The organism is Neobacillus sp. plas4 (assembly GCF_057221695.1).
In genome coordinates this window covers 3951293-4008143 of record NZ_CM170152.1, presented here as the reverse complement: position 1 = coordinate 4008143, position 56851 = coordinate 3951293, and the positions used below count along the sequence as shown (strand labels likewise).

The following is a 56851-nucleotide window of genomic DNA, read 5'->3' as shown; positions in this document are numbered from 1 at the left end:
AGTCGAAATGCTGCGGTTTCAAGAAAAAATTGCTGAGGGAGATGGCTCAACAGCCCTATCTATTGGCTGGCATATGGGTTTAATAAAGAATCAAGCTGAAAAAAATTCTTGGAATGAGGACCTCTTTAAAAAAATCTGTGAAGATGTTAAAAATGGTTCCCTTATTAATAGTGCGGCAACCGAGCCAAGAACCGGAAGCCCAACCCGTGGAGGCAGACCCGAGACAAATGCGCGTAAAGAAGGAAACCGCTGGATTATTAATGGAAGAAAAACATTTACGACCATGGCTCCTGTTCTAGATTATTTTCTTGTCAGTGCTTCTATTCACGATAGTGATCAGGTTGGCAACTTTCTCATTCCTAGATCTTCAATTGGGTTAATGATTGAAGAGACATGGGATAGTATTGCCTTAAAAGGAACAGGAAGCCATGATTTAATCCTCCGTGATGTTTCAATACCAGAAGAGTACTTAATTGAGCAAGTCGTAAGGGAAGGGAAAAAAGCAAATGGCTGGCTTCTCCATATACCAGCTTGTTATCTTGGAATAGCGAAAGCAGCAAAGAAGTATGCCATTAACTTTGCTCTAGAATACTCTCCGAATAGTGTAGAAGGTACGATTATTGACCTTCCGAACGTCCGACAAAAAATAGGGGAAATGGAATTGAAGTTGATGGAGTCTGAGTATTTCTTACATACTGTAGCAAAGCAATGGGACAATTCAGATGAACAGGCTAGAGGGGAAATGGGACCTGTCCTGGGAGCTGCCAAATTAACGGTTACGAATAATGCGATCACAGTAGTGGATTTGGCCATGAGAGTAGTAGGGGCAAGAAGCTTATCTTTGAAAAATCCTCTTCAGCGGTACTATCGGGATGTAAGAGCGGGACTACATAACCCGCCAATGGATGATATGACGATCCAGGTTCTCGCAAATCACGCCATCCAAAACGTATAAAACCTGTATAGTTCTTACACCCCCTGAACAATTTAACAATAAAGGGGTGAAGACAATGCCAAGAGGTAAAGAATTGAGCCAGCTTCCTAAATCTGATACTAGAGTTGACATGGGAACAAATACCAAAGAGGTACTAAGAAAAGGTTTTGATCAACAAGTAAAGCCTCAGCCTAGAGAGATGAATAAAGAAAACGAAGACATGATATAGGCAAAAAAATACCTCCACCTTAAGGAGAAAAGGTGGAGGTATTTTTTTAATCTTCGTTTAGTTCTCCAATTTCAACGACTGTTCTTTCCTCAAGAGGTCCTCTTAGGTGAACAGTAGCTGTTCTTCCATCCTCATTTAATTGATCGATCCAGACAGAAGCTCCATTATATTTGACTTCGATATCAGCGGAGGACGAAAGAATTTGCTTTACACGATTCACATTCATTTTTTTCACTCCTAATAAAATTGTCGTTTTATTTTTACCAACAGGTTGTTTTTCATTCGTTTGTTTTGTAATCGCTTTCTCATATTATATGTAGTTCTAAAAGGGGAGCTTGTTTTATATTCTGTAAAAGATAAGACTATACGCATATTGCCTGCACGAAATTTCATGTTTATGATTACTTGATAGAAGTAACGAAAAAAATTGAAACTAATTTGGGTTCCCTTCGTCTTAAATAAAAGAAACTCTATTCTTTAAGATTCCACTTTTTAGCAACATGTATGCTCTGATGAATTTGACCAAGCTAGCAAAATCTAAGATTACTAGCTAAATATAGTGAAAATTGACGAAAAGAAATGGGTATTACTGGTAATGGTTTTGTTTTTATTTTTCAATAAATGTGATATAGTAATTGAGGTTCGTTTACCGGGTTCATTGGTAAGTGAGAGGAGAATGAACAATGAAAAAGATTAGAATGCCTGATATAAAAAATAATGGATCGATTGTTTTCTTTACAATTGCCGTTGTTTTATTCTGGCTAAAAACATATGCTGCGTATCAAATTGAATTTACACTTGGAATTGATAATAACCTGCAAGAATTTCTTTTATTTATTAATCCATTAAGTTCTGCATTATTCTTTTTTGGATTAGCATTGCTTTTTAAAAAGCGAATGAAACTCGTATTAATCATTACCAATTTTATTTTGTCGTTCTTATTATACGCAAACATTGCGTATTACAGATTCTTTAGCGATTTTATTACCGTACCTGTATTAATGTCGACCAAAACCAATGCAGGACAACTTGGAGATAGTGCCTTGTCTTTAATGTCTCCATTCGATATTTTGTATTTCACAGATTTCTTTCTTTTAATTGCGTTAGCGTTAACTGTTTTTAGAAAGGTTACGGTTGAGAATAAAAAATCATTTAAGGTCGTTCTATTGTTTGCGGTCACTGTCTTTTTATTCAATCTTGGATTAGCAGAAAAGGACCGCCCACAGCTTTTAAGCCGTTCTTTCGATAGGAACTACTTGGTAAAATATTTAGGTGCCTATAACTTTACGATTTACGATGTAATTCAAAACATTAAATCATCAGGCCAGCGTGCACTTGCAGACAGCAGCGATATTACAGATGTTGAGAACTATCGAAAAGCAAATTTCTCAAGCCCGAATCCCGAGTACTTTGGTAAAGCCAAAGGAATGAATGTAATCTATATTGCGATGGAATCACTTCAAAGCTTTGCCATTGATTATAAAATGCCGGATGGTCAGGAAGTAACACCATTCTTAAATTCCTTAGTACATGGAAATGAAGCTTTTTACTTTGAAAACTTCTTCCATCAAACGGGACAGGGAAAAACATCTGATGCGGAATTCTTGATGGAGAATGGATTATACCCGATGGCACAAGGAGCGGTATTCGTCAATAAAGCACAAAATACGTATCATGCTTTGCCAGCAATTCTAAAAGGGAATGGCTATTATTCTGCTTCCTTCCACGGAAACTATAAAACGTTCTGGAATCGAAATGTTATGTATAAAGCTTTAGGTTACGACCAATTTTTTGACGCGGAATATTACAATATGACGGAAGAAAATACAAAGAATTACGGCTTAAAAGATAAGCCATTCTTTACGGAATCAATGCCATTGCTTCAAAGCTTGCCACAGCCATTTTATACAAAGTTTTTAACCCTTTCAAACCATTTCCCATTTGAAATGGACCCACAGGATACCGAGTTTCCTGCAGGTAATACAGGTGATAAAGTGGTTGATCAATACTTCCAAGCTGCGCACTATATGGATGAAGCCATTGAACAGTTCTTTAATGATTTAAAAGCTTCAGGCTTATATGATAATACGGTAATTGTAATGTACGGAGACCATTACGGCATTTCCGAAAACCATAATGATGCAATGGCCAAGGTGCTTGGTGTAGAAGAAATTACTCCAACCCTAAACGTCGGCTTACAACGTGTGCCATTATTGATTCATGTTCCTGGTGTAAAAGGTGGAATTCAACAGCAGTATGGTGGTCAGGCAGACGTACGTTCAACCATCTTGCACCTTTTGGGTATCGACACAAAGGATTACATGGAACTCGGATCAGATTTATTATCGAAGGATCACCGAAATTGGGCTTTATTTAGAAATGGCGATTTTGTCTCACCTGAAATTGTTCAAGTCAAAGGGAAATGCTACAGTAACGAAACGGGAGAATTATTAGAAGGCACAGACGCATGCAAACCGATCGCAGATAAAGTTGCTGTTGAGCTTCAGATTTCTGACGAAATTGTATATAAAGACCTATTAAGATTCTACCATCCGGAAGGTTTTACACCGATTAATCCAAACGACTTCGAATATTTAGCTCCAAAAGTGAAAAAAGGTGCTATTGAAGAGAATGAAGTGAAAGACAGTGAAAGCCTTAATGAGTCAGATGTTAATAGTGAAAGTGTTCCTGAAGGTATAATTGAGGCAGAAAGTACAAATGAATAATAACTGAATATAAATATCAAAAGAGAGCTTTCATTACTAATGAAGGCTCTTTTATTTATAAAAATGGTTGGATAAATATGTAGATTTACACAGTTTAGTTATAATATAATGAATATTAAAAAATATTTTACAGGGAGTAGAGGAGATTGATATGAGGGATGTAAAGTTGATAAATATTTTTGAACACCATATTGCACAGAAATATTTAAATCGATCGGGAATCGCCCATGCAATTGCTGTTGCCTATCATGCCTTTCATTTAGGAAAGGAGCATAAAGAGGATATTGATATTGCGGCAAAAGCTGGACTATTACATGATATGGGGCATTATACATGGTATAAAAATGGGAAATGGGATTATGATTTATATAAACAAAATGATATACATGCTATTAAAGGGGCGGAGCGTGCACATAAATTATTAATCCGTCTTGGAGAAAATCCAATTAAAGCAAAGACAATTGCATTGGCAATACTTTTTCATACCGATTCCTTCTTACCGACAAATGATATTGTTCGTACACCACTACAGCAAATTGTTAAATGGGCGGATGAGAAAGACGAGGAAAAGGGTGGGATGCATCACTACCGAAGTATTGATTATGATCGGGCAAAACAGAGCATTATCCGCTTGGATGATTGGATTGATACTGAGTTAGCCAAAATGGGTGAGGTTGACTAAATAGAACAAGCTGTGCAAAGGGCACAGCTTGAAATAAATAACGTATTAAACTCTTTGAAATCCTTCCTCTAATAAAAAATCCTCTGCTTCACCATAGGTATCGAAGCTTTCTTCAAGATTTAGTCCAAAGTAAATATTCCACGAGTCGTTTTCATTGATGACAATCAAATGATTCTTTTCGTCATCAACCCAGCGTTCTTCAACTTGATTTCCAATGATTGCTTCTTCTGCAAGCGACTTTTCCACTGGTAATAAAGAGTCAATAGACTCCTTGATTAATTTTTTTAATTGATCTCCAGTAAAGTCACGGATATTAACCATTCCTTTATCATCTGTTTCATAGCTATGTAGATTCCCCGCATAAACAAAACCATTTCCATTGGGATGGAGGTGGTAGACCACATTTTTTTTGTCCGACGCACTGTTTGGCAGTTGAAAATTTACACGTTTAAGTGATACGTCCTTTCGCTCTAATTCTGGGAATTCTTCAATAATGGCTAATTTTTCATTAAAAGTAAGCATCGTTGCCTCCAATTTTTTTCGTAATGTACCTATCATACCGATAGTTTAACTGAAGTTACAACTTTTTATTTAAGGCTCTTTTCTTAAACTTTGTTGTTTTTTCACAAAAATTAATGATTGTGCTAAGTTTCTGCGAATAATAGAATAAATTTGTTAAGAAAAGAGCCTGCAAACTAAATTCTAAAGCGCAAATTAACTATTCCCACGTTAAAATCGGCTTTAGGATTTTAACATCAATCATTAACAAAACTGACATATTTAAAAATACTTTAGAGGATTGCCGCTAAAGCAAGTTTTTGTTGAGTATTAGTACTTAATAGCCGCCGCCAATGAATGCAGAACCTACAATAATTAAAAGAATAAACAAAACAACAATTAATGCAAATCCATTGTTGTTACCACCATGTTGACCCATTCTTTCCCACCTCCACCATTTACTACTTCAATTTATGAATCACTGGTTGGAATGCTTGGACAAAGGTCATGGTTGTATTACTTTTTTTAAAGGATTGAATGGAAACAAAATTCATGTTATCATTATGTAAATAAATAAAAACGATTTTTGGAGGAGCCTGTCACCAAGGGATAACTATGTCCCTTGGTGACAGGCTCTTTTTGCATTTCTAAAATTTACAGCAACAATTAATGAAACGCATTGAGAGGTGGAATGATATTGAAGGGTTAAAAATTGAAAAAGATAAATTTGATAACAACACCCCCAAAAGGGGTGGGGCTTCAGAAACAAGGAGGTTTTGTTTTGTCATATCTTCACTTAGCAATTATAGCACCATTGATCCTATCTGTTTTTATTCCGCAATTTTATAAACTATTTCGTCAAATACATACTGGATGGTTTGTGCTGCCTTTACCTATTTTCTTGTTTGTCTATTATCTTTCATTCTTACCGGTAACAATGGGTGGGAAGTCATTCATGGAAAACTTGAACTGGATTCCATCTTTAGGCATTAATTTTACAGCAAAAGTGGATGGACTGGGGCTTTTATTTTCCCTGTTAATAACAGGTATTGGGGCATTGGTTGTTCTTTATTCCATCTATTATCTCGATAAGAAGAAAGAAAAACTCAATAACTTTTATGTCTATCTACTGCTCTTCATGGGGGCGATGCTTGGCGTTGTCTTATCGGATAACTTAATTGTGATGTATGCGTTCTGGGAGCTCACAAGTTTTTCTTCATTTCTATTAATTGGTTACTGGTACGAGCGCGAAAAATCACGATATGGCGCACAAAAGTCTATGCTCATTACTGTATTTGGCGGTCTCGCTATGCTTGGGGGAATCATCCTGCTTTACATTATGACTGGAACCTTTAGTGTCTCGGAAATAATGACTCAAGCCAATGAAATTTTTAACCACACATTATTTGTGCCTGCATTATTATGTATTTTACTTGGTGCTTTTACTAAATCTGCTCAGTTCCCATTCTATATTTGGCTTCCAGATGCAATGGAAGCCCCAACACCAGTTAGTGCTTACTTACACTCAGCAACGATGGTGAAGGCAGGAATCTATTTGGTAGCACGGTTCACACCTGTGTTCGGAGAACATTTTCTTTGGTTCTTACTGGTTGCGGGTGTAGGATTACTGACTTTGATATGGGGTTCTATATTTGCGGTGAAACAAACGGATTTAAAGGCGATATTGGCTTTTTCTACCGTCAGCCAATTAGGACTTATCATGTCGTTGCTTGGTGTAGGAGCAGCGGCTAAACATTATGAATTTTTAGATGAAAATATCTTTACAGTAGCTGTAACCGCGGCAATTTTTCACCTAATCAATCACGCTACTTTTAAAGGAAGCTTGTTCATGGCAGCTGGAATTGTCGATCATGAAACAGGAACTAGGGATATTCGTAAATTGGGTGGATTAATGCATTTTATGCCGATTACATTTACCATTTCAATTATTGGTGCATTCTCAATGGCAGGGCTTCCTCCATTTAATGGTTTCTTAAGTAAAGAAATGTTCTTTACAGCAATGGTTCATGTAACCGAAATGGATATTTTTAACCTCCAAACCTGGGGAATTCTATTTCCAGTACTTGCATGGATTGCTAGTATCTTTACCTTTTTTTATAGTATGATTCTTGTTTTTAAAACTTTCACCGGAAAATATCAGCCAGAAAAGCTTGATAAAAAACCACATGAAGCTCCAATTGGATTACTGATTTCACCGGTTATCTTAGTTTCACTTGTGATTATATTCGGTTTTTTCCCTAACCTATTATCGGATAGTCTCATCTCGCCGGCTATGGCTTCGATTCTTCCAAGTCTGCTAGGGACCGGAGAAGAATTTATGGTTCATATTACCTTCTGGCATGGACCCAACATCGAACTCTTTATGACACTCGGTGTGATTATTTTAGGCGTCCTTCTTTATAAAACGCATTCTAGATGGAAGAAAATCTATGGAGCGATCCCGGAGAAGCTTGCCCTTAATCGTTTTTATGATTTCTTATTAAACGGGGTACAATCAATCTCTCATAAGGTAACAAGTGCCTATATGAATGGATCGATTCGAACGTATCTCGTCTATATATTTGCTTTCTTTATTTTTATTCTTGCAGCCACGCTTTTTGGAAAGAATGCCTTTAAATTGGATACAAGCAATGTATCTTCGATAGGAGTATACGAAGTCGCCTTAGCCATTCTTATTGTTTTGGGATCTATATGTATTCTATTTGCTAAATCAAGAATGACCACCATCATCTTGCTTGGTGCTGTTGGTTATACCGTTTCTTTATTTTATGTTTTATTCCGAGCACCTGATTTGGCTTTGACTCAACTTGTTATTGAAACGATCTCTGTTGCCTTATTCTTAGTTTGTTTCTACCATTTACCTAAATTAAGGAAGTTTGAAACAAGAATGGTGTTTCGACTGACGAATGTTTTCATCTCTGTTGGGGTAGGTGCCATTGTTACCTTAATCGCACTCTCAGCTCATAGCAATAAGCTATTTGGCTCAATATCAAAGTATTATGTGGAAAACACGTATACTGAGGCTGCAGGAAAAAACATGGTAAACGTAATTTTAGTAGATTTTCGCGGTTTCGATACACTCTTTGAAATCACAGTATTGGCGATTGCTTCTTTAGGAATCTTTGGCATGATCAAATTACGGCTGAACAGGAGGAAAGAAGGATGAGAAAAACAAACAATATCATACTTGAAACTGCTGTAAAAGTTCTTCTCTTCTTTATAGCCCTGTACTCAGTCTATATTTTTACAGCGGGCCATTATTATCCCGGTGGCGGGTTTATCGGAGGGCTAATGACAGCTGGAGCAATTGTTCTCCTATTAATTACCTATGACATCAAAACAGTTGTGAAAATTTTGCCAATCAACTTCCGAATTCTTACTGCGATTGGACTTTTGTTTGCCATTGGTACAAGTGCGGGTTCTTTCATCTTTGATGTTCCATTTTTAACACATGCTTTTGGGGATGTTCAAATACCGATTCTGGGGGAATTATCACTTCATACTGCTACGCTTTTTGATTTAGGCGTTTACTTTGTTGTCGTCGGCGTTACGATGACCATTATTCAAACGATAGGGGAGGATGAATAATGGAAATCGTAATGGCATTTGTTATTGGCATTCTATTTATGACTGCTACCTATTTAATGCTTTCAAAAAGTCTATTACGAATAATTGTTGGGACAGGACTGTTAAGCCATGGTGCTCATCTCCTTATTCTTACAATGGGTGGATTAAAACGGGGGGCTGCTCCTATTTTAGGAGGGAATGCCGAAAGCTATACAGATCCACTGCCGCAGGCGTTGATTTTAACAGCTATCGTAATCAGCTTTGGTGTGACAGCATTTTTCTTAGTATTAGCTTATCGGGCTTATAAAGAGCTTGGAACGGATAATGTAGAAGAAATGAGGGGAAACGAGAAAAATGACTAACTTAATCATTTTACCTATATTAATCCCCTTATTTACTGGGGCCATATTAATTTTTCTTTATAAAAGTATTTTTGCACAGCGGGTTGTTGCAACGATCTCTTCATTAGCTACTATGATTGCTGCATGGCTGGTCATACAAAAGGTGCGAACGGAAGGGGTACAATCTTTAAATGTCAGCAGCTGGGAAGCACCATTTGGGATTACGTTAGTATCGGATATGTTTTCAGCACTATTAGTATTCACGACAAGCATCGTTGCGTTTGTTTGTTTAATTTACTCCTTCAAATCAATTGGTCAAGAACGTGAAAAACATTACTACTATGCTGTATTTAACTTTTTAATAGTAGGGGTTAACGGAGCTTTTACAACAGGAGATATTTTTAATCTTTTCGTATTTTTTGAGGTTATGTTGATGTCTTCCTATGTTTTATTAGTACTTGGAGGAACAAATATACAGTTGAGAGAATCGATTAAATATTTGCTTGTGAATGTCATTTCATCAGCATTATTTGTTATTGCTGTTGCCTATTTATACTCCGTAGTCGGTACGTTAAATATGGCTCATATTTCTAGTCGAATTCATGAAATTAGTATAAATGGGATGCCGGGGATTTTAACGGTTATTGCTGTTCTGTTCCTAATTGTATTCGGTTTAAAAGGTGCCATTTTTCCTCTTTACTTTTGGATGCCGGGGTCCTATTACGCACCACCTGCCCCCGTTTTAGCTCTTTTCGGTGCATTATTGACGAAAGTAGGGGTTTATTCCATTACTAGAACTTATACGCTTTTCTTTTATCATGATATGGATACCTTTGGCCTACTCTCCATTTTAGCGATTCTATCAATTGTTCTGGGTGTAATTGGTGCAATTGCCTATTGGGATATTAAGAACATTATTATTTATAATATCATTGTTGCTGTAGGAGTTATCCTGTATGGGGTTTCCGTCTTGAATACAGCTTCCGTAACAGGGGCTGTTTCCTATTTGATACACGATATGCTCATTAAGGCAGCCTTATTCTTGCTGGCCGGGGTGGTTATTTCAATTACAGGAACAAGTAATTTAAGAAATATCAGCGGTCTTATTAACCGTTATCCAGGTCTTGGCTGGACATTCTTTATTGCCACTTTAGCTCTGGCAGGAATCCCACCATTAAGTGGTTTTGTTGGAAAGCTTCTTATCGTGCAAGGAGGGTTTGAGGGAGAGAGCTTTACAGGTGCTGTTATTGTTCTAATGTCCAGTTTACTCGTTCTGTTCTCTGTTATGAAAATCTTTATAAACGGTTTTTGGGGAAAGGACCGCACTTACCGAGGAGAGGAAAAAGCACCTGTAAAACGATTGCTTATTGCTCCTGTTATTTTGGTGGTGATTTCAGCTCTTTACGGAATAGGTTCTGAATCTATATTACCGTATATTACTCAGGCAGCTGATACCTTAGTAGATCCCAATATCTATATTAATGCTGTCTTAAAGGAGTGAATAAGTTTTGGCATTTCAAATTTTATTGAATGTGGTTCTAGCCTTTTTATGGATGTTTATTAAAGTTTCCTACGATCCCATTAGTTTTATAAAAGGCTATATTTTTGGACTCCTAGTTATTTTTGTGCTGAGACGTTACTTTCATAGTCGTTTTTATTTATTTCGATTATGGTCCTTTTTCAAGCTAATCCTTATTTTTATAAGGGAACTAATATTGTCTAATGTTGCGATTGTAAAAGTTGTCTTAAAACCTAAATTAGACATGAGGCCAGCTATTTTTGCCATGGACACGGAGCTGACGCAGGATTGGCAGATCACTCTTCTTTCGAGTTTAATTACCTTAACTCCAGGTACCTTAGTCATTGATGTCTCTGAGGATAATAAAACCCTTTTTATTCATGCGATGAATATTGGGGAAGTAGAGGATGAGATCAAAAGTATCAAGAGTTCATTTGAAAAGGCTATTTTGGAGGTGAGCAGGTAATGCTTGAACTGATTTTTCGATTAGCTTTATTAATCTGCTCGATTTCGATGCTTGGTTTAATTTATCGGGTCATTAAGGGTCCTAGTGTACCTGACCGGGTGATCGCATTAGATGCGATGGGTGTGCACCTTATTGCCATTACTGCATTGATATCAATCGTTTTAGACTCTCATGCTTTTCTCGAAATTATTCTTTTAATTGGTATTCTTGCCTTTATTGGAACAGTGGCGTTTGCTAAGTATCTGGAAAAGGGGGTTATTATCGAACGTGAGCGTAATCATTGATTTATTAATTGGATTTTTTATCATAGTTGGATCCCTGCTCTGCCTGATTGCTACTTTTGGGGTGATTAGACTCCCAGATGTTTATACAAGAAACCATGCAGCCTCAAAAGCGGCTACACTGGGGGTAATGTTTATTTTATTGGGAACCTTTATTTACTTTTATGCACTTGAAGGTCATTTTAATTCTAGGCTTATCCTAGGTATTATCTTCCTCTTTATGACTTCCCCCATTTCTGGACATCTAATTAACAGGGCGGCCTATAATTCAGGAGTAAAACTTTGGGATAAAAGTGTAAGAGACGATTTAAAAGAATATAATAAAAAGTAATCTAGAAATCTTTGGCAGATTAATTCCGAAAAAAAGTGTTCCGAATTATGTTTGGAACACTTTTTGACTCTTTTAAGAACCTATAATTCGAACATATTCCCTGGGCTTAAATGGCTTGAATAGCTTAAGGTGGACATTAGATATATGGTTGTTTACATTCGTATTAATTGGATTATTTTCATTAGTTAACGGAACCGTATTCATATTATTTATATGTGTTCCCATTTTAATATTATTAAACTCCCGTTGAGTTTGCAGCTGCTGCTGTAGGAACCAAGCCGCTGTTAATAAGAGTAAAAAGATGGAAAGACTTACCGTAATTTTTATTTTCACTATGTATATACACCTCCCAGTTAGGATTAGTTTGTACAAAAATAGCTCATTTTAAAAAATTAATAATGGTAAATGGGATAGGGTGTATGGTAAGTACGAATTAATTAAAAGAACGAGCCAGTCATTCAATTGAAGGACTGGCTCGTTCTTTTATGATGCGGATTTTAGTGTTTTAGTTGTGGGGTGTCTTCCTATATTTTTTAAACCCATAATAAAACGAACGGTGAAGACAATGGCAGCTGCTATGATAAATATTCCATAAAGGGCTCCAATTTGGTCAGATGCCGTCCACTCTGGTAAATGCTCAGCCCATCTGCGGGGCGCACTGATTTTTCCTGCATATAAGAACGAACCCGTTAAACCGGTGAAAAAGGATAAAGTAGGTAACAATCGCCAAATTATCCAAGCTTTTTTATTTCTGAGTTCCTTCGGTTTTATTGAAATAATACATAAAACCAAAAATCATCGCCACGACACCCATTCCCATATACGTGTGGAAATGACCTGGAACCCATTTTGTATTATGCATGATGTGGTTAATCACAATGGTTGCATCTATGATTGCAGGTACTGCGCCAGCCACCCAGCCAAACATCGCTAAAAACATCATGCTTGAAGCGAAATCCCATCTCATCGCTGAACGGTAGACAATCATTAAAGCTCCGTATGCTGTGACAACCATAACGGGAAGCCCGTTAGCATATGAAAAAACTTGACCGATGATTAACATCCATTTTGGAACGGCGAAATCCATTAACAGGTGTTGAGTATAAATTATTAAAGTAAAAATGGTTGAACAGTTCCAGGCAATTAAAAAGGCTTTATTCGATTTCCATGGACGTTCCTGTATATTTAGACAGGATTTTATAAACTGCTATGACAGCCATATAAATGGTACAATTTGCAAATATATGCCCAAACGCGTAGGTTAAATGTTTAGCTAGCATAGGATCGATGCTAATAGCAGGATTAATAATGTTTAAGATAGAGACAACTAGCACAATGGCACCTGCAAGAATCGCGGTAGAATTCGTAATGATGACCATTGTAGCTGCGACTACTGCTGAAGGTGGCCCATACTCTTTTTTTCCTAAAATAACATCCCAGCCAAGTGATTTTAACAATCCGCCGTATTCTTTTGTAAATCTTGCTGCTAGGTAAAAGTACATGAGCAAATAGTCTATACCTAATAGCAACATTCCAAATAAGAATAATAGTGCACCTGTCTTACAGTAGAGATTTGCTGAATAGGCAGGCAACAGGAACAAGAATGTCCAGCCATCGGAAAAATGAAAACCAAAAATGGCAACTAGGATTAATACAACCCCAATCAATGATAACAGTAAATTAGCAAAAAAGACTTTAGCATTTAAATAGATATATGTAGATAGGTAATACCACATGATGGCGCTTCCACCTAAAGCGGCAATTCCAATCATCCCTGTTCCATGTATAGTCATAACTTTATAGAATAACTGTGGTAAGATTTGGATAACATTTCCTTGATTTAATAACATCATTACCCCGAAGATCATCATTAAAACGAGAACAACAGAGGTAACCATTAAAGATAAAGCAACGCCTTTATTCTTAATTCTACGGGCTTTATTTCCTTTCCATATTCTCTTAGTTGTCTAGATTCCCCATACACAAAAGCAAAAGCCAAGGCAAGAAGGAAAACGAGAAATAATGTAGCGTACCATGCAATAGATTGGTACATGTAAATCCCCCCTAGTAAAATTACTTAAACAAGCAGTCCCCAACCACATGTTTAATTCACATAACATTCTAATCTGGAAATTAGGAAAAAATAGTGAATTTTATCATACCTTTACTAGCAACCACTGTTAGGGCTGCCTTTTTTGACTAATAATATTTTTACCCCCACAAATGACCCCGCCGTTACGAATCATATGGTAACTAAAATTATGGAGGTTAGATATGGGAACTATTAAGATTGATATCGATAAACTGCTAGAGAAAACTGCAAATCTAACATCTGAGAAAATCATTAATAAATTGAAAAAGATAGAAATTGATAAACTATTAGATCAAACACAAGATTGGTAATTATTATTTAAAAGATAATTGAATTGGTGAATTTTCAAAAGCTCTCATACAATTGAGGGCTTTTTTATTTTTCCGACTATTTGAGAAATTTGTCGCTTTAAAGCGGAAAAATAATTTTAGATAATTCTATTGCTTTTAGTCTAAAAAAATACTAGAATAACTTTTATAATATAATAAATTTTTGAAAAATTAAAAATGGGTAAATAGGGGGATGTAAAATGAAAAAGGGTGTAAAGGTATTGTCCTTTGCCTTGGCGGGGATGATGTTGCTTGCAGGGTGCGGAAGTAAGGAATCAGCTGGTGGAACGGAAAAAGAAGGAGAAAAAGTGTTTAATGTTGGAATATCCCAATATGCTACACATCCATCGTTAGATGCAGCCACTGAAGGCTTTAAAAAAGCGTTAGCAGATAAAGGCATTAAAGTTGAGTATGACGAGCAAAATGCTCAAGGTGAAGCGGCAAACGTTCAAACAATCTCTAATAATTTTGTTGGAGATAAAGTGGATCTTATTTTTGCAAATGCAACGCCAAGTGCAACAGGTGCTTTAAATGCTACGAAGGATATTCCAATTATCTTTACCTCTGTAACAGATCCTGTGGGTGCTGAATTAGTAAAGGCATTTGATCAGCCGGGTGAAAATATCACAGGTACAACGGATAACCATCCTGATGGAACTGCCAAAACGATAAACTTTATTACAGAAGAAGTAAATGCGAAAGAAATTGGTGTTATCTATAATTCTGGTGAACAAAACTCTATCGTTCAAGTGGAAGAAGTGAAAAAGTTAGCTGAAGGTAAAGGTGCTAAGCTTGTGGAAGTATCTGTCTCTACATCTGCTGAAGTAAAGCAGGCAGCTGAATCCTTAGTTGGCCGTGTAGATGCAATCTATATTCCAACAGATAATACGGTTGTTTCTGCTCTTGAGTCTGTTATTTCAGTTGCAAACAGCAAAAAAATCCCTCTATTCGTTGGTGAGTTAGATTCAATGAAAAAAGGTGCAGTTGCAGCGAGCGGCTTTGAATATTTCGATATTGGCTATCAATCAGGTTTAATGGCGGCCGAAATTTTAAGCGGAAATAAGAAGCCTTCTGAAATTCCAGTTGAATTGCCAAGCAGCTTAACCCTTGTTATTAATAAGAAAGCTGCAGAAGCACAGGGACTTGAAGTAAAAGACGAATGGAAAGACCTTGGTGAGTTTTACGAAGGTGAATAATAATTCTTTGTAATGCCGGGAGTCAGCCGCTAACATGGTTGACTCCTTCATTACTCCATTAGGTCTTTATATGATTAGAACAAGGCTATTTTCGTTAAAATTGTTGTTAAAATCTTAAAGCCGATTTTAACGTGGAAATAGTTATTTTGCACTTTAGAATTTAGTTTGCATGCTCTTTTCTTATTCAATTTTGTTCTAAAAAGCAATATAGGTTACGAAAAGAGCCTTTACAAAGACTTAAAAGAAAGGATGATCTCAATGTTTATAGCCATTTTTGGATCATTTGAAGCAGGTATCATCTACGCGATTATGGCACTGGGCGTCTATCTTTCCTTTCGTATTCTGGATTTTCCAGATTTAACGGTAGATGGGAGTTTTGTTACAGGTGCAGCTTTGTCGGCAGTCTTAATTGCTGGTGGAATGAACCCATTTTTAGCAACGATAATGGCATTATTTGCAGGTTTTGCAGCAGGATGTATAACGGGTCTGCTTCATACCTTTGGGAAAATTAATAATTTACTTTCCGGGATTTTAATGATGATTGCCTTATATTCTATTAATCTTAGAATCATGGGGAGATCCAATATCCCCTTGTTAAATACGGATACGTCATTTACAAAAATCGGTGGAATTTTTGAAAATATGGGAGTAGATTCTTTTTTCAATGGTTTGCTGATGAAGGTAGGTCTTGGAGACAGCCTCCCTGATACTTGGGGAATTTTACTTTTTATGATCATTGTAACCTTTGTAATTAAATGGCTCACGGATTTATTTTTACAGACGGAAATTGGTCTTGCTGTAAGAGCGACTGGTAACAATAAACAGATGATTCGCAGTTTCTCTGCCAATACAAATCTTCTTACCATCCTTGGTCTGGGGTTATCTAATGCTCTAGTTGCTTTTTCTGGCGCCTTAATTGCGCAGCAAGGCGGATTTGCGGATGTAGGTATGGGTATTGGGATGATTGTTATTGGATTAGCATCTGTTATTATCGGTGAAGCCTTATTTGGTACCAAATCCATTGCAAGAGCAACTTTAGCAGTTATCGGTGGAGCAATTATCTACCGTATCGTCGTCACACTGGCATTAAGAGTAGATTTCCTAGATCCAGGAGATATGAAGGTTATTACAGCATTAATTGTCATCATTGCCTTAACTGCACCAAAAATAATCGAACAATCTAAAGAGAAAAAGCGAAAAGCCCGCAGAAGACAAGAAAAGCTGAACATGTTACAAGCATCGGCTGAGCGAAAGGGTGAAAACCATGCTTGAGTTAAACCAAATTCATAAGATTTTTAATGAAGGTACTCCGGATGAAAAAATTGCGATTGATCAAATTAATCTATCGCTAAAACCAGGTGATTTTGTAACTGTTATCGGAAGTAATGGTGCTGGAAAATCTACTTTAATGAATATTATATCTGGAGTCATTACACCCGATATTGGTGATATTCAAATTGCTGGTAAAAATGTAACTCCGATGTCAGAGTACAAACGTTCAAAAATGATTGGGCGGGTATTTCAGGATCCCATGGCGGGTACAGCACCTAGCATGACGATTGAAGAAAATTTAGCAATGGCCTACTCTCGAAATAAGACGAGAACGTTCAGAAAGGGAGTTACGAAGAAAAGGCGTGATTACTTCCGCGAGGTGCTTGAATCCTTGCACCTTGGCTTAGAGGACCGTTTAAGTGCAAAGGTAGGATTGTTGTCTGGAGGAGAACGCCAGGCATTATCGCTGCTAATGGCAACCTTTACTGAACCTTCCATTTTATTGCTTGATGAGCACACAGCAGCGCTTGACCCATCGAGAGCGGAATTAATCACCAATCTAACGCGGGAGATTGTTGCGAAATATCAATTAACGACATTAATGGTCACGCATAATATGCAGCAAGCCATTGACCTCGGTAATCGGTTAATCATGATGGATAAAGGTCAAATTATTTTAGAAGTAGACGCTGAAAACAAGAAAGACCTAACTATTGAAGGATTATTAGAAGAATTTAAAAGAATTCGCGGGGTTCAGATGGCCAGCGACCGTGCGGTATTGTCATAATACTATTGAGAAACAGCCTCTAAATAAGGGGCTGTTTCTTTTTATTCTGTACTAATCTTTTCTACTCAAAAGCGTTTATGCTTCACCGGCCGCTCTTGATAGGACAGGTTTGTAGCACGTAAACTATATTCTGAATATTATTAATTAATTGACAATAGGAGGAATATAAATGAAAGAAAAAAGAAATAAGGCAGAAGAACTTGCTAACGATTTCTTTCCCGTTCGGGATGTAGATTATATCGAGATTTATACAGGCAATGCCAAGCAATCCTGCCACTTTTTTTGTACTGCGTTTGGATTTAAACCAGTTGCCTATTCCGGCCTTGAAACAGGAAATCGTGAAACCGTTTCCTTTTGTTTGCAACAAAGGAATATTCGCATAGTGCTTACGGGTTCCTACAAAGAGGATACACATGTTGCTCAATTCGTTAAAAATCATGGAGATGGTGTTAAAGATGTTGCTTTGTTCGTGGATGATGTGGATAAGGCCTATCAAGCGGCTGTAGAGCGTGGCGGAATTGCCCTTGTTCCGCCATTTGAGTTAAAGGATGAAAAAGGGACAATTAAAAAGGCCGTTCTCGGTACATATGGAGATACCATCCATACGTTAGTAGAACGCAAGAATTATCAGGGTGTTTTCATGCCTGGCTATCAGCCATATTCTGTTTACCTCCCGATTGAGGATGCAGGATTAATTGGCATTGACCATGTGGTTGGAAATGTTGAACAAATGGAGGAGTGGGTGGAATATTACTCAAAGGTAATGGGATTTGTCGAGATGAAGCATTTCACAGATAAAGATATTACCACTGAGTATTCTGCTTTGATGTCAAAGGTTATGCACAATGGCGGAAGAATCAAGTTTCCAATCAATGAACCAGCAGAGGGGAAACGTAAATCACAAATCCAGGAATATTTAGAATTCTATAATGGTCCAGGTGTACAGCACCTTGCTATTTTAACAGAGGATATTGTCACAACCGTTGCCACCTTGAAAAAGAATGGTGTTGAGTTTTTAAATACTCCAAGTACCTATTATGAGGATTTGGGGCAGCGAATTGGAAAAATTGACGAAGAAATTGAGAAGCTTCGAGAATTAAATATTCTCGTCGACCGTGATGATGAAGGGTATCTTTTGCAAATCTTCACAAAACCTATAGTCGATCGACCAACACTTTTCATAGAAATCATCCAGCGTAAGGGTGCACGCGGTTTTGGTGAAGGGAACTTCAAGGCGTTATTTGAATCAATTGAACGAGAGCAGGCTAGGCGCGGAAACCTATAATTTTACTTTATGAAAGGGGGAGATGTTTTCTCCCTTTTTCAAAGAATAAAGATAGAAAGAGTGGTGAAAGAGATGGAAGTGTCACCTGATACACTTGAATGGAGAGACGCCTATAAACTATTAATTGGATCTATTCTGCCTCGGCCGATTGCCTTTGTGTCAACCATTGATGAAAACGGCATCGCTAATGCAGCTCCCTTTAGTTTTTTTACTGCGATCTGTGCAGATCCGATGCTTATTTGTTTTTCACCAATGAGAAGGGGAAGTGATGGGGCAAAGAAAGATACTCTCCTCAATATAGAAAAAACGAAGCAATTTGTCGTAAATATTGTCAGTGAAAATATGGCACAGCAAATGAATGATTGTGCGGTTGAATTTACTCCTGAAGTAGATGAGATGGAAATAACCGGCTTAACAAAAGAGGCAAGCCGACTAATAAAGGCACCGCGTATTAAGGAATCATTGGTTCATTTAGAATGTGAACTTTACCAGGTGTTGGATTTTGGTGACAAGCCAGGTGCAGGGAGTTTAGTAATTGGAAAGGTGTTAAATATCCATATTACAGATGATTTATTTTATAACGGGAGAATCGATACCGTGAAACTTCAGCCTATTGGCAGAATGGCAGGCCATACCTATACCAATCCATTGGGGAAAACGTTTAATATTATAAGGAAATAGAAATTAGGTGATAGGATGAGATTCGTAACTTTTGAAAAAAGAGATGGAACAGTAAGGTCAGGCGTTCTCCTAGAATCGGATCTTGTTGTGGATATGCACGGAGCAACAAACGGTGCTTTGCCTGAAAGGCTCATAGATTTCTTAGAAGAAAGTGATGAAAATTTGAAATCTTCCTCCCGGCTTTTACAATTTACGATAAACGATCCGGGTGTCTATCCGTTACATGAGGTTAAACTGATTGCGCCTTTGCCAGTCCCCAAAAGCTTTCGTGATTTTTATGCTTTTGAGCAGCATGTGAAATGTGCTAGAGAGAATAGAGGATTGAAGATGATACCGGAATGGTACCAAATTCCTGTTTTTTATTTTTCCAATCACCTTGGCATTAAGGGGCCTGAAGATGTAATTCCCAAGCCTTTAGAATGCAATTGGCTGGATTATGAGCTGGAAGTGGCGTGTGTAATCGGAAAACAGGGCAGGAATATTTCCGCTGAGGAAGCTGATTCGTATATCTTTGGCTATTGTATTTTAAATGATTGGAGCGCTCGCGATCTTCAAAGACATGAAATGAAGGTAGGCTTAGGTCCTGCGAAGGGAAAGGATTTTGCCACCTCGATTGGACCATGGATTACCACTAAGGATGAGCTTGAGCACCATAGTTCCGCTAAAGGCTTTGATATATCCATGAAGGCAAAAGTTAATGGTACCCTTCTCTCTGAAGGGAATATGAAGGATATCTACTATTCGTTTGCAGATATGATTGAAAGGGCTTCAGCTGGCGTTACCTTATATCCAGGAGAAATTATCGGTTCTGGTACAGTTGGGACTGGATGTATCCTTGAGCTTGGCACAGAGGTACATCGCTGGCTGCAGCCAGGTGATGTGGTTGAATTGGAGATTGATAAACTGGGAGTATTAAAGAATACCATTGTACATGATGAAGTGAGGTGAAAGAATGTATTACCGGCAGCTGGGAAGGATTCCTCATAAACGTCATACGATGTTTAAAAAAGACGATGGAAGTCTCTATCGTGAGCAGGTAATGGGGACACGCGGTTTTTCCGGAACGCAATCGATTCTCTATCACCATTACATGCCAACGGAAGTGCTTAGGTCGGAGGCGGTTGGCAGTTATTTACCCGAATATGAAGCTCAGCAGGCCCTAAAGCATCGACTTTTTTTAACAAACACGACCTCTAAAAAAGGTGATGGTCTTACAGCACGTGAATATATTTTAGGAAATCAAGACTTATTAATTGGAACGGCTTTGGTAAATGAGCCTATGAAAGGTTTTTACCGTAATGGTGATGGTGATGAAATGTTGTTTATTCACTACGGGTCAGGCAAGCTTGAAACGATGTTTGGAACTATTACCTATCGACCAGGAGATTACCTATTAATTCCGATTGGAACGATTTACCGATTGATTCCCAATGGGACTGTGGATACGAAAATACTGTTTATCGAATCATTTAGCCAGATTACTACACCAAGACGTTATCGAAATGAGCATGGGCAAATGCTAGAGCACAGTCCGTTTTGTGAGCGTGATTTTCGAGGTCCTGAAGTACTTGAGACCTTTGATCAAAAAGGGGAGTTTGAAGTATTCACAAAATCGCGGGGATTACTTCACTCTCATGTATTGGGACATCATCCTTTCGATGTTGTTGGCTGGGATGGATATCTCTATCCATGGGCTTTTAATGTCGAGGATTTTGAGCCGATTACTGGAAGAATTCATCAGCCGCCTCCTATTCATCAAACTTTTGAAGGAAATAACTTTGTTGTATGTTCCTTTGTCCCAAGATTGTTTGACTACCATCCGGAAGCTGTTCCTGCTCCATACTATCATAGTAATGTTAATAGTGATGAATTACTCTATTATGTCAAAGGGAACTTCATGAGCCGTAAAGGGGTTCAATTGGAGTCGATTACTCTCCATCCGAGCGGCATTCCACATGGTCCTCATCCTGGAAAAACAGAAGCAAGCATCGGGAAGAAAGAGACTCTGGAACTTGCGGTTATGATTGATACCTTCCACCCGCTTAAAGTAGTTAAGTCCGCAAACCAGATGGAGGACATTAACTATATGTTTTCGTGGGTGGAAAAATAAGGAATAAATTATTTAAAACAATCCGATGATAGAACCATTGGGTTGTTTTTTCGTAAGTTAGGACATAAGATGGGCATTTAATTAGTAGACAGTGATATTATTATAACTATAGATCCAAGTTGGAGGTGAAAATCATGAATTTAGAAAGTGTTCAATCGAAATTAAAGAGCCATACTCCTACCATATTAGGAAGTGATAAATTTTCAAAATATGCGGTGATGGTGCCGCTTATCCAAAAAGAAGATGGCATTCATGTCTTGTTTGAGGTTCGCTCTTTACAGCTGCGAAGGCAGCCAGGAGAAATTTGTTTCCCTGGAGGGAGAATCGATCCACAGGACATCGATGAAAAAAGTGCAGCGATTAGGGAAACCATGGAGGAATTAGGAATAAGCAGTGAGAATTTGTCAGAGGTTTTTCCATTGGATTTCATGATTTCCCCTTTTGGAATGATGTTATATCCCTTCGTAGCCATTATTGAAAAACCGGAAAAGATGCAGCCAAATCCCGCGGAAGTGGGGGAGGTATTTACGGTTCCTTTAAACTACTTTATTGAAAATAGTCCTGCTATTTATCATTTAAATTTTAAGGTAGAGCCAGAGGAGAACTTTCCATTTGATTTAATTGTAGGTGGTGAGAATTACAATTGGCGAACGCGTGCCATTGACGAATACTTTTATATATATGAAGAAAAGGCAATTTGGGGCCTCACAGCGAAAATCCTATCCCATTTTATAGATATAATGAAACAGTGAAAGTAACCAAAGATGAATTTGCATAGAAAAAGTATCGAAGGATGAAATTAAAGTGAAAATTATCAAGGGATGAATTTGCAATTAAACTATCCCAGGATAATTTTCGCTGTTTTTTTGTCTAGCTCCAGCGCCCTAGCGGCAAGTGTCCTTCGCTCTCCGCGAGTAAAAATCCCTTCAGGATTTTTACCTACCTATGATAAGTCAACATCGAATCGCCTACGGCTCTTCGTGTTTCCTTTATCTCAGTTAGAGTGCTCCAGGCCATACGCCGCTGATCAGGGCGCTTCCGCTTTTCCTTTGTCTTTCCTAGAAATACAAATGTCTTTTTGTGGAAGAAAAAAACACTTGATTATTTTCTGAATAGGATTAAAATTAAGATTATACTTTTTGGGATAGGTGATGTTGTAATGAAGGTAGTAAAGTTTGGTGGATCCTCTTTAGCGTCCGGAGAACAAATCGAAAAGGTTTTTCAGATTGTAATGTCTGATCCTGAGCGGAAGGTAGTGGTTGTATCTGCTCCTGGAAAGAGATTTTCTGAAGATGAGAAGGTAACGGACCTGCTGATAGAGTGTGCGGAGTTATGTCTGCAGGATAGTAATCCAGAGGAAAAGTTTAACGCCGTTATATCTAGATATTCCTCCATTGCAGCAGAGTTAGATCTCCCTGATGAGGTAATTAGTGAAATTCATCACGATTTAACTGAAAGATTAAATGGAGACAAAAGTAAACCTGATCGGTTTATGGACTTAGTAAAAGCTAGTGGTGAGGATAATAATGCAAAATTAGTTGCTGCCTACTTTAGGGAACAGGGTGTAGAAGCGACTTATATAAATCCAGGGAAAGCAGGATTGCTTGTAAGTGATGAACCTGGTCATGCTCAGGTGTTACCAGAAGCATATGTTAATTTATATGCCCTTCGTGAAATCCCAGGTATCATTATTTTTCCAGGATTCTTTGGCTATAGCAAACAGGGTGAAGTGTTCACCTTTTCACGTAGCGGCTCAGATATAACAGGTTCGATTTTAGCCAATGGAATCAAAGCGGCTTTATATGAAAATTTCACCGATGTGGATGCTGTATTCTCAGTGAATCCTAATCTTGTAGAAAATCCAAAGGAAATTAAAGAATTAACGTACCGAGAGATGCGTGAACTTTCTTATGCAGGATTTACCGTTCTGCACGATGAGGCGTTAGTACCTGCGTTCCGTGCGGGCATTCCTGTTCAAATAAAGAACACAAACAATCCAACAGCACCTGGTACTCGAATTGTATATACACGGGATAATACTAATGGACCGGTGGTTGGAATCGCTAGTGATGAAGGGTTCTGCAGCATTTACGTAAGCAAATACTTAATGAACCGAGAAATTGGTTTTGGACGCAAGCTATTGAGTATTTTAGAAGAATATGGTCTTTCTTATGAACATACACCTTCAGGAATTGATGATGTTTCCATTATCTTAAGAGAATCTCAGCTAGATCCTGATATGGAAAATGAAATCATCTGGAGAATTGAGTCAGAATTGAATGCCGATGAAGTGAAGATCGAGCATAGCCTCGCATTGATTATGGTAGTTGGTGAAGGAATGCGGAGAAACGTTGGAACAATGGCACGAGCTTCTAAAGCCTTAGCAAAAGCAGAGGTTAATATTGAAATGATTAACCAAGGTTCTTCAGAGGTAAGTATGATGTTCGGTGTGAAAGAAGTCGATGAAAAAAGAGCCGTTCAGGCCCTATACGAAGAGTTTTACGCAGCAGTACCTGTATAACATGGAAAAGCAGTTCTAAAATTTATTTTTAGGCTGCTTTTTTGTTGTTTAAAAATTTATTTCGGTGTTTAATCTTGTATATCCGCGGAATTTCGATTATATCTGCGGTAATTGGATTCATGATAATTGGGGATAATCTTGATTTTTCTTGAGCTTTACCTTCGTTCTTATCCCGGCCAAAATGGCTATAATCAATCCTCCACCTGTATCGGAGATTAAATCGATCATGGTATCGTCATTTCCCCCGCCTTGCAAGGTCATATTGAAAAATTGATCACAGCTAAACTCATAGATTTCCCATATCACACCGCCTAAAGCTGCGAAGGATAAGGTAAATAGGAAGATAATCCAAGGTGATATTTCCACTTCCGCATCTCGATGTACCAGACGTTCATATAATGCGATTCCAGAAAACGCAAGAATGGCACCACTAAGGAAGTGCACAAAGGTATCCCACCAGCCAAGACCATACCAGCCTAGAATCGAGCCGCAGTATTGTGAACCGACCAAGAATAGTAAATAGGAAATAACAATGGGCAAATTGAACTTGAGTTTGGTAAATAGGGCTAAGAGAAGTGGAACGGCCCCACAAACCATTCCGCCAATGGCAACGGTTGATTTATAAGATTCCCCGTCCGAGCGATAATGAAAAAATAGGAAAGCCATAAAAGCTACATAAAGTAAACTAAGAATTAAGACTAACTTTTGATTCATATTTTCACCTCGTGTTGATTACACAGTTCTTGTTTACTATGATTATGTCCAAACGTTATACAGCTATTCCATCCCCATTTTTTTTAGCGTATAGTGGAAATATAAATTAACATTGACTCAGTGAAAAGTGGAGGCATATATGCAGAGGGCACAAATACCAACGTATGAAAGGATTGCCATTGATTTAGCGAATCGAATTTACGACGGAAAGTACAAAGTCGGTGAAAAGATTCATGGAAGATCCACATTGGCAAGTGAATACAAAGTTTCACCAGAAACGGTTCGAAGAGCCATCAAAATTTTAGAAGATGTAGAGATTGTTATATCAACTAAGGGCAGCGGAATAGTGATTTCCTCAAGGGAGAACGCCTATAAATATATTCATCGTTTCTCCAATTTGGCAAGTATCAAGGACCTAGAAAAAGAAATTAACGCGCTTGTGAAAGAGAAAAACAAGATTGAAGTACAGCTTTTGGATACCGTACAGAAAATCATGGATTATTCTACAAAGCTGCGTCATACCAACCCATTGGCGCCGATTGAGGTGGAGGTATTTCCAGGATGTATACATACCGGTAAGACAATATCTGAAGTGAAGTTTTGGCAAAACACAGGGGGAACCGTGATTGGAATGAAGCGAAAGGGAGAATTAATTATTTCTCCGGGGCCTTATGCACTGATTCAAGAGGAAGATATTCTACTGATTATTGGTGATGATGAAACCTACGAACGGGTTGTACATTTTATGGAGGAATAGAAAAAAGCCGGCTTGTATGCCGGCTTTACTCATTAGATTAATCCTTCTTCTTTTAAAAACTCTTTTGCAACCTTTGCTGGTGATTCCTTCAGGCTGTCAACTTTGTAATTCAGATTTCGCATTTTATCATCTGTCAATGTACCAGCAAGTGAATTTAGAACATCTTTTAATTCAGGATGTTTCTCTAGAGTCTCTTCTTTGACAATGGGAACGGCATAGTATGGAGGGAAGAAGTTTTTATCATCCTCTAATACCTTTAAACCAAATTCCTCAATCAATCCATCGGTTGAAAATGCGTCGATTACATCACTCTTTTGATTATCAAGAGCCGTATAGCGCAATCCGCCATCAACTGCTTGAACATCCTTAAATTCCATATTATAGGCTTGTTCAAGACCAATTAATCCATCTTCTCGGTTAGAAAACTCAATCGTTGGCCCCATAATCAAGCCATTGCTTATTTTAGCAAGATCGGAGACAGTGTTCAGATTAAATTGTTCTGCTGTATCCGGACGAACTGCTATTGCATAGGTGTTATTAAATCCAAGAGGTTTAAACATGTCAATACCATATTTCTCTTTGAATTCCTTTTTTACGTAGTCATACACTTTATCAGAATCACTTTGTGCAGGTTGATTCAGTATATTTACAAGACCAGTCCCGGTATATTCCACATATGCATCGATGTTGCCGTTATTTATGGCACCAAAAGCTACCTGCGTACCGCCTAGATTCAGTTTTCTTTCAACTTCAAGATCAGTCTTGCTTTCAATTAATTCCGCCATCATATTTCCTAAAATCAGCTGTTCACTGTAATTCTTTGACCCAATGACAATTTTCTCCGCTGCATTTACCTTCGAATAAACCGTAAACGCGCCTCCAGCAACGATCAGTACACTTGCAAGGCTTATTACTAAACGTTTTACCTTTTTACTAACTGCTGAAGAGGATTTCTGCTTATTCGTATAAGAGAATGAAGTTTCAAGTTTACCAACGATAAAGTCAATAAGCAGTGCCAGAATACAGGCTGGGATGGCACCGGCTAGAATCATGTTGTTATCAACAGTTTGTACGCCTGAGAATACGAGATATCCAAGACCGCCTGCGCCAACGAAGGCAGCGATGGTCATCAAACCAACAGCGGTAACGGCAGAAATTCTGATACCCGCCATAATCATCGGAAAGGCTAGCGGCAGCTGAACCTTTTTCATGGTTTGACTCTTGGTCAGACCGATACCTTTGGCGGCTTCCAGAATATCAGAATCAATGTTTGTTAAACCTGTATAAGTGTTTTTCACAATTGGAAGCAGCGAATAAAGAACAACCATAACGATAGCAGGGGCACTGCCAATTCCAATGAAGGGAATTAGGAACCCAAGTAAAGCCAAGCTTGGTACAGCTTGAATAACATTAGTCGTTCCGATAATTGGCTTTGAAAGCTTTGGCTCTTGTGAAATCATTATGCCAAGTGGAATCCCAATAATGACCGCAATCAGTACTGAAATGACACTTAAGTAGATATGTTGACCTAATAAATTTAGGATTTGTTCGTAGCTTGAACTTAGATAGTTATAAAAATCAGCCATTAAAAGGCCACCTCCAAATCAATTAGTTGGCTGCTTAATGCCGATAAAATACTGCTTCTTGTAATAAGACCTGTTAATTGCTTTGCATGGTTGATAACAGGAACATATCCAATTTTGTGTTCATTCATTGTCGCTAACACGGAAATTAAGTTACTTTCCTCTGAAACTGCAAGAATATTTTTTTCCATGATACTCTCAATCTCGGAATTTCGATTCAATAATTGGATTCCTTTAAGAGTCACTAGTCCTATTAAAATATTATTTTTGTCCGTTACCATAAGGCTATCTACTTTATTGGATTTCATAATCTCGATTGCCTGTAAAACAGTTCGCTTCGCGGTGATCTTAACTGGATTAGGAATCATAATATCTTCAGCCATTAATAACTCAGGGTTATTCCAAATTCGCCGCTTCCCGATGAATCCTTCGACAAATTCATTGGCTGGGTTTTTGAGAATATTTTCAGGAGTGTCAAACTGGAGAATATCGCCATCTTTCAAAATACAAATCTTATCGGCGATTTTAATTGCTTCGTCCATATCGTGGGTAACGAATATGATGGTTTTGTTAAGCTCTTTTTGCATTTGAACTAGTTCATCTTGTAGCGAGTTTCTTGTCACAGGATCCAATGCACTAAAAGGCTCATCCATCAAAATGATATCTGAATCGGTGGAAAATGCTCTTGCTACCCCAACTCTTTGCTGCTGTCCACCGCTTAATTCTTTTGGATAGCGGTGCAAGTATTCAGCAGGGTTTAATCCAACCACATGAAGTAGTTCTTCTGTTTTTTTGGCAATAGCCACTGGGTCTTCCCCTTTAAGTTTAGGAATCAGTTCCAAATTCTCTTGAATCGACATATGTGGAAACAGGCCAGTATTTTGGATCACATAGCCAATATTTCTCCTCAGCTCGATAGCATCGATAGTGGAAATGTCCTTTCCATTTACAAAAATCTTTCCAGCAGATGGCTGGATTAATTTATTAATCATTTTAAGCAATGTAGTTTTCCCACAGCCACTTGGTCCGATAAAAACAACTAATTGGCCTGCATCTATATTGATTGAGAAAGGCTTAATAATCGTTTTGTTTTTATATTTTTTTACGATGTCTTTAAATTCTATCAAAGTCATTCCTCCTTTTTAATTGAACGTTCGTAATTTGCAACAACTCGATGGTAACACAAAAGTTGTTGGTTTGTCGAATAATGTGATTAATTGCCTATTTTTAATCAAGGTAAAAAGGGTCATAAATTTTTCAGAATATAAAGAAAAGTGTTAAGATGGAAATAATAATAGACAATAAACTGAAAAGAGAGGGGAAAGTAAATGGAATCAATAAAAGAAAAACTTAGTATTAAATTTTTCCTCTTCCTTGGGTTGGCATTCGTTTTAATACAAATCCCGCTAATCGGTGATTATTTTAGAATAATCAATACGGTAATTCATGAATCAGGACACGCATTTATGGCATTATTTGGCGGCAATATTGAATCCATTTCAATATTCATGAATGCAGATGGAGTAACACACGGAACTCAATCGATTTGGGTTATCGATTTTATAACATGCGTCGCAGGTTATATGATTTCTTCCCTTATGGCATATGTATCATTTTGGTTAATCAAAAGGAAAAGGTATATACTCTTCATTGATTTGCTATTGGGAGTCCTCATTATTAATTTTATATTATGGGTACGGAATCCTTATGGTTTATTTTGGCTTGCCTCCTTCGGTTTGTTATTTCTCGCTTTCTTGATTAAAGGAAGTCAAAAGGTAATCCAAAATCTCTTACTGTTACTTGCTTCAGTATTATTAGTGGAATCGTTTTTTACAGCCTATGATATATTTATCATAAGTTTGTTGCAGCCTCATGCAGCAGGTGACGCGACAAACTTAGCTCAATTAACTCCTTTTTTTCCTGCGCAGGGATGGGGGATATTTTTCTTAGCTCAATCACTTTTTTTCATACTACTTGGATTCAAGCAAGGTTTGTTTAAAATAGGAATGGTTGAGTTAGAGACGAAATATCAATTAGAAGGAACGAAAGAATATTGAATATAGGAGGAAAAAATAAGTGAATGTACTTGAAGTGATCCAAAATCGGCGGACAATTAAAAAGTTTAAAACTGACGCTGTTCCAATCGATTTGATTTATTCTTGGTTGGAAGCTGCAAAAATGGCCCCTAATCACAGAATGACTGAACCTTGGGAAGTTTACTTTATTGGACCAGAGACGAGGGCAAAACTAAATCATAAGACGGATTTTGGAAATGCTCCTCTACTTATTGCTGTAACCTCGAAACATGGTGCAACAGCTGTGGAGAAGGAGGAAAATGCACTGGCGACGGCCTGTTTTGTTCAGAACTTTAATTTGGCTGCATGGGCTGGAGGGGTAGGCACATTCTGGTCATCGATTGGAATAACAGCGAAAAATCGAGGAATTCTAGGAGTTTCTGAAAATTATGACCTCATAGGGGTATTGGCTATTGGCTATCCAGAGCTTATACCTGACCCAAAACCAAGAACATCGATTATGAATAAAATCAAAAACCTGCCATAATAAAAGAAGAGACAACGAAATTTGGTTGTCTCTTCTTCTTTTTAATTTTAGATTACAGCGTTTTGATACTCTAACGTTAGATTATCAATGATGGTTTGAACAGGGAGGATTTCCTTGATTTCACCAACTCTTGCACCGGCGAAGACAAGTCCATTTTCCACATCGCCTTGTGCATCAGGAAAGACAAGACCATTTTCGGTATCGCCTCCAACAGTTCTGAACATGGAATCAAGCGTACAAAAGCGGTAAGAACAATTTTTCAAGCAATCATGGCATTTAGCGATTTTTAATTTGTCAGACCCGCTAATTAATTTAGTAAATTTATTGGCAATGGCTCTACCTTGTAACCCAACCGTCGTTTTAACTAAAACCAAATCTTCTTGACGGGCATTTACATATTTCTGTTTAAATGATAATGGGGCGTCACATTCTTCACTCGCTGCAAAACGTGTTCCCATTTGAACGCCAGAAGCCCCCATTGAAATGGCTTTGGCAATATCTTCACCAGTCATAATTCCACCTGCAGCAAGAACTGGAATCGATACTGCTTCCACTACCTCCGGAAGAATATCAAACATCGGCCGATCCGTACCAAGGTGTCCGCCCGCTTCAAAGCCCTCAACTACTACCGCTGCAGCTCCAAGCCTTTCAGAAATTCTGGCCAATTTGGCTGAAGAAACAATCGAAATAACAGGAATCCCAGCCTCTCGTCCCCAAGCATACATATCCCTCGATATTCCCGCCCCAGAAATAATGAAATCAACTTTTTCTTCAAGTGCAGCTTTCATCTTTTCCGCAAAATCATTCATCGCAAACAACACATTTACGCCAATATATCCTGCACCTTGAACTAAACTTTTTGCTTTTCTAATATGATCACGCATTTCATCGGTTGAAATACCTGTTCCAGAGATAATACCGACACCACCAGCATTTGCAACAGCTGAAGCTAGTTTACTTAATGAAATACCTACACCCATTCCACCTTGGAAGATGGGAACCTTTGGCATGATATGTGCAATTTTTAATTGTGGAAAGTTCAAAGGATTACCTCGTTTCTTTGTTAAATATTTAAAACTTACTCTGCATACTACCACTAAATATTCGTTGTGTATGTGATTTTTATCATCAGGTCATACAAGTTGGTAATAGCATTAATTACCAATAGTATTTTAAGCATAGGAATAAATGATTATTATTTCAGAATTGTAAATGGAACGAAATCGAAAGTAACCAATCTTAAATCCCCCTGTAACATTAATAAGGTAAAATGGAGAATAAGATATACAATTTAGTCGGATATTTTGCTAAAATAATTTTTGTTAAAAATTTAGGGGGGATAGGATGGCTTCAACTGAAAATAGAAGTAAGTATTTCGATAATGCCAAATTCATTTTAATTTTTCTTGTTGTTTTTGGGCATATGATTAGCCCTTATAAGGACCAAGATAAGATTTTATTTACATTATATACGGCAATATTTTTGTTTCACATGCCAGCATTTATTTTGATATCAGGATATTTTGCAAAGGGATATAAAAAGAAAGGGTACCTACAAAAGACCATTCAAAAAATACTGATTCCTTATTTTATTTTTCAAGTCATATATTCAGTTGTTTACTACCTCGTAGGTAAGGAAAAAACACTTGAATTTGATTTGTTCCAGCCGCATTGGTCATTATGGTTCCTTTTAAGTTTATTCTTTTGGAATTTACTGCTTTATGTATTTGCTCGATTAAAATGGGTTGGTTTATTCATCGCCGTTATCATTGGTATTGGAATTGGTTATATCGATAATGTAGGAAGTTTTTTGAGTATATCTCGGACGTTTGTTTTCTTTCCTTACTTTTTATTAGGTTTCTTATTAAACGGAGACCATTTAAAAATGATTGTTCGGGCAAAGTATGCTGTACCGGCAGGAATAGCTATTATCGCAATGACATTCATATTTTTTGGATTAGGGTTCCCTCAAGATGCGGTACCATGGCTGTTAGGTGATACATCTTACGAAAATATGGGAGGGATGCAGCTAAGCGATGGATTGTTGCGTGCATTGCAGTATGGTTTAACGTTGATTGTAGTATTTGCGTTCTTGCCGTTAATTCCGTCGAATCAGTACAAAATCACAAAGATTGGTGAAAGAACACTTTATGTTTATTTATTTCATGGGTTTATTATTAAATCGATTCAGGCCATCTTACCGAATTCTATCTCGGAAAATTATTTATTCTTACTCGCATTTTCCTTTATCGTTTGTATGGTCCTGGGAAGTTATATGATAAAAAAGTATACGAAACCGCTTGTAGAATTAAAGATATAAATGCAAAAAGCCGAATGTCTATGAACATTCGGCTTTTTTTTGTGTTCAAGGCGATTAGCTCTTTTAGTTATCCTAAAAATCCAAAAAAAGAACTGACGAAATTCTTCTTTTTCCTATTAACCTTTCCCTTTTCTAAGACTAACGGTTGGTCAGGCAAAATAGATTTCTTACTCTCATTAAGCTGTGTTTGGATGGATTCCACTTGTGCTGTTAAATCTTTAACTTGATTCTGTAACTCTTCAATTTCCCTGCGGTGCTGCAGCAACTGGTAGGAGGCAACGGAGTCGGCTTTAGAATTCACCTTTGCCTCCAATTCAGTAACGATCGTATACAATCTTTCCAGTTCAGCATTGTTTTCAGGTTCTTTAACGATCCCTTTGCGCGTTTTCTTTTCTCGGACAGGAGCTATTTCTTGAAGGAGGGTCCCATTTTGTATTTGCGTCTGAATATTTTTTAGAAGATCAATATCCTCTTTATTAAAATGATAATGCCCCCGTTCATTGCGCTCCATCGGCAATTCCAACTGTTTTACCCAGCGTTGAATGGTACTAGCAGATACCCCCAATAATTTTGCAACTTCGCTTGTGTTCATAATGATTCCCCCCGCCTAAAAAATGGACCAAAAGCAAAGCGACTTGACATCTTATTCCCAAAATTTCCACCATTTCTTTTCTTTTGCAGCGGCTACATCTCGGAAGCTAGTTAATAAATTCTGAAAAGCTGCTTCTCTTTGTGTAATATCATTTCGGAAGAGATCCCGTTCCTTCACGCGGTCTTCACGGTCTTTTTCAATTGTATCCGATAGGCCAATAATTTCTGTGTTTGTAATTTCTACATAATGAGCGAGTTCCTCAGTAGATTGCGATAACTGCTTTGATAGAATATAAATTTCTTCAGATGTTTCATGAGAGGCGTTGGCAATACTTTTAGATAAGTATAGAAGTCTATCTGTTGTCTGCTCTGTATTTTTGTCTAAGTTGACAGACAGTTCTTTGAGCTCTGCTTTCGTGGTAGCGGTAGATTGGTTTATAGATTCAGAAAGAGTGTTTACAGTGTAGTTCGTGCCAGTTGCAATTTCTTTTTTGACCTCTTCAACCACTTCTTTTCGAAGTACGTTTCTAATTTCCTCTTTTACTTCATTTAAAAAGGTTTGTTTATACGTATCCATTGCGAGGAAAAATTCATCTGCGCTTTTAATGGAGATTTCCTCATCCGCTACAGGGGTGGCATTGTGAGAAATAATTGCTAATTCTTGGGATTCAGTTTCATTGATTTCTTCTTCTGGTTCAGAGGTTACTGCGGCAGGTTTGTGAACTTCTTCATTGGGTTCTGAGATTTCTTCGTTCTGTTCAGCAACTGCTTCTTCAGGAAAATGGATTCGTTCTTCGAGTTCAGTATCAGTTTCTTCCAATTTAGAAATTTCGTCATCCAGTTCAGATATTACCTCTTTAATATCAGTTTCCCCTCGTAAAGTCTGTAAAATCATCGTGGTATTGAGTCTTTTATTGTGCAATGCCTTAATTTCTAAAAGTAAATCTATTTCCACTTGTGAATAGATTCTTGCTCCTTGTTTCGTTCGCGGTATTTCTAGATATTCCTCAAGTTCTTCTTCCCATTTTTTCAAAGTAGCCGGTTTAACATTTATTTTTTTGGAAACTTCCTTTAAGGTGAAAGTTCTCATTAGTTTTCAAATCCTCTCTATCTAATTTACGGTAAAACCTCTTTAGATAGTAAATTCTCTACTGAATACCCCATTTTCCTGCACGGTGACAAAAGCTATCAAAACAAGACGGATACCACGAAATAACAACAAATTCATGCAAAAAAAGCTGTGCGCTATGCACAGCCTTTGATAGCGAAAACCAAGCTTTTTCTTTGTTGGGATTCATTCAATAACCCCTAGCTTTTTTAATCCATTATAAATCCCTGAATCACTTACTGTTGTTGTTTTGTGTTTGGCAAACTGAAATAAATCCGGATGACCGTTACCCATCGCAAAACCTTCACCGACATTCATCAGCATTTCTTTATCATTCAAACCATCACCAAAAGCTATCGCATGTTCCTTGTTGACACCGAGGTGTTTAAGAATATATTGGACACCAATCCCCTTATTGATTTTGTCTCTAATTACATCATAACAATGGCGCATGCCCTCCACATTTACTTGAGTTAAATGAATACCATCTTCATTTCTATAAAAGGATAAATCCTTTGGGTCTACGTTTATCAATGTCATGCCCAAAACCTCATAATCCTTGGAAGGAGTAAAGGAATCGTTCTTATGTAAATGGAATTTCTCGATAAATTCTTGTACAAAATCCACGTTTAGATCCGTAAATATGTTTTTGTCTTTTGTATAAAGAACAGCCTCATGTTTATTATTTTTCGCTATTTCTAGGAATTGTTGGACACTTTTTTTATTCATAGGCTCTTGGAAGAGGTCCTTCCCTTGATAAATGCCATATGCACCGTTATATCCGATAAGGGAGCGAACATTTAGCTTCTTCGCAAGTTCCCTAATTTCATGTAGGGGTCTGCCTGTAGCTAAAAAGACTTCTATTCCTTTTTCCTGAACCTGTTGTATAGATTTAATTGTCGTTTCCTCAATAGAATCATCAGGTGTAATGATGGTTCCATCGATATCCAAAAATAAAACCTTGTATTCAGACATTGAAGATCTCCTTTAGTGTTTGTTGTTTTTTAGGTTTAACCTTAACGAATAGATAAAATGCTCTAAGTGAGGAATAATATTCGAGACATTGAGAAAAAGGGTGAAGCTAATGTTTAGGATTGTATTGGTTTTTCTTCTTATGGTTTGCCTTCCGGCACATGTTCAAGCACAGAATAAGGTTCCAATTTTAATCTACCACTCAATCGATGAATATAACGGTGTAGGCTCTAAGGAATTATATGTAACACCTGAAAATTTTGAAAAGCAAATGACCTATTTGAAAAATCAAGGATATACGTTATTAACATTTGAAAGATGGAAGGATATTAGTAAAATTAAAAAACCAATTTTTATTACATTTGATGATGGTTATAAAAATAATCAAAAAGCATTTGAAATTCTTCAAAAGTTAACAGATCATCACTTTAAACCTACCGCAACCTTTTTCGTTATATCCGATTTTGTCGGGCGTAGGAACCGTTTGTCACAATCTGAATTAAGGGATATGGCAGCCACTGGTGTAATTTCTGTTCAGTCTCATACAGCTACACACCCGGATTTAACAAAAGTAGAGAATCTTCAATATGAATTAAAAAGCTCGAAGGAAAAAATTGAAAAAATGACCGGTAAACCGGTTATAGCACTTGCGTATCCTTATGGAAACTTCAATGAACGTGTCGGATCAGAGGTAAAAAAGTATTATCAATTTGGTTTGACAACTACACCCTCACTCTATACGAAAAAAGGACTGAAAAATGAATTGTTATTTTTACCAAGAATGTATATAAAATATTCCACAGGCCTTGATGAGTTCATTGACATCCTTACAAAATAGGATTTCTTAAAGATAATCTATGCTGCAAGATAACGAAGATTCATGAGCAAACAATAGAAAAGCTCTTGTTTTTACTTTAAATTGGGGATTAAACGGGTATTTTAAGTGAATTTCACTCTTTACAACGGTTCAGGTTGGGGCTAGAATTAGCGTCATATTATGAATTTAATATTCGGCCAAAACCCATCACCCTGGGTACGGAGGAACCAATTAATAGGGGTTAATTCTACCAAGTAGAAAGGATGAGAACTTTTCTTTCGCCATCCTACCCGTCAGCTAACTTCGTCGGCTAAAGCGAAGGAGGTCATGGACCGCCAAGTACAGGGGCTTTTATGTTTTAACATTTGAAGCAGCTTGATTACAAATGCCGGTCTTTTATTATGCCTATTTTAGGGAACAGGTGGAGAAAATGACATTAAAAGATTATTTAACAAAATTGAAGATTGGTTTGCCAAAAACGATGGTTCATTTGGATAAGCAGGTTTACGAAGCCGGCAGTGTCATAAATGGGACGATTGAGATAACGGGCGGACTACTCAAGAATAAAATTAAAAGATATGATATCGATCTAATAGGGATTGATTCACAGGCTTTTGTAGAGGAAACTTTAAATAGTCATTCCGTATTCTGTTCTCTTGAATGCAGCCCAAACCAAACTGGAAAGATCCCCTTTTTACTCGATATTCCTGATGAAGTTCAATATAATGAAGACACCTTTAAATATTCCTTATTAATCAATATTGATTTAGGAAATGCAAATAATATTACACAAAGTGTCCCTATTACCATTAATACCATTTCTTAATGTGCGTCTATTAACCTAAATTTATATGTAAATCGGAACAAATACCTATTATTTGATATAGCTTTGTAAACTACTAGACACTAGGATGAAAACTATTACCGTTATAATGAAGTTACATAAGACTTTATTAGGCGGGTGCAATCGATGGAAGAAACAATGGTTAAATCCTATCTGCAAAAATCACTAGAAGAGTGGAAGGATGATATATCGGTAGTCCTTACCGAAATTGATAAAGAATATGAAGAAGTGGCACAAGAATTAAAGGTATATTCGTATAAATATGGGATTACCAAGCAAGTCATTCAGTCAACAGTGAATGAGGAATTAATTGAAAATATACGGCAAAGATATCATAAACCCTTTGAAGAAACCTATAATCAATTAAAAGAATATATTAAGGACTTGGAAGAAAAGCAGAGAGTTTTCCAAATGTTTGTTCAAAAAATTGATGAAGTCAATCGGAAGGAATCGGCAAGGAATTCAAATTAATAAATAAAGGAAACAGTCTGATCCCATGGGATCAGGCTGTTTTTATTATCGGTAAAAGAAAGCTTTGCATATAGTAATTAGCAGGATTTAATGGAGAGGTGCTGAACTATGATTACTGCAAGGATCGGAAGTAAATACTTTCGGCTGCCGGACAATCTTGAGGAATACTTTCAAAAATTTCGGTCTCAAGTTATTGGCAATCATCAGGAATTCGACCACCCATACGGAAGAAAACCTATAATATATGCAGATTGGACGGCAAGTGGAAGATTATTTCGTCCTATAGAAAGAAGAATTTCAGAGGTGTTTGGTCCGTACATGGCTAATACACATACTGAATCCAATTTTACTAGTCTTATGATGACTGGAATCTATAATCAATCAAGAAAAATTATCAAGGAACATGTAAATGCCGATGAGAACGACGTACTGATTCTTGATGGCTTTGGGATGACGGCTGCCATGAATAAATTTCAGAGATTACTTGGGCTGAGAGTCCCAGAGCAATGGAAAGCGAGCATTAAGATTAAGGATAATGAAAAACCCATTGTCTTTCTCACACATATGGAGCACCATTCAAATCAAACCTCATGGCTTGAAACGTTGGCTGATGTGGAAATTATCAGACCTGACCCAAAGGGTGCGGTAGATGTGAAACATCTCGAGCAGCTTCTTAACCAGTATCGGGATCGGGGTGTTAAAATTGGATCCTTCACTGCTTGCTCGAACGTGACTGGGATACAAACCCCTTATCATCAGTTGGCGAAAATTATGCACCAACACGGTGGTCTATGTTTTGTTGATTTTGCTGCCTCGGCTCCATATGTGAAGATGGATATGCACCCTAAAGACCCTCTGGAAAAACTTGATGCCATTCTATTCTCACCCCATAAGTTTTTAGGTGGACCCGGAACGAGTGGTGTATTAATTTTTGATAAGAGAATGTATAGCAATAAGGTACCTGATCACCCTGGCGGCGGGACGGTTGCATGGACGAATCCGTGGGGCGGACACAAATACATTGATGACATTGAACATCGTGAGGATGGAGGAACACCAGGGATACTTCAAGCCATACGTACCGCCCTATGTATTAAACTAAAGGAACAAATGGGAGTTGAAAAGATTTTAGCTAGAGAGAAAGAACAGCTTGAACTACTGCTAACTGGGTTGGAAGATATACCGAATCTTCATGTATTAGAGAATCATCAGCGGAATCGAATCGGCATTGTTTCATTTACCATCACAGATATTCATTACAATCTTATTGTCCGTTTGCTAAATGATCGATATGGATTTCAGGTCCGCGGAGGATGCTCTTGTGCAGGAACATATGGACATTATTTATTGGAAATTGACAAACATAAATCGAAACAAATTGCTGAGCAAATAGATCAAGGAGATATGTCTACAAAACCAGGCTGGGTCCGATTTTCACTGCATCCAATTATGTCGAATGCGGAAATTTTATTGTTTGTAGAAGCAATGAGAGAGATAACTAGGAACATAAAGGATTGGAAGAAGGATTATATTTATGACCCGCATACGAATGACTATTTTTATACAAAACACACTCGTCAGGATATGGCTCATTTGTTTAGGCTTGAGGAAGAGGAATTAAGCAACGGTTATTAAATCCCAACATATGCTAGTTAAAAAAGGTGGGATAGTATGATTCACATCGTAAAGCCTGGTGATACCCTTTATCAACTTTCATTGGACTATCGGGTAAGCCTGGCACGAATTTATGCGGCAAATCCAGGTGTCAATCACCAGCAGCTGTACGTAGGACAAAGAATTCAAATCCCCGGGCTTCCAGATCCAAGTACAATTCCAGTTTCTATACAAATTTCCGTTAGTAAGCGAAGACTTTCTTTATATAGGAATGGAAAATTGGAAAAAATCTACCCGATTGCTGTAGGGAAAATGCTGACAGCTACACCAACTGGTGATTTTGTGATTGTTAACCGCCAAATGAACCCCGGCGGACCGTTTGGTGTTTTGTGGCTATCGTTATCTAAACAAGGTTATGGTATCCATGGAACAAATGATCCAAGTTCGATAGGAAAAGCGGTTTCGCATGGTTGTGTAAGAATGCATAATCGTGATGTTCTTCAGTTAGCAGAGAAGGTTCCGAATGGTACTAGGGTAATGATCCGACCCTGATGATTAAAACAAGTTTGGCCGATTACAAAAAATCGGCCTATTTGATTCGGGGATGAATCCAATTAAGGTACTCGTTCGTATAGTAGATAGAATAAAATATTCAAAATTCAATACATAAGGGGGTTTTTGCGTGTGGGGAATAGTAGGTGTCCAAGCCGTTGTCATTTTGCTATTTCTAATTCTAGGTTGGGCCGTTAGAAAGAAGGAAGGATATTGGCTTATTTCCGGATTCGCAACACGCCCGAAGGAGGAACAGGAGCAATTAATTAAAAGCGGGTACCCGCAAAAGGTTGGTGGATTGCTGATATTAACAGCAATTGGCATGTTGATTCTGCTGCCGCTCCTGTTTACTTCTTTTAAATTTGCAATGGAAGTTCAATTTGGTTTTATGTTCATTTTTTTGATGGGTGGATTAATTTACCTAACTAAATATGAAGTTCCAAAAAAGCGCAAACGCAGTTATATCATTAGTATTTCGCTATTAATTCTGGTTATTGGGGGAATTAGCGTGGTTTCTTATTTTAGTTATCAGGGCTACGAGCTAGTAACGAAAAAGGATAGCTTCGAGATTACCGGAATGTATGGGGATGAGTGGACATATAAAGAAATTATTTCGATTGAACTAATGGATCATTTACCTGAGGTTACAGTAAGGACAAATGGCGTGGGACTCCCTGCGCTTTCTAAAGGACAATTTAAAGTAACTGGATATGGAACCAGTTTACTCTTTATCCAAAAAGGGTCATCTCCGTATATTTATATTGAAATGAAGGATAGAAAAATATTTATAAATGATAAAGATCCTGAACAGACACAAAACTGGTATCAGCAGCTTATGGAGAAAATGGATTAACACAAAAGGTCACTGTTCAATGAACGATGACCTTTAATGTGGAAATATTATATGAAAGTGGAATGAAAAGGGAGGCAAATCAAATACTACTATTAAAACAACATTGAAATGGGATATGTGAATGAAGAATCCAAAATATAATAAAATACCTTTTATTATTTTATTCCTAATCCACTCAGGTTTACTGGGTTATTCTTTTTTTAAAAGTAAAAACAAAATGCAATTATTTATCTTATTAATGTCGAATATTGGTATGGCATACTTATTTGAGTTTTTTGTATTAAATCTGTTTAGAGCCTATAAATATAAGCCAAGAATTTTAAAAAAAAATTATTTTGATAATATCCTTGGTGCTATTTTATCGCAGGCTATTTTTGTGCCCTTTACTGCCTTATTCTTTACAGTCCAAAAAATTGGAGGGTTTGGAAATTTATTAGGCGGTCTATATTTTGCATTGGTAGAAGTTCTTTTTTTGAAGTTAAAAGTATATAAACATAAATGGTGGAGAACTGTTTATACCTTAATATTAATTCCTTTATACTTCAGATTAAGTGATGGATGGAACAACTTTTTAAATAAAAGAAATCCAGTGATTCGCTTCATTTCACTATTCTTCACGATCTTGATAACCGAAGCAAATTTACTATTTGTATTCGCTGTCTCTCGGAAAATTCGATTTGGATTAGGGAAGTATCATTCCTGGAACGAACATTTTGTATTGGTCCCGTTATATGCGATTTCGTTGTCATTTTTTTCAACATTATCGTTTTTGAAGCAAAATAATTGGATTTCCCAACTTAGAGTATTGGTCATGACAATGTGTTTAGATCTGGTTTTTAAAAAGTTAACACTGGTTAAAGAAAAATTTCATACCATTGATTATATTATCCTAAGGTTACTATCGATTCTGTTATATGGTCAATATAGAGATTGGGTTTATGGAGATTTTAGACCAGAAGAAGGTGAGGAAGTATCGAATAGGAAACAGTAAAAAAAAACGCCATAGCGGCGTACGTATCTATTGTAAACAAAAAAAATTCATGATAAAATGAATGTTGGTCTTGTTACGAATATTATTATATTGCACAATATTCCTATAATAACTATAGCACGAAAAGAGGATGGTTGTCAAATAATATAGACCAAAATTTTTCTGGAGAGTGGTTATATGAGCGATATGCAGAATAAGGATTTGCAATTCGAGCAGGAGCGAGTGAACTTTGTTATCAAGGAGATTGAGAAGAAAAAGCAAAAACTCCAGAAAAATACAGGTGGTGTCAGTTCAGACGTACTTGAGCTTCGAAAAACTTTCTGGGAAGATGTCACGGTTAATATGGATGAACCGGATGACGTTATTGAAACAGCAGCGAGTATAAAACAACAAGCAGAGTTGTTATCAGAGCGTGAACGAACGTTTAGGCAAATGGATAAGCAGATTAGAACCCTCGAACGATTAAAATATTCACCGTATTTTGGACGGATTGATTTTTTAGAAAATGGAGAGACTGCTGTTGATCATGTATATCTCGGAATTGCTTCTTTTATGGATGAACAGGATGAGAATTTTTTAATTTATGACTGGCGGGCGCCCATCTCCAGTCTCTATTATGATTATGCTCCAGGTCCGGCAGAGTACAATACATTAGATGGAGAAATTAACGGCGAAATGAAAATAAAACGTCAGTTTATCATTCGAGCTTCTGAAATTAAAGCTATGTTTGATACAGGTGTAACCATTGGTGATGAAATGCTTCAGGAGGTCCTTGGTAATAATGCTAATGCCCAAATGAAAAGTATTGTGGCAACGATTCAGCGTGAACAAAATCAAATTATTCGAAACGAACGAAGCAAACTTTTAATAGTGCAAGGTGTCGCAGGAAGTGGTAAAACATCTGCTGCCCTTCAGCGGGTTGCGTATTTGCTTTATCGTCATCGTGATACGTTAAAGTCTGAAAATATTATGTTATTTTCTCCGAATCCACTCTTTAACTCTTATGTATCAACGGTACTCCCTGAATTAGGGGAAGAGAATATGGAACAGGCTACCTTTATGGAATACTTAAACCACCGCATTGGAAAAGCGTTTGAAGTTGAGGACCCATTTGACCAAATGGAATTTTTACTTAACCAGGAGGATACAAAGGACTATCATACACGAGTAACGGGAATTCGATATAAGGCTAGTCTTACATTTAAAGAAATCATTGATCAATATGCAGAGGCTCTATCAACCAAAGGTTTGCTGTTCAAAGATTTAGTCTTTCGCGGTGAAATTCTCATTTCGAATAAAGCAATCTCTGAATATTTTTACTCATTAGATTCGAGCTTTACCATCCCTAATCGGATGGAAATGGTGAGGGATTGGCTTTTAAGAGAGCTAAAAAGACGAGTTAAACAGGAACGATCAAAAAGCTGGGTGGAGGAAGAGGTACAATATTTAGAAAAAGAGGACTATCAAGAGGTGTACCAGGAATTACAGGGTAAAAACCGATACAGTCATAATAGCTTTGATGATTTTGAACAGGAACAAAAATTTCTTGCTGAACGGGTAGTAAAAGTAAAGTTTAGGTCGTTATTTTCTAGAGTGAAAAAGCTGAATTTTATAGATATGCAGGGATTATATAGCCAGCTATTTACGAAGGGTACAAATCATAAAGAAATTCTTCTTGATGAATGGACAAAAATTTGTATGCAGACTGTAGACAAATTAGCAAACTATATAATTGCCTATGAAGACGCAACACCTTTTGTTTATTTGCAGGATTTGATTAAGGGAAGGAAGTCTTCATCAGGTATTCGTCACATATTTATTGACGAAGCACAGGACTATTCACCTTTTCAATTTGCATTCATCCAAAGGATGTTTCCCTATAGTAAAATGACGCTTCTTGGCGACTTTAATCAAGCTATCTTTTCAGGTGCGACAGGTTCAGCTACAGTAATTTCTGATTATAAAGAGAAGGTAGAGGATGTAGAAAAGATCGTTTTGACTAAAACCTATCGTTCTACAAAGGAAATTGTTGATTTCACTAGCAGTTTGGTTGAAGACGGGGAACTGATTGAACCATTTAATCGTCATGGCAGAAAACCAACCATAAAGATTTCCGATTCAGACTTATTAGATCGTTTAATACCGGAGAAGATCAATGAGTTTTTGTTAGAAGGCCATCGTACGATTGCTGTTATTTGTAGAACGGCAGCAGAAAGTATAAGGGTATATGCCGCACTTAAAAATGAGCTACCTCTTCATCTAATCGAGAAATCGACCATTGCATATGAAAAAGGGATATTGGTGATTCCATCCTATTTGGCAAAAGGGATTGAGTTTGATGCGGTAATTCTCTTTGATAGTTCTCAGTATGAAAATGAAAGCGAACGGAAATTATTCTACACGGTGTGTACCCGTGCGATGCATAGGCTGCATTTATTTGTAACGAAAAGTATCAGCCCATTAATGAAGGATGTTCCGGAGACATTATATGAAATCGAAGCATAAAACACAAGAAACAGCGTCCAAATAATGGCCGCTGTTTTTACTGGTATTTTAATTGTTTTTCCATTGTTTTTCAACCTGTTCAAACGCTAGGCGGTATATTTCCTCTTCGGAAGTGTTGCGATTGGCTAAGACATTGGTTAAATATATTTTTCCTTCGAATGTTACTTTTACATTAACTTGAACCATAGAATCACCTTTCTCATTATATATTTTTAAAATTTAAATCTAATTAAGGTAAAATAAAAATACCGGTTTTATTAAATGATTGGAGGACAAATATGTCAGTGCAGTTTGAAGAGATAACAAAAGAAACGCTATACATTGCGCTTGAAATCATAAATTCGAATACAGACTATAATGTTCTTGAAAATGGAAATGCCAAAAGGGAACTTGCGGATATGGAAAAGGCATTCTTGAATTCTGTAACAACAAGTGTATTTATTAAGTTGGATGATACGTATATCGGGGTTATAGACTACATAATGGAAAGTCCAAAAGATCGGTGCCCTTGGCTGGGGCTTTTAATGATTCATCGTGATTACCAAGGATTTGGTTTTGGTACACAGGCATATTCACTTTATGAAGGTGAAATGCATAAAAGAGGCCTAGAACGTATTCGCATAGGAGTCCTAAAAGAAAATGGAAAAGCTAAGGAATTTTGGAAATCTTTAGGTTTAATTTCTATTAAAACAGCTTTGAACGAAAATGGCAAGGAAATTTTTGTTTATGAAAGGTTGTTTTTATAAAGGAAAAGAGCCTTATGAAAAAAACTTCCCGAAGGAAGCTTAGACCTCAAGTAACAAAAATTCTTCGGCAAATTTCTGAACTTGCAGTTTGTCGAAGTTATTCTTTCTTAGTGTAGATTCTGCCTGTATTAATAAGGCCTGGGTGGTCGTATTTCTTTTTAATTCCCTTATAGTTACATCACCATTCAATAATTGAATCGCTTTTTCTTGGATGGTTTGATTCTTAGAAGAATGATACAGAAGATAGGCAATACAAGTAACTTTATCCACAATCAACACTCCCATTATCAAGAATCGAACATTTCCTAATTATTTCGACTCCTCATAAGAAAAATCCTGCAAATATTCTGAAAAATATCTAACAGATTTCAGGAAAAATTGTAGAATATTGCTTATTTGTTGTGAGTTTTATATAATATTGAAGGGATAAGAAACAAAGATACTGTGAAAAATCATTACCTTGCGTCCCACGGACGGGAGGATTTTTATTTTTACGTGAGAGTTGGAGGTACAAAAGAAAATGAAACAAGCCCTAATTAAGGATTTGTACAGAAATACAGAAAGCTACATAGATCAGAAGGTTCAATTATCAGGATGGATCCGTACCGTTCGCGATTCAAAAACCTTTGGTTTTATTGAATTGAATGATGGTAGCTTCTTTAAAGGTGTTCAAATCGTATTTGACGAGCAATTGGAAAATTTCAAAGAAATTGCAAAGCTTCCAATTAGTTCATCCATTAAAGTAGAAGGAGATTTTATCCATACTCCTCAGGCAAAACAGCCGTTTGAAATTAAAGCGACAAATATTGTGATTGCAGGACTTTCAAATGTTGACTATCCTTTGCAAAAGAAAAAACATTCATTTGAGTATTTAAGAACCATTGCACATTTAAGACCACGTACCAACACGTTTTCAGCTGTTTTCCGTATTAGGTCTTTAGCTTCCTATGCGATTCATAAGTTCTTCCAAGACAAAGGATTTGTTTACGTACACTCACCGATTATCACGGGAAGTGATACCGAAGGTGCAGGTGAAATGTTCAGAGTTACGACACTAGACATCGATAACCCTCCAAAGAATGATGAGGGAAAAACAGATTTAACTAAGGATTTCTTCAACAAAGAAACGAACTTAACTGTTAGTGGACAATTATCTGCAGAGGCATTTGCATTAGCGTTCCGTAATGTTTATACGTTTGGACCGACTTTTAGAGCGGAAAACTCAAATACTGCAAGACATGCAGCGGAATTCTGGATGATTGAACCTGAATTAGCATTTGCTGAGCTTCCTGAAGTTATGGATCTTGCAGAAGAGATGGTTAAGTATGTAATCGGCTACGTTCTTGAACAAGCTCCAGAAGAAATGAACTTCTTTAACAGCTTTATTGAAAAAGGGCTATTAGATCGCCTGAAACACGCATATACATCTGACTTCGGCCGTGTAACGTATACAGAAGCGATTAAAATCTTAAAAGAATCTGGTGAAGATTTTGGCTACCCTGTTGAATGGGGTCTTGACTTACAAACAGAACATGAGCGTTTCCTATGTGAAAAAGTGTTCAAAAAGCCTGTGTTTGTCACGGATTATCCGAAAGAAATTAAAGCTTTCTATATGAGATTAAATGAAGATAAAAGCACAGTTGCGGCAACAGATTTGCTTGTACCAGGAATTGGGGAATTAATCGGCGGAAGTCAACGTGAAGAGCGTGAAGATATTCTTGCTGGAAAAATAAATGAACTTGGTATGAACGAAGAGGACTATTGGTGGTACCTAGAACTAAGAAAATACGGTGGAACAAAACACTCAGGCTATGGTCTAGGATTTGAACGATTAATTATGTACCTAACCGGTATGTCAAACATACGAGACGTTATACCATTCCCAAGAACAACAGGAAATGCAGAATTTTAATAATACAGCTAAATAAAGAAAGACCAATCCTCTGGATTTGGTCTTTTTACATTGATTTATTAACTTTGGAATTCTTCTTCGAAATAGAATGTCTCGGGATGCTCCTTAACGGTGTAAGAATACCTTTTCATGTTTTTTACATATTGCCATTTTAAAATGGTAACTTCCTCGCCAGTTTCCTTCAGCTTCACAGTTTGCCCGCTATTGAATCTGTTACTTGAATTTCTCAAATTAACACCCCTTTTTTTCATCAATCTAATTATACCACATTTTCATTTTAGTTGCTTGTTACCCTCTTATGAAAGCTTTTGAGTCCCTGTTGTTTAAGTAGATGGGAGTGATTCCTTTCATTTACATTTTCATTGTGTTACACTATTTAAAAAGTGAGGTGTCATTTTGACTAATTATAAAGCGAAAAAGAGTAACCTCAAAGCCTTGTTATCGAAGAACAGCATGAATCTTGAAGGCTTAGAAAAAAATACACATATTCCTTTAGAACAGCTTAACGGCTACATGACTAAGAAGGTAATGAATCTTAGTACAGCAATGACCATTTCAAAAGAATTAAATTGCCGTATTGAAGATTTATACGACTGGGAATTAGAAAAAAAAATTTAAAATTGTTTAACTTGTCACTAGGATTAACCCTAGTGACATTTTTAATAAGTTTACCATCTACTAACATGTTTATTCAGGTATTATGTGTAAGTATTTAGACGAGTCCTTGCTTAATTTTTCTATCTCTGGTATGATTATGAAGAATTATTTTTGTTCGGTAGTAAAGGGAAGATAAGTTATTGCTTTTCGCCTGGACCACAAAGAGCAAGAATAGTAATACAATTGTGTGGATAACACACGAGGAGGCAACAAATATGGAAAACGGTAAAGTAAAATGGTTTAATGCAGAGAAAGGTTTCGGATTCATCGAGCGCGATGGCGGAGAAGATGTATTCGTTCACTTTTCAGCAATCCAAGGCGAAGGCTTTAAAACACTTGAAGAAGGTCAATCAGTAACTTTCACTGTTGAGCAAGGTGCTCGTGGACCTCAAGCTGCTAACGTACAAAAAGCTTAATCACATAGCATGTGGAGGACAGACCCAATTGGGTCTGTTTTTTCTTATATAAAATACCTCTAAAATATAGAGGTATTTTTTGTGTCTAATTATTAATGTATTTTTCAAAAACAAAGCCGTAGTCTTTTATGTTATATTGCTTTTTACTATCCTCCAGCCATTGGAAAGCTGCTTGATTTAACATCTTGAATTGAACAACCAAATTGTTATCAGAACTAGTAACACGTCCTAATGTCGTAGATGCAATATCAAGGCTTTCTTTGGCATAGCGAAGGGAAATTTCATTCTCGTAAGCAATTTCTGAGATTTTAATAAGTGCTTTGTATAGGTCCTTTACTTCTTCAATGTGTTTTTTATGGACATCAATAGAGAAGAGCTCCGAACCAATCTTAAATTTAATTTCAATATCAAGGTCGACTGTACCAGCAGTTTCCAGCTTCACATCAGAAATTCTATTTGTTGCATAACTATAGCGATGAAGCATTCTCTTTTTGCTTGTTGCACTTGTTCCGTCAAGGTGAATCAGGGCATTATTTGTAAAACAATATTCATCTGATTTGGATTTAATTAAAAAATATATCTTTTCGTTATCTTCATGCATAACATAATCATCGGAATCCACTTTATCGTAATTTTCTGGTCTAATAACAGAACCTACATCGCTTAATCCTAAAATATCTGCTGCTACTTTTCCAAACATTCTATCAACCTCACTTAAAGAAATTTTAATTGCCATCCAACTATACGAATATGTACGTAAGAAGTTTCAAGCTTTTTGAACGACGAAACAATTTATGCTTTGCATTTTTGACTTATGCTAAGATTTTAAATATCAAATAATTCAGATATTTGTTATAATAAAAAAATGTATCCATAGAATTGGACTTATTCTATGGAAGAAAACCTAAGTCAGAAGGGGAATAGAAAATGCGTCCAGTCATCCTTGGCGTTTTGGCTGCATTCTTTTTTGCGTTTACGTTCATCATTAACCGTTCCATGGAGCTGGAAGGAGGGAGCTGGATATGGAGTGCTTCATTACGGTACTTCTTTATGGTTCCTTTTCTGCTGCTCCTTGTGATGGCAAGAAAGAATCTTAAACCTTTATTTCTAGAAATGAAAAAAAATCCGAAAGCCTGGCTTTTGTGGAGCACAGTAGGATTTGGACTTTTTTATGGTCCAATTTGTTTTTCAGCAGCCTATGCACCTGGATGGCTCATTGCATCAACCTGGCAAATTACGATCATTTCAGGTTCCTTATTAGCACCGCTTTTTTTTGAAACAATAATGACAAAAAAAGGTCCGTTGCAAGTGAAAGGCAAAATACCCTTAAAGGGAATGTCTATGTCGATGGTTATTTTGGCGGGGATAATCTTAATGCAGGTGGATCAAGCAGATTCGCTTTCATTTAGAGAAATCCTTTTAGGGATTGTACCAGTTCTGATTGCCTCGTTTGCCTACCCTTTAGGGAATAGAAAAATGATGGATGTGTGCGGGGGAAGGCTCGATGTTTTTCAACGGGTATTAGGAATGACAATTGCAAGTTTGCCTTTATGGATTATTTTAGCCATTTATGGCTTGGTCACGGTCGGCCCGCCTAGTTTGGGTCAGACCTTTCAATCTGGTATTGTAGCCATCACCTCCGGCGTGATCGCAACCATTTTATTTTTCCAGGCAACAGACCTTGTGCGAGGAAATATGCAAAAATTAGGGAACGTAGAGGCGACACAGTCAATGGAGGTTTTATTTGCGTTAATGGGCGAATTACTCCTTTTGAAAGCGGCATTTCCATCTGTCATATCGTGGACTGGGATGGTACTGGTCATGGCAGGAATGGTGCTTCACAGCTATGTATCACATAAAGGGGATATCCCGGATGGGAAAAAAGCGAGTGCGTAATGATATTAAGCCTAATCTGATACATGATTAGGCTTAATAAGTAACGATTAACTTGAAAGGTAAGGAGTCAGTTTGTCGATGGCTTCCTGCACCAATTTCGCATTCTTCGTATACATAGCTTTTGCATTTTCGTCTTCGGTTCCAAGTGAAAAAATCTCTAAATCTGCTTGCGTTTTTTTTAGCGTAGCTAATAAAAGCGGTCTCTGTGAAGGAGAGGGGACTTGGATTTTGTCATCATATAAATCTACCGTTAATTCTCCATATGAGTCCACTTGACCGATAAAAACATTATCGAGGGTAACTTCAAGTTTTTCTAATTCTGTGGTGAGCCAGCCCCTGCTTTTTCCGGCGGACCTTAATGCCTCATCTAAAATGCTTCCATCCATAATGATGGTTTGGGGTTCCTTTTCTGTAGGGACCTTCATATTTAAGTCTTTGGGAGTCAAGGGGCGGTTTTCTTTTTTCAATAGAGTACTGAGATCACCTCTAGGTTCTAGGACAGCAAATTCAACGTCGGCAACACGAAAAATATCTTTCTGACGAAGTAAGGCAGACAATTCATCAATCGTGTATTTTTCTTTCTTTAAATTCTCTTCTAATACCTTGCCATCTTTTATTAAAACAGTTCCTCTTCCATCAACAATGTCTCGAAAGGATTTACTTTTTAAGGCTAAAATGTCAACCAATAGTGTTGCAAGACTGAAAATAATAATAGCCGCCATTCCTTGAAACATATTTTTTTCTAATCCAGTTATTGCTTCTCCTGCTATGCTGCCAATTGTAATTCCAGAAACATACTCAAAGAAAGAAAGTTCAGATATTTGTTTCTTACCAAGTATTTTTGTCATTAAAAATAAAAGTGCCATAAAGACAAAAGAACGAATGATGAGATCAACCCAACTAGGCAAATTTATTCACCTCAAAACTTTCAACTTTTATATTGTGGCTCAAGTCGTTCGAGCTCTAAAACCCGTGTCTGTAGATCTTTATTCACAGATGCAATTGTCTCCATTGATTCATGAAACACCTTTTTGGTATCTTCATCCATAGAAGTTAAAGCCAGGGATGATAACTGCGCTTCAATTCCCTTTATATTTGAAAGGCATTGCTTAACGTTTGCTGCAATGGTCATGAATGAAATTCCTTTCTTCTAGAGGATATACGTTACAATATTAAAAGGGTTGGCAGTGCTGCCAACCTTTACGCTCTAATATTTATTGATTGTATTGAGGCTCTTCTGCTAAGATTTCCTGAAGACGTGGTTCAAGACTGTCCAGGACGGATTGAGTTTGTTGAGCAGCATCCTGATAAAGTTTTTTTGCGTTTTGATTATCTGTTGCTAATGAAAAGGCTTCAAAACTAGCTTGTGCACTTTTTAAACCTGCTAATGCTTGTTTAACTTGAGTTCCAACTGTCATAGAGTAAATCCTTCTTTCATTTTTTTTTACTTACAGAACGTAGTATGTGGATTGCCTCATAAATTATGTGACTTTTTTATTTAACAAGACTTTCTAGTAAAAAAGGATGTAGGGCATGAGTTTTATCTACAAAGATAAATCCATCGTAGCGTTCACTCATGATGGATGGAACATAGTTTCCATATCTTTCATATTCAGGTCTGTATACAACACCGATTGCGCGATGACCGATGGTTTTAATGAATTCTTCACGGTTATTCTCATTAAATAATAGATACTGGTTCTTTCCCTCAGCTCTATGCATTAAATCCTCCCAGCTCCTAGGTTGAGCATGGGGGACATCGGTAACACGGAAATCTACTCCCCACTCTGTTGATGCAATCACCGTACCACGGTGCGTTCCAAAGCCAACGATGTAAACATCTTCGGGATCATTTTGTTCTCGAATCAATTGCCCCACATTTACCATCCCTGCATCTTTCATATCAGTAGCCCGGGCATCACCAACATGGGTATTGTGTTCCCAGATGATTACTTTTGCATCATCACCGTAATACTTCATCACAGCATTCAAAGCTTCAACCATATGTGTGTCTCTTACGTTCCATGACTTTGAATCGCTTGAGACCATCGTCCGGTAATATTCTTCTGCGTTTACCGTAACAAGCGCATTAACTTCCATGTTTAAACTGCTTTCTTCATCATCGTCGTATTTCCACTTGTTTTTTTGTATGGTAGAGAGAAGGGCAAGGGCTTCTTTGATACAATTTTCTGATAAATATCCTGCAGAAACCGCATAGGACTCATTATTTCTGTTATAGGGCTCAAAGCAGGTAAATGCATTTCTTGCCTGTTTAAGGCCTGAATTGCCAGTCCGTTCAAAATATTTAATAATCTCATCCATACTTTCCCAAAGACTATAGACGTCTAGTCCATAAAATCCAACTTTGTTCTTTCGTTTGGTTTTTTGATTATAATTTCTTAACCATGAAACTAGTTCCATGATTTCTTCATTGGCCCACATCCACGTGGGCCACCGATTAAATTCTTCAAATGCCAGTCTAAGATCTTGGTGGGGTGACCCAATGTTTTTTATATACGTATTGATTCTTTGACAGGATGGCCAGTCTCCTTCAACGGCTATCACATTGAACCCTTTTTCCTTAATTAATTTTTTCGTAAGTTCAGCCCGAATCGTATAAAATTCGGATGTACCGTGGGATGATTCACCAAGGAGTACGTATTTGGCGTCGCCAATTGCCTGAATTAGCGGGTCAAGATCATGAATAGTATCGAAGGGTCTAGCATGTTTTTTTATGGCCTCCAGCATTGATAAACATCCTTTCAGAAACAGTCTTATTGGTAATTTCCCTCAGTCGATAGAAGCTTATCCAAAAATAAATAAACCCCCTGAATTTTATCAGGGAGTTTTGGTGGTGAAATCATCGGTACATGGTCCACTTGCCGATATCTTTGAATCCAAGTCGTTTATAGATTCGTCCGGCTTCAGGATTATCATAAAATAGGCAAAGTAACTTGCCTTCATTTAATACATCTCTAAAAAGTTTATGCATAATTGCTGTTGCTAATCCTTTACGGCGATACTCTTTTCTGGTACAAACACCGACAATCATAGCTGAAAATGAATTTTCTGCTGTGGTTGATACACAAGCGGTCATAGTTCCATTTTCTTCAGTGAAATAGCTTCGAGATGTATTGGATTGCATGGAGGTTAGTAATATTTCCTGAGCATCATCTCTGATTTGAAATTCGTCAATGGATTTACGAAGAGATAAAATTTGGTCAACATCAACGATGTCAGCTTTTTTAATTTCTATATTTGTTTTTTCAAGATATTCTATATTCTTACATTCTGCAAAAAAAGTTTCTTGTTTTTTTCCAAGCTGCAACTCTTTATAAGGTTCAAATTTCTCGACGATTTCAGTTTTACCGGATAAAAGACGGGGTTGAGGAAAGGAGGTAATAATTGAGACAAAGGAATCCACATCAAATTCATCTTTGGCATATGGAATAAATGATTGATAAAATCTGAGAAGAACGGCCTTTATTTCTCCCTGTTTATTGAATTGCGCCCAAATATCTTGAAAATCTGGATCATAGCCAAAAACTTCTAAGTCCCCAATGATAAATAAATTAATGGATGGTTCGCCACTTAAGAATCCCATGATGTGATTATGGTCATTTTTGGTCATTTTTCTAATGATAAAAATCGCCCCTTTTGCTATACTACTCGTATTCAAATATTAGCACAATTTCATTCGTAATAAACTAATAGTTTGCTATGTTGAAGGTATTTTTAATAGTCTATTAATTTTGAAGAATTCACCAATTCGTCACAAAGAACCTGTGTTATCGTAAGATTCCGGTGATATACTATAAGTGTAAAGAGAAATAAAAAAATTAACTCTCTTAGGAGACTCAACCATCCGTGTTCGTTCCGTACGTGAACGAGTAGTAAAAGTTTTTCTTTGTAATGTTTGGTAGGTGGAGCGATGTAACTGGAATTGGAAAGATGTAACACCTAACAAATCTTTCTTTTTAGGAAAGAGGAAATCACTTTTATCAAAATGAAGGTACAATGTTATTGGGAATTGGGAGTAAAGTGAAAATTTATCTACCTATGAAAATGTACGTAGATAAATTACTCAAACCAAATGATCTTTTTTAATATTATTATGGAGCTTCCATTTGCGAAGAAACCTAAGTAATGAACAAAAGAAAGAATCATAAAACCAATAACGTAAACAAATAGGTAGAATTTCACTATTTGGACCTAATTGGAGTAAAAGTGCTCACCAAAAAGGTTAAGATTTTGTTCCACGATAAAGATACATGATAAATGAATTAACTTTATCACTATTTTTATCAAAATCAATTCCAGACCTATATTGCCAAGATGCTGACCTAAACAATGGATAAGAGTCAATGGTAAAATACCAGTAAGTTTGTTTCTTTTTAGGAATTTGAATTCCATTAAATTTCATGCGAATTAATTCCTTCAACGGAACAGCACACATCGGCTAACGAATTCAACCTTCCATTAGATCGTAAAATGACTAAAAGGAAGAGGTGAAAACAATTTGGCTGATGTCAATGGTTGGGTCCCCTAAGAGGTTAATTATTCAAGAAGCTGTCTCAAATGAGGCGGCTTCTTTATTTTGATTAATAATAAAATAAATTGGTAAATAAAGTGTTTACATTCAAAGTGCGACTAAATTACTGTTATAATGGAATTAAAAAATAAACACGAAAGGGGCAAGATAATGTCAGGAATTCCGAACATTGATTTAAACGAAGAACAGAAAGTAATCATGGAAAAAGTTCAACAACACAGAGGATTGACAACCAGTAAAATTATTCAAAGAATTATGTTAATCACCATTGGTGCTGTTTTGATGGCCGTTGGACTTGAAATTTTCCTTGTACCCAATCATGTTATTGATGGTGGTATTGTTGGGATTTCGATTATGCTATCATATTTGACTGGTTGGAAATTAGGTATTTTTATCTTTATTCTCAATATTCCTTTTTTCTTTATCGGGTATAAACAAATTGGTAAAACCTTCGCCTTATCCACTCTTTATGGAATTATTATTCTTTCTATTGGTACTACATTACTTCATCCAGTACCCGCCTTCACCCAAGATATATTACTGGCTACTGTTTTTGGGGGAATCGTTCTTGGAATAGGGGTAGGGATAGTCATCCGCTATGGAGGATCCCTGGATGGAACAGAAATACTCGCCATTCTATTTAATAAAAAGCTTCCATTTTCTGTTGGTGAAATTATTATGTTTTTTAATTTATTTATACTCGGAAGCGCTGGATTTGTTTTTTCGTGGGACCGTGCTATGTATTCTCTTATTGCTTATTTTGTTGCCTATAAAACCATTGATATTACCATTACGGGTTTAGATGAATCAAAATCGGTGTGGATTATTAGCGATAATTCAAAAGAAATCGGCGAAGCGATTATGCATCGACTTGGTCGTGGTGTGACATATATTAACGGTGAGGGTGCTTATTCTGGCGATCACAAAAAGGTGATTTTCTGTGTAATCAACCGTCTTGAAGAGGCAAAATTGAAGGAAATTGTTACTGAAAGTGATGAAAATGCTTTCCTTGCGGTTGCGGATATTGCAGAAGTGCGTGGGGGGAGATTTAAGAAAAGAGATATCCATTAAAGTCGCCGTGAGGCGGCTTTTTCGCTTCCTTTTTTAATATTAAAGTGATATCATAATGATAGTAGATAAATATCATTTTAAAGGGGAGTGGCAGACTTGAAAGAAAAAGATCTATTTAAAATTAACGGTATATTTGGTGTTATCCTATTTCTTTTATGTGCTGGAATAGCGGTATTTAGTTTCCGTCAATTTATACTTAATGAAAATTTTCTTATGTTGGCAATTGTTATTGTTTTCTTGCTCTTAACTGTAATTGTTGTAACTGGTTTTACGATTATTCAACCGAACCAGGCTAAGGTTTTTACCCTTTTTGGCAGTTATTTGGGTGTAATCAAACAAGAAGGCTTCTGGTTAACCGTCCCATTAACAGCAAGAACAAACGTATCACTTAGAGTAATTAATTTTAACAGTGACAAATTAAAGGTAAACGATTTGGAAGGAAATCCGATTGAAATCGCTGCAGTGGTCGTTTACAAAGTGTTTGATTCAGCGAAGGCAGTTTTTGATGTGGAAGATTATAAAGAATTTGTTCATACACAAAGTGAAACAGGTCTGCGGCATATTGCCAGTCAATATCCATATGATAATTTTAATAACGACTATGAAATCTCTCTGCGCCAACATTCTGATGAAGTTGCGGATGAGTTAACAAAAGATCTTCAGCAAAGACTTCAGCTGGCAGGTGTGGAAATTATCGAAGCGAGAATCATGCACCTAGCCTATTCTAGTGAAATTGCTCATGCGATGCTGCAAAGACAACAGGCAAAAGCAGTGTTAGCTGCCAGAAAAGTGATTGTTGAAGGAGCCGTATCTATGGTTAAATCGGCGATTGACCAATTAAGGACAGAGGGAATCGTGGAGCTTGATGAAGAAAAGAAAGCACAAATGGTAAATAATTTAATGGTAGCTTTAGTTTCTGAGAAGGGGAGCCAGCCAATAATCAATACAGGAAGTATCTATTAAGGTTGTGACGTAAAGTGGCTGAGAAAAAGAGATTTTTACTTCGTATGGATCAGGAAGTCTATGATGCACTTGAGAAATGGGCAGAGGATGAATTCAGAAGTGTTAACGCGCAAATAGAAATCATCATTAAAAAAGGCTTGAAAGATTCTGGAAGACTAAAAAGACCGGGAGGCACCCGGAAGAAAAATAAGGATTAAAAAGTATTGACCTAAGCTCCTGTCGTTAAATGGCGAAACTTATCAAACTTGCCCCGGAATTTGTCATTGTATGCGCTTACCTAGGAAATAATAATAAGCAGTTCTTCAATATTTCCCAAAAAGAGATGTAGTTTTCAACTAACATCTCTTTTTTACGCTCTTTTCGTAAACTTTGTTGCTTTTTGTAACTAAATTTAATGATTTTGCTAATTTCTGCTGAAAATGAATTAATTTGATAAGAAAAGAGCTGCAAAGTAAATTCTAAAGCGTAAAATGACTATTTCCACGTTAAAATCGGCTTTAAGATTTTAACAACAATCATTACGAGAACAGACCTTTTTTATGTAACTTATTGTTAGAATAGCAACTCGAATACTTCATTTAATTCATATGCCCTTTTCTCATCCTGTTCTTCCTTGGCGTAGTTTATTTCCTTAGGCAGAATTTCATTTAAAAAGGTAATTTCTTTGTAGTTTAAGTGACGGACAAAATCTCCTTCCGAGGAAAATTTACCCTCCATTAATTTACGATATACCTGTCTGCCTTCGTTATGTCCGTCAACGTAGTTTGATAAAATTTCTCGTAAATACCCCAATGTATGATCCATTTTGTTCATCCATCCTTTCATTTTTTATGATTTGAAGAATTGTTAATTCTATACCTTGATTCACTTTTTATAAAATGGTGCAGAATAAAGGAGAGGTTATGTATTGGACCAGTTGTCACAAAAGGGGGGATCTGCTTGTTAAACCATCTGGTGAGAGCAGTACCAAATTTATTTACGCTTGGTAACTTACTATCTGGAGTTTTTTCAATTACGTTTAATATGAATGGATATTTGCAAATAGCGGCAATATTTATTTTTTTATCGGTAATTTTTGACTTTTTTGATGGGCGGTTGGCGAGAAGGTTGAAAGTCAATAGTGAATTTGGTGTAGAACTGGATTCATTAGCGGATATCGTTAGTCTTGGGGTTGCACCTGCCCTTCTTTTTTACTCTTTAGAAGCGCCCACTGTCTTCACAACCATAGCATTCATGCTATTCCCCACTATGGGTGCTCTACGGTTGGCGAAGTTTAATGTAAAACCAACAAAAGGCTATTTCATGGGTCTGCCAATCACTGCAGCAGGATTAGTAATGGCTGCTATGGGAATATTTTTGTATAGCAATGCATTTGTTACTTTTTTATTATCCATTCTAATGGTTACCCCTGTGAGAATAAAAAAACTATAATCTTTATACTACAATTTACCTGTGCATTACCATTCATATTCTACTCAAATAGGTAAAGATTAAGCTAATGGAAGGGCCGTTTCCCT

65 protein-coding genes, 1 pseudogene and 1 riboswitch (1 of these 67 only partly in view) are annotated in these 56851 nt (G+C 37.0%); of the genes and pseudogenes, 42 read left to right on the top strand and 24 right to left on the bottom strand.

The window, feature by feature from the left end:
• Both AC2TFD_RS20070 and AC2TFD_RS20065 read left to right on the top strand, forming a co-directional pair.
• Nucleotides 1-955, top strand: partial view of an acyl-CoA dehydrogenase family protein gene (locus tag AC2TFD_RS20070; protein WP_335569773.1) — the 3' portion only. It extends 194 nt beyond the left edge of the window; 955 of the gene's 1149 nt are visible here — the last part of the coding sequence; its start codon lies off the left edge, out of view; its stop codon occupies nt 953-955.
• 55 nt (nt 956-1010) lie between these two features.
• Nucleotides 1011-1163 carry a hypothetical protein gene (locus AC2TFD_RS20065; RefSeq protein WP_484673823.1) on the top strand — a complete coding sequence of 51 codons (153 nt, stop codon included), beginning with the start codon at nt 1011-1013 and terminating at the stop codon, nt 1161-1163.
• A gap of 46 nt (nt 1164-1209) precedes the next feature.
• Here the strand turns inward: AC2TFD_RS20065 and AC2TFD_RS20060 are convergent, their stop codons facing one another.
• Entirely contained in the window at nt 1210-1389 is a 180-nt protein-coding gene (locus tag AC2TFD_RS20060) for a small, acid-soluble spore protein, H family (RefSeq protein ID WP_335515150.1), read from the bottom strand.
• Between the two features lie 457 nt (nt 1390-1846).
• Between AC2TFD_RS20060 and ltaS the strand changes: the two are divergent.
• Both ltaS and AC2TFD_RS20050 read left to right on the top strand, forming a co-directional pair.
• Nucleotides 1847-3757, top strand: a pseudogene (gene ltaS / locus AC2TFD_RS20055) (lipoteichoic acid synthase); the annotation flags it as partial.
• 283 nt (nt 3758-4040) lie between these two features.
• Nucleotides 4041-4571, top strand: a complete 531-nt coding sequence (locus AC2TFD_RS20050; protein ID WP_335515152.1) for an HD domain-containing protein — start codon at nt 4041-4043, stop codon at nt 4569-4571.
• Nucleotides 4572-4616: 45 nt separating this feature from the next.
• On the opposite strand, the gene AC2TFD_RS20045 is transcribed toward AC2TFD_RS20050, so the two are convergent.
• Both AC2TFD_RS20045 and AC2TFD_RS20040 read right to left on the bottom strand, forming a co-directional pair.
• Nucleotides 4617-5093 carry a hypothetical protein gene (locus AC2TFD_RS20045; protein WP_335515155.1) on the bottom strand — a complete coding sequence of 159 codons (477 nt, stop codon included), beginning with the start codon at nt 5091-5093 and terminating at the stop codon, nt 4617-4619.
• Between the two features lie 313 nt (nt 5094-5406).
• Entirely contained in the window at nt 5407-5508 is a 102-nt protein-coding gene (locus AC2TFD_RS20040) for a YjcZ family sporulation protein (RefSeq protein ID WP_484673822.1), read from the bottom strand.
• A 342-nt stretch (nt 5509-5850) separates the two neighbouring features.
• Here AC2TFD_RS20040 and AC2TFD_RS20035 point away from each other — a divergent pair, with 342 nt between their 5' ends.
• The 7 genes from AC2TFD_RS20035 to mnhG are packed head-to-tail and all read left to right on the top strand — an operon-like array spanning nt 5851 to nt 11595.
• The gene (locus tag AC2TFD_RS20035; protein ID WP_484673821.1) at nt 5851-8256 is read left to right on the top strand and encodes a Na+/H+ antiporter subunit A; all 2406 of its coding nucleotides are present in this window, start codon (nt 5851-5853) and stop codon (nt 8254-8256) included.
• Nucleotides 8253-8678 (top strand): Na(+)/H(+) antiporter subunit B, encoded by a 426-nt coding sequence (locus AC2TFD_RS20030; protein ID WP_335515164.1) that lies wholly within the window; start codon nt 8253-8255, stop codon nt 8676-8678. Before AC2TFD_RS20035 ends, AC2TFD_RS20030 begins: the two co-directional genes overlap by 4 nt.
• Nucleotides 8678-9019, top strand: a complete 342-nt coding sequence (locus AC2TFD_RS20025; RefSeq protein WP_335569776.1) for a Na(+)/H(+) antiporter subunit C — start codon at nt 8678-8680, stop codon at nt 9017-9019. Before AC2TFD_RS20030 ends, AC2TFD_RS20025 begins: the two co-directional genes overlap by 1 nt.
• Nucleotides 9012-10499: a Na+/H+ antiporter subunit D gene (locus AC2TFD_RS20020; protein ID WP_335569777.1), complete on the top strand. Its 1488-nt coding sequence runs from the start codon at nt 9012-9014 to the stop codon at nt 10497-10499. The genes AC2TFD_RS20025 and AC2TFD_RS20020 overlap by 8 nt, the downstream gene beginning before the upstream one ends.
• Before the next feature lie 7 nt (nt 10500-10506).
• Nucleotides 10507-10983, top strand: coding sequence for a Na+/H+ antiporter subunit E (locus AC2TFD_RS20015; RefSeq protein WP_335515172.1), 477 nt, complete (start codon nt 10507-10509; stop codon nt 10981-10983).
• A complete protein-coding gene (locus tag AC2TFD_RS20010; protein ID WP_335515175.1) occupies nt 10983-11267 on the top strand; it encodes a Na(+)/H(+) antiporter subunit F1 in 285 nt (94 codons plus the stop codon). Before AC2TFD_RS20015 ends, AC2TFD_RS20010 begins: the two co-directional genes overlap by 1 nt.
• Complete coding sequence (gene mnhG / locus AC2TFD_RS20005) at nt 11251-11595, top strand: monovalent cation/H(+) antiporter subunit G (RefSeq protein WP_484673820.1); 345 nt, start codon at nt 11251-11253, stop codon at nt 11593-11595. Before AC2TFD_RS20010 ends, mnhG begins: the two co-directional genes overlap by 17 nt.
• 483 nt (nt 11596-12078) lie before the next feature.
• Here mnhG and AC2TFD_RS20000 read toward each other — a convergent pair whose 3' ends face one another.
• Genes AC2TFD_RS20000 through AC2TFD_RS19985 form a run of 4 tightly spaced genes read right to left on the bottom strand, consistent with a single transcriptional unit; the run spans nt 12079 to nt 13648 of the window.
• Nucleotides 12079-12318, bottom strand: coding sequence for a hypothetical protein (locus AC2TFD_RS20000; protein ID WP_484673819.1), 240 nt, complete (start codon nt 12316-12318; stop codon nt 12079-12081).
• Between the two features lie 22 nt (nt 12319-12340).
• Nucleotides 12341-12718 (bottom strand): cbb3-type cytochrome c oxidase subunit I, encoded by a 378-nt coding sequence (locus AC2TFD_RS19995; protein WP_484676351.1) that lies wholly within the window; start codon nt 12716-12718, stop codon nt 12341-12343.
• 31 nt (nt 12719-12749) lie between these two features.
• Nucleotides 12750-13445, bottom strand: a complete 696-nt coding sequence (locus AC2TFD_RS19990; RefSeq protein WP_484673818.1) for a cbb3-type cytochrome c oxidase subunit I — start codon at nt 13443-13445, stop codon at nt 12750-12752.
• A 47-nt stretch (nt 13446-13492) separates the two neighbouring features.
• A complete protein-coding gene (locus tag AC2TFD_RS19985) occupies nt 13493-13648 on the bottom strand; it encodes a hypothetical protein (RefSeq protein WP_335569780.1) in 156 nt (51 codons plus the stop codon).
• 221 nt (nt 13649-13869) lie between these two features.
• Between AC2TFD_RS19985 and AC2TFD_RS19980 the strand changes: the two genes are divergently transcribed.
• The 10 genes from AC2TFD_RS19980 to AC2TFD_RS19935 all read left to right on the top strand — a co-directional run bounded on the left by AC2TFD_RS19980 (nt 13870) and on the right by AC2TFD_RS19935 (nt 23868).
• Nucleotides 13870-13998 carry a hypothetical protein gene (locus AC2TFD_RS19980; protein ID WP_335569781.1) on the top strand — a complete coding sequence of 43 codons (129 nt, stop codon included), beginning with the start codon at nt 13870-13872 and terminating at the stop codon, nt 13996-13998.
• Nucleotides 13999-14216: 218 nt separating this feature from the next.
• Entirely contained in the window at nt 14217-15212 is a 996-nt protein-coding gene (locus AC2TFD_RS19975) for an ABC transporter substrate-binding protein (RefSeq protein WP_484673817.1), read from the top strand.
• A 258-nt stretch (nt 15213-15470) separates the two neighbouring features.
• The gene (locus AC2TFD_RS19970) at nt 15471-16484 is read left to right on the top strand and encodes an ABC transporter permease (protein ID WP_484673816.1); all 1014 of its coding nucleotides are present in this window, start codon (nt 15471-15473) and stop codon (nt 16482-16484) included.
• Complete coding sequence (locus AC2TFD_RS19965) at nt 16477-17271, top strand: ABC transporter ATP-binding protein (RefSeq protein WP_335519299.1); 795 nt, start codon at nt 16477-16479, stop codon at nt 17269-17271. The genes AC2TFD_RS19970 and AC2TFD_RS19965 overlap by 8 nt, the downstream gene beginning before the upstream one ends.
• Before the next feature lie 169 nt (nt 17272-17440).
• On the top strand, nt 17441-18556 hold the full coding sequence (gene hppD / locus AC2TFD_RS19960; RefSeq protein WP_484673815.1) for a 4-hydroxyphenylpyruvate dioxygenase: 1116 nt from the start codon (nt 17441-17443) through the stop codon (nt 18554-18556).
• A gap of 72 nt (nt 18557-18628) precedes the next feature.
• Complete coding sequence (locus AC2TFD_RS19955) at nt 18629-19237, top strand: flavin reductase family protein (RefSeq protein WP_484673814.1); 609 nt, start codon at nt 18629-18631, stop codon at nt 19235-19237.
• 15 nt (nt 19238-19252) lie between these two features.
• Complete coding sequence (locus AC2TFD_RS19950) at nt 19253-20185, top strand: fumarylacetoacetate hydrolase family protein (protein ID WP_484673813.1); 933 nt, start codon at nt 19253-19255, stop codon at nt 20183-20185.
• Nucleotides 20186-20189: 4 nt separating this feature from the next.
• Nucleotides 20190-21347 (top strand): homogentisate 1,2-dioxygenase, encoded by a 1158-nt coding sequence (locus AC2TFD_RS19945; protein ID WP_484673812.1) that lies wholly within the window; start codon nt 20190-20192, stop codon nt 21345-21347.
• A gap of 134 nt (nt 21348-21481) precedes the next feature.
• The gene (locus AC2TFD_RS19940; RefSeq protein WP_484673811.1) at nt 21482-22099 is read left to right on the top strand and encodes an NUDIX hydrolase; all 618 of its coding nucleotides are present in this window, start codon (nt 21482-21484) and stop codon (nt 22097-22099) included.
• Between the two features lie 407 nt (nt 22100-22506).
• Nucleotides 22507-23868, top strand: a complete 1362-nt coding sequence (locus tag AC2TFD_RS19935; protein WP_335519286.1) for an aspartate kinase — start codon at nt 22507-22509, stop codon at nt 23866-23868.
• 117 nt (nt 23869-23985) lie between these two features.
• On the opposite strand, the gene AC2TFD_RS19930 is transcribed toward AC2TFD_RS19935, so the two are convergent.
• Nucleotides 23986-24582 carry a DUF2238 domain-containing protein gene (locus tag AC2TFD_RS19930; RefSeq protein WP_484673810.1) on the bottom strand — a complete coding sequence of 199 codons (597 nt, stop codon included), beginning with the start codon at nt 24580-24582 and terminating at the stop codon, nt 23986-23988.
• A gap of 139 nt (nt 24583-24721) precedes the next feature.
• Between AC2TFD_RS19930 and AC2TFD_RS19925 the strand changes: the two genes are divergently transcribed.
• Nucleotides 24722-25339: a GntR family transcriptional regulator gene (locus AC2TFD_RS19925; protein ID WP_335519280.1), complete on the top strand. Its 618-nt coding sequence runs from the start codon at nt 24722-24724 to the stop codon at nt 25337-25339.
• Between the two features lie 32 nt (nt 25340-25371).
• On the opposite strand, the gene AC2TFD_RS19920 is transcribed toward AC2TFD_RS19925, so the two are convergent.
• Together AC2TFD_RS19920 and AC2TFD_RS19915 are read right to left on the bottom strand one after the other, a co-directional pair.
• On the bottom strand, nt 25372-26925 hold the full coding sequence (locus AC2TFD_RS19920; RefSeq protein WP_335567771.1) for an ABC transporter permease/substrate-binding protein: 1554 nt from the start codon (nt 26923-26925) through the stop codon (nt 25372-25374).
• Nucleotides 26925-28055, bottom strand: coding sequence for an ABC transporter ATP-binding protein (locus AC2TFD_RS19915; protein WP_484673809.1), 1131 nt, complete (start codon nt 28053-28055; stop codon nt 26925-26927). The genes AC2TFD_RS19920 and AC2TFD_RS19915 overlap by 1 nt, the downstream gene beginning before the upstream one ends.
• Before the next feature lie 195 nt (nt 28056-28250).
• Here AC2TFD_RS19915 and AC2TFD_RS19910 point away from each other — a divergent pair, with 195 nt between their 5' ends.
• Both AC2TFD_RS19910 and AC2TFD_RS19905 read left to right on the top strand, forming a co-directional pair.
• Complete coding sequence (locus tag AC2TFD_RS19910) at nt 28251-28979, top strand: M50 family metallopeptidase (protein ID WP_484673808.1); 729 nt, start codon at nt 28251-28253, stop codon at nt 28977-28979.
• Nucleotides 28980-28998: 19 nt separating this feature from the next.
• Complete coding sequence (locus tag AC2TFD_RS19905) at nt 28999-29484, top strand: nitroreductase family protein (protein WP_335519269.1); 486 nt, start codon at nt 28999-29001, stop codon at nt 29482-29484.
• A 47-nt stretch (nt 29485-29531) separates the two neighbouring features.
• Here AC2TFD_RS19905 and AC2TFD_RS19900 read toward each other — a convergent pair whose 3' ends face one another.
• Nucleotides 29532-30494, bottom strand: a complete 963-nt coding sequence (locus AC2TFD_RS19900; RefSeq protein ID WP_335519306.1) for an NAD(P)H-dependent flavin oxidoreductase — start codon at nt 30492-30494, stop codon at nt 29532-29534.
• 334 nt (nt 30495-30828) lie between these two features.
• Here AC2TFD_RS19900 and AC2TFD_RS19895 point away from each other — a divergent pair, with 334 nt between their 5' ends.
• Nucleotides 30829-31803 (top strand): acyltransferase family protein, encoded by a 975-nt coding sequence (locus AC2TFD_RS19895; protein ID WP_484673807.1) that lies wholly within the window; start codon nt 30829-30831, stop codon nt 31801-31803.
• Between the two features lie 67 nt (nt 31804-31870).
• Here the strand turns inward: AC2TFD_RS19895 and AC2TFD_RS19890 are convergent, their stop codons facing one another.
• The 3 genes from AC2TFD_RS19890 to AC2TFD_RS19880 form a co-directional block, all read right to left on the bottom strand.
• Nucleotides 31871-32395, bottom strand: coding sequence for a MerR family transcriptional regulator (locus tag AC2TFD_RS19890; protein ID WP_335519263.1), 525 nt, complete (start codon nt 32393-32395; stop codon nt 31871-31873).
• Between the two features lie 51 nt (nt 32396-32446).
• Nucleotides 32447-33484, bottom strand: a complete 1038-nt coding sequence (locus AC2TFD_RS19885) for a MerR family transcriptional regulator (RefSeq protein WP_335519260.1) — start codon at nt 33482-33484, stop codon at nt 32447-32449.
• Nucleotides 33485-33688: 204 nt separating this feature from the next.
• The gene (locus AC2TFD_RS19880; protein WP_335519256.1) at nt 33689-34477 is read right to left on the bottom strand and encodes an HAD family hydrolase; all 789 of its coding nucleotides are present in this window, start codon (nt 34475-34477) and stop codon (nt 33689-33691) included.
• Nucleotides 34478-34586: 109 nt separating this feature from the next.
• Between AC2TFD_RS19880 and AC2TFD_RS19875 the strand changes: the two genes are divergently transcribed.
• From AC2TFD_RS19875 to helD, 8 genes are all read left to right on the top strand, one after another.
• A complete protein-coding gene (locus AC2TFD_RS19875) occupies nt 34587-35312 on the top strand; it encodes a polysaccharide deacetylase family protein (RefSeq protein ID WP_335519253.1) in 726 nt (241 codons plus the stop codon).
• A gap of 164 nt (nt 35313-35476) precedes the next feature.
• A riboswitch (cyclic di-AMP (ydaO/yuaA leader) is annotated at nt 35477-35618 on the top strand.
• A gap of 103 nt (nt 35619-35721) precedes the next feature.
• Entirely contained in the window at nt 35722-36117 is a 396-nt protein-coding gene (locus tag AC2TFD_RS19870) for a sporulation protein (protein WP_335567773.1), read from the top strand.
• A gap of 144 nt (nt 36118-36261) precedes the next feature.
• Entirely contained in the window at nt 36262-36606 is a 345-nt protein-coding gene (locus tag AC2TFD_RS19865; protein WP_335567774.1) for a hypothetical protein, read from the top strand.
• A 108-nt stretch (nt 36607-36714) separates the two neighbouring features.
• A complete protein-coding gene (locus tag AC2TFD_RS19860) occupies nt 36715-38241 on the top strand; it encodes an aminotransferase class V-fold PLP-dependent enzyme (RefSeq protein ID WP_484673806.1) in 1527 nt (508 codons plus the stop codon).
• A 36-nt stretch (nt 38242-38277) separates the two neighbouring features.
• Nucleotides 38278-38772 (top strand): L,D-transpeptidase family protein, encoded by a 495-nt coding sequence (locus AC2TFD_RS19855; protein ID WP_484673805.1) that lies wholly within the window; start codon nt 38278-38280, stop codon nt 38770-38772.
• Between the two features lie 130 nt (nt 38773-38902).
• Nucleotides 38903-39625, top strand: coding sequence for a DUF3784 domain-containing protein (locus tag AC2TFD_RS19850; RefSeq protein WP_484673804.1), 723 nt, complete (start codon nt 38903-38905; stop codon nt 39623-39625).
• A 121-nt stretch (nt 39626-39746) separates the two neighbouring features.
• On the top strand, nt 39747-40616 hold the full coding sequence (locus tag AC2TFD_RS19845) for a hypothetical protein (protein WP_484673803.1): 870 nt from the start codon (nt 39747-39749) through the stop codon (nt 40614-40616).
• A gap of 177 nt (nt 40617-40793) precedes the next feature.
• On the top strand, nt 40794-43121 hold the full coding sequence (helD, locus tag AC2TFD_RS19840) for an RNA polymerase recycling motor HelD (RefSeq protein ID WP_484673802.1): 2328 nt from the start codon (nt 40794-40796) through the stop codon (nt 43119-43121).
• Nucleotides 43122-43169: 48 nt separating this feature from the next.
• Here helD and AC2TFD_RS19835 read toward each other — a convergent pair whose 3' ends face one another.
• A complete protein-coding gene (locus AC2TFD_RS19835) occupies nt 43170-43307 on the bottom strand; it encodes a BA3454 family stress response protein (RefSeq protein ID WP_335518573.1) in 138 nt (45 codons plus the stop codon).
• Between the two features lie 92 nt (nt 43308-43399).
• Between AC2TFD_RS19835 and AC2TFD_RS19830 the strand changes: the two genes are divergently transcribed.
• Nucleotides 43400-43867: a GNAT family N-acetyltransferase gene (locus AC2TFD_RS19830; protein ID WP_335518570.1), complete on the top strand. Its 468-nt coding sequence runs from the start codon at nt 43400-43402 to the stop codon at nt 43865-43867.
• A gap of 39 nt (nt 43868-43906) precedes the next feature.
• Here AC2TFD_RS19830 and AC2TFD_RS19825 read toward each other — a convergent pair whose 3' ends face one another.
• Nucleotides 43907-44137 (bottom strand): hypothetical protein, encoded by a 231-nt coding sequence (locus AC2TFD_RS19825; protein ID WP_335518566.1) that lies wholly within the window; start codon nt 44135-44137, stop codon nt 43907-43909.
• A 250-nt stretch (nt 44138-44387) separates the two neighbouring features.
• Here AC2TFD_RS19825 and asnS point away from each other — a divergent pair, with 250 nt between their 5' ends.
• On the top strand, nt 44388-45779 hold the full coding sequence (gene asnS / locus AC2TFD_RS19820) for an asparagine--tRNA ligase (RefSeq protein ID WP_484673801.1): 1392 nt from the start codon (nt 44388-44390) through the stop codon (nt 45777-45779).
• 59 nt (nt 45780-45838) lie between these two features.
• Here the strand turns inward: asnS and AC2TFD_RS19815 are convergent, their stop codons facing one another.
• Entirely contained in the window at nt 45839-46009 is a 171-nt protein-coding gene (locus AC2TFD_RS19815) for a hypothetical protein (protein WP_335518560.1), read from the bottom strand.
• A gap of 166 nt (nt 46010-46175) precedes the next feature.
• On the opposite strand from AC2TFD_RS19815, the gene AC2TFD_RS19810 reads away from it, so the two are divergent.
• The gene (locus AC2TFD_RS19810) at nt 46176-46397 is read left to right on the top strand and encodes a helix-turn-helix domain-containing protein (protein ID WP_335518558.1); all 222 of its coding nucleotides are present in this window, start codon (nt 46176-46178) and stop codon (nt 46395-46397) included.
• 254 nt (nt 46398-46651) lie between these two features.
• Entirely contained in the window at nt 46652-46852 is a 201-nt protein-coding gene (locus tag AC2TFD_RS19805; RefSeq protein WP_335518555.1) for a cold-shock protein, read from the top strand.
• Between the two features lie 85 nt (nt 46853-46937).
• On the opposite strand, the gene AC2TFD_RS19800 is transcribed toward AC2TFD_RS19805, so the two are convergent.
• Complete coding sequence (locus tag AC2TFD_RS19800) at nt 46938-47552, bottom strand: PH domain-containing protein (RefSeq protein WP_335567782.1); 615 nt, start codon at nt 47550-47552, stop codon at nt 46938-46940.
• A 227-nt stretch (nt 47553-47779) separates the two neighbouring features.
• Here AC2TFD_RS19800 and AC2TFD_RS19795 point away from each other — a divergent pair, with 227 nt between their 5' ends.
• The gene (locus AC2TFD_RS19795; RefSeq protein WP_335567783.1) at nt 47780-48748 is read left to right on the top strand and encodes a DMT family transporter; all 969 of its coding nucleotides are present in this window, start codon (nt 47780-47782) and stop codon (nt 48746-48748) included.
• 47 nt (nt 48749-48795) lie between these two features.
• Here the strand turns inward: AC2TFD_RS19795 and AC2TFD_RS19790 are convergent, their stop codons facing one another.
• The 5 genes from AC2TFD_RS19790 to AC2TFD_RS19770 all read right to left on the bottom strand — a co-directional run bounded on the left by AC2TFD_RS19790 (nt 48796) and on the right by AC2TFD_RS19770 (nt 52391).
• Nucleotides 48796-49656 carry a DUF421 domain-containing protein gene (locus AC2TFD_RS19790; RefSeq protein WP_335567784.1) on the bottom strand — a complete coding sequence of 287 codons (861 nt, stop codon included), beginning with the start codon at nt 49654-49656 and terminating at the stop codon, nt 48796-48798.
• A gap of 20 nt (nt 49657-49676) precedes the next feature.
• On the bottom strand, nt 49677-49880 hold the full coding sequence (locus AC2TFD_RS19785) for a DUF1657 domain-containing protein (RefSeq protein WP_335516093.1): 204 nt from the start codon (nt 49878-49880) through the stop codon (nt 49677-49679).
• 82 nt (nt 49881-49962) lie between these two features.
• The gene (locus AC2TFD_RS19780; protein ID WP_335516090.1) at nt 49963-50166 is read right to left on the bottom strand and encodes a DUF1657 domain-containing protein; all 204 of its coding nucleotides are present in this window, start codon (nt 50164-50166) and stop codon (nt 49963-49965) included.
• Between the two features lie 76 nt (nt 50167-50242).
• Entirely contained in the window at nt 50243-51496 is a 1254-nt protein-coding gene (locus AC2TFD_RS19775; RefSeq protein ID WP_484673800.1) for an erythromycin esterase family protein, read from the bottom strand.
• A 112-nt stretch (nt 51497-51608) separates the two neighbouring features.
• Entirely contained in the window at nt 51609-52391 is a 783-nt protein-coding gene (locus tag AC2TFD_RS19770; RefSeq protein WP_335568123.1) for a GNAT family N-acetyltransferase, read from the bottom strand.
• 1107 nt (nt 52392-53498) lie between these two features.
• Here AC2TFD_RS19770 and AC2TFD_RS19765 point away from each other — a divergent pair.
• The 3 genes from AC2TFD_RS19765 to AC2TFD_RS19755 all read left to right on the top strand — a co-directional run bounded on the left by AC2TFD_RS19765 (nt 53499) and on the right by AC2TFD_RS19755 (nt 55531).
• Complete coding sequence (locus AC2TFD_RS19765) at nt 53499-54371, top strand: YitT family protein (RefSeq protein WP_335516100.1); 873 nt, start codon at nt 53499-53501, stop codon at nt 54369-54371.
• Between the two features lie 96 nt (nt 54372-54467).
• Nucleotides 54468-55334: an SPFH domain-containing protein gene (locus AC2TFD_RS19760; RefSeq protein WP_335516086.1), complete on the top strand. Its 867-nt coding sequence runs from the start codon at nt 54468-54470 to the stop codon at nt 55332-55334.
• Between the two features lie 14 nt (nt 55335-55348).
• A complete protein-coding gene (locus AC2TFD_RS19755; protein WP_335516084.1) occupies nt 55349-55531 on the top strand; it encodes a type II toxin-antitoxin system antitoxin in 183 nt (60 codons plus the stop codon).
• Nucleotides 55532-55886: 355 nt separating this feature from the next.
• On the opposite strand, the gene AC2TFD_RS19750 is transcribed toward AC2TFD_RS19755, so the two are convergent.
• Nucleotides 55887-56138, bottom strand: a complete 252-nt coding sequence (locus AC2TFD_RS19750; RefSeq protein WP_335516081.1) for a sigma-G-dependent sporulation-specific acid-soluble spore protein CsgA — start codon at nt 56136-56138, stop codon at nt 55887-55889.
• A 135-nt stretch (nt 56139-56273) separates the two neighbouring features.
• On the opposite strand from AC2TFD_RS19750, the gene pssA reads away from it, so the two are divergent.
• Nucleotides 56274-56765, top strand: a complete 492-nt coding sequence (gene pssA, locus AC2TFD_RS19745; protein ID WP_335567785.1) for a CDP-diacylglycerol--serine O-phosphatidyltransferase — start codon at nt 56274-56276, stop codon at nt 56763-56765.
• Nucleotides 56766-56851 lie beyond the last annotated feature (86 nt).

Coding starts and splice junctions, on each gene's coding strand:
- AC2TFD_RS20065 (WP_484673823.1), top strand. CDS start 1,011: ATGCCAAGAGGTAAAGAATTGAGCCAGCTTCCTAAATCTGATACTAGA.
- AC2TFD_RS20060 (WP_335515150.1), bottom strand. CDS start 1,389: ATGAATGTGAATCGTGTAAAGCAAATTCTTTCGTCCTCCGCTGATATC.
- AC2TFD_RS20050 (WP_335515152.1), top strand. CDS start 4,041: ATGAGGGATGTAAAGTTGATAAATATTTTTGAACACCATATTGCACAG.
- AC2TFD_RS20045 (WP_335515155.1), bottom strand. CDS start 5,093: ATGCTTACTTTTAATGAAAAATTAGCCATTATTGAAGAATTCCCAGAA.
- AC2TFD_RS20040 (WP_484673822.1), bottom strand. CDS start 5,508: ATGGGTCAACATGGTGGTAACAACAATGGATTTGCATTAATTGTTGTT.
- AC2TFD_RS20030 (WP_335515164.1), top strand. CDS start 8,253: ATGAGAAAAACAAACAATATCATACTTGAAACTGCTGTAAAAGTTCTT.
- AC2TFD_RS20025 (WP_335569776.1), top strand. CDS start 8,678: ATGGAAATCGTAATGGCATTTGTTATTGGCATTCTATTTATGACTGCT.
- AC2TFD_RS20020 (WP_335569777.1), top strand. CDS start 9,012: ATGACTAACTTAATCATTTTACCTATATTAATCCCCTTATTTACTGGG.
- AC2TFD_RS20010 (WP_335515175.1), top strand. CDS start 10,983: ATGCTTGAACTGATTTTTCGATTAGCTTTATTAATCTGCTCGATTTCG.
- AC2TFD_RS19990 (WP_484673818.1), bottom strand. CDS start 13,445: ATGTTATTAAATCAAGGAAATGTTATCCAAATCTTACCACAGTTATTC.
- AC2TFD_RS19985 (WP_335569780.1), bottom strand. CDS start 13,648: ATGTACCAATCTATTGCATGGTACGCTACATTATTTCTCGTTTTCCTT.
- AC2TFD_RS19980 (WP_335569781.1), top strand. CDS start 13,870: ATGGGAACTATTAAGATTGATATCGATAAACTGCTAGAGAAAACTGCA.
- AC2TFD_RS19975 (WP_484673817.1), top strand. CDS start 14,217: ATGAAAAAGGGTGTAAAGGTATTGTCCTTTGCCTTGGCGGGGATGATG.
- AC2TFD_RS19970 (WP_484673816.1), top strand. CDS start 15,471: ATGTTTATAGCCATTTTTGGATCATTTGAAGCAGGTATCATCTACGCG.
- AC2TFD_RS19965 (WP_335519299.1), top strand. CDS start 16,477: ATGCTTGAGTTAAACCAAATTCATAAGATTTTTAATGAAGGTACTCCG.
- hppD (WP_484673815.1), top strand. CDS start 17,441: ATGAAAGAAAAAAGAAATAAGGCAGAAGAACTTGCTAACGATTTCTTT.
- AC2TFD_RS19955 (WP_484673814.1), top strand. CDS start 18,629: ATGGAAGTGTCACCTGATACACTTGAATGGAGAGACGCCTATAAACTA.
- AC2TFD_RS19950 (WP_484673813.1), top strand. CDS start 19,253: ATGAGATTCGTAACTTTTGAAAAAAGAGATGGAACAGTAAGGTCAGGC.
- AC2TFD_RS19945 (WP_484673812.1), top strand. CDS start 20,190: ATGTATTACCGGCAGCTGGGAAGGATTCCTCATAAACGTCATACGATG.
- AC2TFD_RS19940 (WP_484673811.1), top strand. CDS start 21,482: ATGAATTTAGAAAGTGTTCAATCGAAATTAAAGAGCCATACTCCTACC.
- AC2TFD_RS19935 (WP_335519286.1), top strand. CDS start 22,507: ATGAAGGTAGTAAAGTTTGGTGGATCCTCTTTAGCGTCCGGAGAACAA.
- AC2TFD_RS19930 (WP_484673810.1), bottom strand. CDS start 24,582: ATGAATCAAAAGTTAGTCTTAATTCTTAGTTTACTTTATGTAGCTTTT.
- AC2TFD_RS19925 (WP_335519280.1), top strand. CDS start 24,722: ATGCAGAGGGCACAAATACCAACGTATGAAAGGATTGCCATTGATTTA.
- AC2TFD_RS19920 (WP_335567771.1), bottom strand. CDS start 26,925: ATGGCTGATTTTTATAACTATCTAAGTTCAAGCTACGAACAAATCCTA.
- AC2TFD_RS19915 (WP_484673809.1), bottom strand. CDS start 28,055: ATGACTTTGATAGAATTTAAAGACATCGTAAAAAAATATAAAAACAAA.
- AC2TFD_RS19910 (WP_484673808.1), top strand. CDS start 28,251: ATGGAATCAATAAAAGAAAAACTTAGTATTAAATTTTTCCTCTTCCTT.
- AC2TFD_RS19900 (WP_335519306.1), bottom strand. CDS start 30,494: ATGCCAAAGGTTCCCATCTTCCAAGGTGGAATGGGTGTAGGTATTTCA.
- AC2TFD_RS19895 (WP_484673807.1), top strand. CDS start 30,829: ATGGCTTCAACTGAAAATAGAAGTAAGTATTTCGATAATGCCAAATTC.
- AC2TFD_RS19890 (WP_335519263.1), bottom strand. CDS start 32,395: ATGAACACAAGCGAAGTTGCAAAATTATTGGGGGTATCTGCTAGTACC.
- AC2TFD_RS19885 (WP_335519260.1), bottom strand. CDS start 33,484: ATGAGAACTTTCACCTTAAAGGAAGTTTCCAAAAAAATAAATGTTAAA.
- AC2TFD_RS19880 (WP_335519256.1), bottom strand. CDS start 34,477: ATGTCTGAATACAAGGTTTTATTTTTGGATATCGATGGAACCATCATT.
- AC2TFD_RS19875 (WP_335519253.1), top strand. CDS start 34,587: ATGTTTAGGATTGTATTGGTTTTTCTTCTTATGGTTTGCCTTCCGGCA.
- AC2TFD_RS19870 (WP_335567773.1), top strand. CDS start 35,722: ATGACATTAAAAGATTATTTAACAAAATTGAAGATTGGTTTGCCAAAA.
- AC2TFD_RS19865 (WP_335567774.1), top strand. CDS start 36,262: ATGGAAGAAACAATGGTTAAATCCTATCTGCAAAAATCACTAGAAGAG.
- AC2TFD_RS19860 (WP_484673806.1), top strand. CDS start 36,715: ATGATTACTGCAAGGATCGGAAGTAAATACTTTCGGCTGCCGGACAAT.
- AC2TFD_RS19855 (WP_484673805.1), top strand. CDS start 38,278: ATGATTCACATCGTAAAGCCTGGTGATACCCTTTATCAACTTTCATTG.
- AC2TFD_RS19845 (WP_484673803.1), top strand. CDS start 39,747: ATGAAGAATCCAAAATATAATAAAATACCTTTTATTATTTTATTCCTA.
- helD (WP_484673802.1), top strand. CDS start 40,794: ATGAGCGATATGCAGAATAAGGATTTGCAATTCGAGCAGGAGCGAGTG.
- AC2TFD_RS19835 (WP_335518573.1), bottom strand. CDS start 43,307: ATGGTTCAAGTTAATGTAAAAGTAACATTCGAAGGAAAAATATATTTA.
- AC2TFD_RS19830 (WP_335518570.1), top strand. CDS start 43,400: ATGTCAGTGCAGTTTGAAGAGATAACAAAAGAAACGCTATACATTGCG.
- asnS (WP_484673801.1), top strand. CDS start 44,388: ATGAAACAAGCCCTAATTAAGGATTTGTACAGAAATACAGAAAGCTAC.
- AC2TFD_RS19805 (WP_335518555.1), top strand. CDS start 46,652: ATGGAAAACGGTAAAGTAAAATGGTTTAATGCAGAGAAAGGTTTCGGA.
- AC2TFD_RS19800 (WP_335567782.1), bottom strand. CDS start 47,552: ATGTTTGGAAAAGTAGCAGCAGATATTTTAGGATTAAGCGATGTAGGT.
- AC2TFD_RS19795 (WP_335567783.1), top strand. CDS start 47,780: ATGCGTCCAGTCATCCTTGGCGTTTTGGCTGCATTCTTTTTTGCGTTT.
- AC2TFD_RS19785 (WP_335516093.1), bottom strand. CDS start 49,880: ATGACCATTGCAGCAAACGTTAAGCAATGCCTTTCAAATATAAAGGGA.
- AC2TFD_RS19780 (WP_335516090.1), bottom strand. CDS start 50,166: ATGACAGTTGGAACTCAAGTTAAACAAGCATTAGCAGGTTTAAAAAGT.
- AC2TFD_RS19775 (WP_484673800.1), bottom strand. CDS start 51,496: ATGCTGGAGGCCATAAAAAAACATGCTAGACCCTTCGATACTATTCAT.
- AC2TFD_RS19765 (WP_335516100.1), top strand. CDS start 53,499: ATGGAAAAAGTTCAACAACACAGAGGATTGACAACCAGTAAAATTATT.
- AC2TFD_RS19750 (WP_335516081.1), bottom strand. CDS start 56,138: ATGGATCATACATTGGGGTATTTACGAGAAATTTTATCAAACTACGTT.